This is a genomic window from Actinomyces bowdenii (assembly GCF_017592395.1).
In the GTDB taxonomy this organism is placed as follows: Bacteria; Actinomycetota; Actinomycetes; order Actinomycetales; family Actinomycetaceae; genus Actinomyces; species Actinomyces bowdenii.
Genome location: NZ_JAGFOU010000020.1, coordinates 1 through 57,671, shown reverse-complemented (window position 1 = coordinate 57,671; position 57,671 = coordinate 1). Strand labels below are relative to the sequence as shown.

The 57,671-nt window shown below is 73.3% G+C and carries 43 protein-coding genes and 4 tRNA genes (1 of these 47 running past the window's edge); 16 read left to right on the top strand and 31 right to left on the bottom strand.

The annotated features are described in order from the left end of the window. From pstA to J5X07_RS09585, 6 genes are all read right to left on the bottom strand, one after another. A protein-coding gene (gene pstA, locus J5X07_RS09610; RefSeq protein ID WP_124932787.1) for a phosphate ABC transporter permease PstA crosses the window boundary here: on the bottom strand, positions 1-803 show its 5' portion. 328 nt of this gene lie to the left of the window's left edge; the window shows 803 of its 1,131 coding nt (coding positions 1-803); the start codon lies at positions 801-803; its stop codon lies beyond the left edge, outside the window. 2 nt (positions 804-805) lie between these two features. Continuing rightward, entirely contained in the window at positions 806-1,849 is a 1,044-nt protein-coding gene (pstC, locus tag J5X07_RS09605) for a phosphate ABC transporter permease subunit PstC (RefSeq protein WP_208479654.1), read from the bottom strand. A 68-nt stretch (positions 1,850-1,917) separates the two neighbouring features. After that, positions 1,918-3,021, bottom strand: a complete 1,104-nt coding sequence (gene pstS, locus J5X07_RS09600; RefSeq protein ID WP_208479653.1) for a phosphate ABC transporter substrate-binding protein PstS — start codon at positions 3,019-3,021, stop codon at positions 1,918-1,920. Positions 3,022-3,168: 147 nt separating this feature from the next. Continuing rightward, positions 3,169-4,179, bottom strand: coding sequence for an NUDIX hydrolase (locus J5X07_RS09595; protein WP_244924928.1), 1,011 nt, complete (start codon positions 4,177-4,179; stop codon positions 3,169-3,171). A gap of 54 nt (positions 4,180-4,233) precedes the next feature. After that, on the bottom strand, positions 4,234-6,840 hold the full coding sequence (locus J5X07_RS09590) for an RNA degradosome polyphosphate kinase (RefSeq protein ID WP_208479652.1): 2,607 nt from the start codon (positions 6,838-6,840) through the stop codon (positions 4,234-4,236). Positions 6,841-7,016: 176 nt separating this feature from the next. After that, complete coding sequence (locus tag J5X07_RS09585) at positions 7,017-7,676, bottom strand: hypothetical protein (RefSeq protein ID WP_124932790.1); 660 nt, start codon at positions 7,674-7,676, stop codon at positions 7,017-7,019. 196 nt (positions 7,677-7,872) lie between these two features. Between J5X07_RS09585 and J5X07_RS09580 the strand changes: the two genes are divergently transcribed. Beyond that, a tRNA-Lys gene (locus J5X07_RS09580) sits at positions 7,873-7,949 on the top strand. 214 nt (positions 7,950-8,163) lie between these two features. Here J5X07_RS09580 and J5X07_RS09575 read toward each other — a convergent pair. From J5X07_RS09575 to J5X07_RS09540, 8 genes are all read right to left on the bottom strand, one after another. Further along, entirely contained in the window at positions 8,164-9,000 is an 837-nt protein-coding gene (locus J5X07_RS09575; RefSeq protein ID WP_208479651.1) for a hypothetical protein, read from the bottom strand. A gap of 288 nt (positions 9,001-9,288) precedes the next feature. Next, entirely contained in the window at positions 9,289-9,546 is a 258-nt protein-coding gene (locus tag J5X07_RS09570; protein WP_124932792.1) for a GlsB/YeaQ/YmgE family stress response membrane protein, read from the bottom strand. Positions 9,547-9,756: 210 nt separating this feature from the next. Next, complete coding sequence (locus J5X07_RS09565) at positions 9,757-11,307, bottom strand: DEAD/DEAH box helicase (RefSeq protein ID WP_341769446.1); 1,551 nt, start codon at positions 11,305-11,307, stop codon at positions 9,757-9,759. Positions 11,308-11,538: 231 nt separating this feature from the next. Continuing rightward, a complete protein-coding gene (locus J5X07_RS09560) occupies positions 11,539-12,480 on the bottom strand; it encodes an EamA family transporter (RefSeq protein WP_424924122.1) in 942 nt (313 codons plus the stop codon). A 210-nt stretch (positions 12,481-12,690) separates the two neighbouring features. Continuing rightward, positions 12,691-13,656, bottom strand: coding sequence for an AEC family transporter (locus tag J5X07_RS09555; RefSeq protein WP_208479650.1), 966 nt, complete (start codon positions 13,654-13,656; stop codon positions 12,691-12,693). A gap of 150 nt (positions 13,657-13,806) precedes the next feature. Next, the gene (locus J5X07_RS09550) at positions 13,807-14,757 is read right to left on the bottom strand and encodes an endonuclease/exonuclease/phosphatase family protein (protein WP_208479649.1); all 951 of its coding nucleotides are present in this window, start codon (positions 14,755-14,757) and stop codon (positions 13,807-13,809) included. Positions 14,758-14,769: 12 nt separating this feature from the next. After that, positions 14,770-15,213, bottom strand: a complete 444-nt coding sequence (gene msrB, locus J5X07_RS09545) for a peptide-methionine (R)-S-oxide reductase MsrB (RefSeq protein ID WP_124932795.1) — start codon at positions 15,211-15,213, stop codon at positions 14,770-14,772. Positions 15,214-15,361: 148 nt separating this feature from the next. Continuing rightward, the gene (locus tag J5X07_RS09540) at positions 15,362-16,789 is read right to left on the bottom strand and encodes a mechanosensitive ion channel family protein (protein WP_208479648.1); all 1,428 of its coding nucleotides are present in this window, start codon (positions 16,787-16,789) and stop codon (positions 15,362-15,364) included. 159 nt (positions 16,790-16,948) lie between these two features. Here J5X07_RS09540 and J5X07_RS09535 point away from each other — a divergent pair, with 159 nt between their 5' ends. Both J5X07_RS09535 and J5X07_RS09530 read left to right on the top strand, forming a co-directional pair. Continuing rightward, positions 16,949-17,278 carry a PadR family transcriptional regulator gene (locus tag J5X07_RS09535; protein ID WP_124932797.1) on the top strand — a complete coding sequence of 110 codons (330 nt, stop codon included), beginning with the start codon at positions 16,949-16,951 and terminating at the stop codon, positions 17,276-17,278. Continuing rightward, on the top strand, positions 17,278-18,381 hold the full coding sequence (locus J5X07_RS09530) for a permease prefix domain 1-containing protein (protein WP_208479647.1): 1,104 nt from the start codon (positions 17,278-17,280) through the stop codon (positions 18,379-18,381). The genes J5X07_RS09535 and J5X07_RS09530 overlap by 1 nt, the downstream gene beginning before the upstream one ends. Positions 18,382-18,495: 114 nt before the next feature. On the opposite strand, the gene J5X07_RS09525 is transcribed toward J5X07_RS09530, so the two are convergent. The 3 genes from J5X07_RS09525 to J5X07_RS09515 form a co-directional block, all read right to left on the bottom strand. Further along, a tRNA-Phe gene (locus J5X07_RS09525) sits at positions 18,496-18,568 on the bottom strand. A gap of 48 nt (positions 18,569-18,616) precedes the next feature. Beyond that, positions 18,617-18,690, bottom strand: a tRNA-Asp gene (locus tag J5X07_RS09520). A gap of 28 nt (positions 18,691-18,718) precedes the next feature. Then, positions 18,719-18,791: transfer RNA gene (locus tag J5X07_RS09515), tRNA-Glu, on the bottom strand. A gap of 222 nt (positions 18,792-19,013) precedes the next feature. Between J5X07_RS09515 and J5X07_RS09510 the strand changes: the two genes are divergently transcribed. Together J5X07_RS09510 and J5X07_RS09505 are read left to right on the top strand one after the other, a co-directional pair. Next, the gene (locus tag J5X07_RS09510; RefSeq protein WP_243896677.1) at positions 19,014-19,430 is read left to right on the top strand and encodes a metallopeptidase family protein; all 417 of its coding nucleotides are present in this window, start codon (positions 19,014-19,016) and stop codon (positions 19,428-19,430) included. Between the two features lie 106 nt (positions 19,431-19,536). After that, positions 19,537-20,871 (top strand): glycoside hydrolase family 3 protein, encoded by a 1,335-nt coding sequence (locus tag J5X07_RS09505; protein ID WP_208479646.1) that lies wholly within the window; start codon positions 19,537-19,539, stop codon positions 20,869-20,871. A 41-nt stretch (positions 20,872-20,912) separates the two neighbouring features. Here the strand turns inward: J5X07_RS09505 and J5X07_RS09500 are convergent, their stop codons facing one another. Further along, entirely contained in the window at positions 20,913-22,892 is a 1,980-nt protein-coding gene (locus J5X07_RS09500) for a variant leucine-rich repeat-containing protein (protein ID WP_208479644.1), read from the bottom strand. Between the two features lie 418 nt (positions 22,893-23,310). On the opposite strand from J5X07_RS09500, the gene J5X07_RS09495 reads away from it, so the two are divergent. The 9 genes from J5X07_RS09495 (at position 23,311) to J5X07_RS09455 (ending at position 33,639) form a co-directional block, all read left to right on the top strand. Then, positions 23,311-24,141, top strand: a complete 831-nt coding sequence (locus tag J5X07_RS09495) for an ABC transporter ATP-binding protein (protein ID WP_208479642.1) — start codon at positions 23,311-23,313, stop codon at positions 24,139-24,141. Continuing rightward, entirely contained in the window at positions 24,141-26,705 is a 2,565-nt protein-coding gene (locus tag J5X07_RS09490) for an ABC transporter permease (RefSeq protein WP_208479640.1), read from the top strand. Before J5X07_RS09495 ends, J5X07_RS09490 begins: the two co-directional genes overlap by 1 nt. A 63-nt stretch (positions 26,706-26,768) precedes the next feature. After that, the gene (locus J5X07_RS09485; RefSeq protein WP_208479639.1) at positions 26,769-28,694 is read left to right on the top strand and encodes an ABC transporter transmembrane domain-containing protein; all 1,926 of its coding nucleotides are present in this window, start codon (positions 26,769-26,771) and stop codon (positions 28,692-28,694) included. Further along, entirely contained in the window at positions 28,694-30,430 is a 1,737-nt protein-coding gene (locus tag J5X07_RS09480) for an ABC transporter ATP-binding protein (RefSeq protein WP_124932804.1), read from the top strand. The genes J5X07_RS09485 and J5X07_RS09480 overlap by 1 nt, the downstream gene beginning before the upstream one ends. A 193-nt stretch (positions 30,431-30,623) precedes the next feature. Further along, positions 30,624-31,637 carry an ion transporter gene (locus J5X07_RS09475; RefSeq protein WP_208479637.1) on the top strand — a complete coding sequence of 338 codons (1,014 nt, stop codon included), beginning with the start codon at positions 30,624-30,626 and terminating at the stop codon, positions 31,635-31,637. 203 nt (positions 31,638-31,840) lie between these two features. Next, complete coding sequence (locus tag J5X07_RS09470; protein WP_124932805.1) at positions 31,841-32,308, top strand: phage holin family protein; 468 nt, start codon at positions 31,841-31,843, stop codon at positions 32,306-32,308. Next, positions 32,305-32,877, top strand: coding sequence for a hypothetical protein (locus J5X07_RS09465; RefSeq protein WP_185731954.1), 573 nt, complete (start codon positions 32,305-32,307; stop codon positions 32,875-32,877). The genes J5X07_RS09470 and J5X07_RS09465 overlap by 4 nt, the downstream gene beginning before the upstream one ends. Beyond that, on the top strand, positions 32,868-33,239 hold the full coding sequence (locus J5X07_RS09460) for a DUF3618 domain-containing protein (RefSeq protein WP_208479635.1): 372 nt from the start codon (positions 32,868-32,870) through the stop codon (positions 33,237-33,239). The genes J5X07_RS09465 and J5X07_RS09460 overlap by 10 nt, the downstream gene beginning before the upstream one ends. 187 nt (positions 33,240-33,426) lie before the next feature. After that, a complete protein-coding gene (locus J5X07_RS09455; protein WP_124932807.1) occupies positions 33,427-33,639 on the top strand; it encodes a DUF3073 domain-containing protein in 213 nt (70 codons plus the stop codon). A gap of 104 nt (positions 33,640-33,743) precedes the next feature. Here J5X07_RS09455 and purM read toward each other — a convergent pair whose 3' ends face one another. From purM to gdhA, 9 genes are all read right to left on the bottom strand, one after another. Continuing rightward, positions 33,744-34,892: a phosphoribosylformylglycinamidine cyclo-ligase gene (purM, locus tag J5X07_RS09450; RefSeq protein WP_124932808.1), complete on the bottom strand. Its 1,149-nt coding sequence runs from the start codon at positions 34,890-34,892 to the stop codon at positions 33,744-33,746. Between the two features lie 30 nt (positions 34,893-34,922). After that, positions 34,923-36,635 (bottom strand): amidophosphoribosyltransferase, encoded by a 1,713-nt coding sequence (gene purF / locus J5X07_RS09445; RefSeq protein ID WP_424924121.1) that lies wholly within the window; start codon positions 36,633-36,635, stop codon positions 34,923-34,925. Positions 36,636-36,719: 84 nt separating this feature from the next. Further along, the gene (locus tag J5X07_RS09440; RefSeq protein ID WP_208479633.1) at positions 36,720-38,435 is read right to left on the bottom strand and encodes an RNB domain-containing ribonuclease; all 1,716 of its coding nucleotides are present in this window, start codon (positions 38,433-38,435) and stop codon (positions 36,720-36,722) included. Between the two features lie 49 nt (positions 38,436-38,484). After that, complete coding sequence (locus J5X07_RS09435) at positions 38,485-38,892, bottom strand: sterol carrier family protein (RefSeq protein ID WP_208479631.1); 408 nt, start codon at positions 38,890-38,892, stop codon at positions 38,485-38,487. A 209-nt stretch (positions 38,893-39,101) separates the two neighbouring features. Continuing rightward, a complete protein-coding gene (locus J5X07_RS09430; RefSeq protein WP_124932811.1) occupies positions 39,102-41,147 on the bottom strand; it encodes a PTS fructose transporter subunit IIABC in 2,046 nt (681 codons plus the stop codon). A gap of 135 nt (positions 41,148-41,282) precedes the next feature. Then, positions 41,283-42,296, bottom strand: coding sequence for a 1-phosphofructokinase family hexose kinase (locus tag J5X07_RS09425; protein ID WP_124932812.1), 1,014 nt, complete (start codon positions 42,294-42,296; stop codon positions 41,283-41,285). Beyond that, the gene (locus J5X07_RS09420) at positions 42,293-43,063 is read right to left on the bottom strand and encodes a DeoR/GlpR family DNA-binding transcription regulator (RefSeq protein WP_208479629.1); all 771 of its coding nucleotides are present in this window, start codon (positions 43,061-43,063) and stop codon (positions 42,293-42,295) included. The genes J5X07_RS09425 and J5X07_RS09420 overlap by 4 nt, the downstream gene beginning before the upstream one ends. 231 nt (positions 43,064-43,294) lie before the next feature. Next, a complete protein-coding gene (locus J5X07_RS09415; RefSeq protein WP_208479628.1) occupies positions 43,295-45,676 on the bottom strand; it encodes a bifunctional metallophosphatase/5'-nucleotidase in 2,382 nt (793 codons plus the stop codon). Between the two features lie 246 nt (positions 45,677-45,922). After that, entirely contained in the window at positions 45,923-47,260 is a 1,338-nt protein-coding gene (gene gdhA / locus J5X07_RS09410) for an NADP-specific glutamate dehydrogenase (RefSeq protein ID WP_124932815.1), read from the bottom strand. A 359-nt stretch (positions 47,261-47,619) separates the two neighbouring features. Between gdhA and J5X07_RS09405 the strand changes: the two genes are divergently transcribed. Then, positions 47,620-48,672 (top strand): hypothetical protein, encoded by a 1,053-nt coding sequence (locus tag J5X07_RS09405; protein ID WP_124932816.1) that lies wholly within the window; start codon positions 47,620-47,622, stop codon positions 48,670-48,672. 44 nt (positions 48,673-48,716) lie between these two features. Here J5X07_RS09405 and J5X07_RS09400 read toward each other — a convergent pair whose 3' ends face one another. The 3 genes from J5X07_RS09400 to purL all read right to left on the bottom strand — a co-directional run bounded on the left by J5X07_RS09400 (position 48,717) and on the right by purL (position 55,264). Next, positions 48,717-49,445: a CDP-alcohol phosphatidyltransferase family protein gene (locus J5X07_RS09400; RefSeq protein ID WP_208479626.1), complete on the bottom strand. Its 729-nt coding sequence runs from the start codon at positions 49,443-49,445 to the stop codon at positions 48,717-48,719. A 132-nt stretch (positions 49,446-49,577) separates the two neighbouring features. After that, positions 49,578-52,694: a PD40 domain-containing protein gene (locus J5X07_RS09395; RefSeq protein WP_208479624.1), complete on the bottom strand. Its 3,117-nt coding sequence runs from the start codon at positions 52,692-52,694 to the stop codon at positions 49,578-49,580. Between the two features lie 206 nt (positions 52,695-52,900). Continuing rightward, positions 52,901-55,264 (bottom strand): phosphoribosylformylglycinamidine synthase subunit PurL, encoded by a 2,364-nt coding sequence (gene purL, locus J5X07_RS09390; protein WP_208479622.1) that lies wholly within the window; start codon positions 55,262-55,264, stop codon positions 52,901-52,903. A 225-nt stretch (positions 55,265-55,489) separates the two neighbouring features. Between purL and J5X07_RS09385 the strand changes: the two genes are divergently transcribed. Then, positions 55,490-56,911, top strand: coding sequence for a glycosyltransferase (locus tag J5X07_RS09385; RefSeq protein WP_208479621.1), 1,422 nt, complete (start codon positions 55,490-55,492; stop codon positions 56,909-56,911). A 628-nt stretch (positions 56,912-57,539) separates the two neighbouring features. On the opposite strand, the gene J5X07_RS09380 is transcribed toward J5X07_RS09385, so the two are convergent. Further along, a partial coding sequence (locus J5X07_RS09380) for an integrase core domain-containing protein (RefSeq protein WP_208479657.1) occupies positions 57,540-57,671 on the bottom strand: 132 nt, incomplete at its 5' end.

Sequence of the window (57,671 nt, the reverse complement as noted above, 5' to 3'; positions counted from 1 at the left end):
ACCCCCAGGGCGTAGGAGGCCTCTCGCAGGTCGTTGGGGACGAGCTTGAGCATCTCCTCCACGCCGCGGATGACCACCGGGGTCATGAGGACGCTGAGGGCCACCGCCCCGATGATGCCCGCCTGGTAGCGGGGGCCGGCCAGGGTGAGGAACACCGAGTAGGCGAACAGCCCGGCCACGATCGAGGGGATGCCGGTCATGACGTCCACCAGGAAGGTCACCGCCCGGGCCACCCAGCCGCCGTTGTACTCCACCAGGAAGATCGCGGTGAACAGCCCCAGGGGGATGGAGATGGCCGAGGCGATCCCGGTGATCTGGAGGGTCCCGACGATCCCGTGGTAGAAGCCGCCGTTGGACTCATCGGCCCCGCGCATGTTGGTCAGCAGGAACTCGGGGCCGAAGCGGGCGGCCCCGCCGGACAGGACCATCCAGATCAGTGAGACCAGCGGCACCATGACCAGGGCGAAGGCCAGGTAGACCAGGGAGGTGGCCAGGGTGTTGCGGCCCCACCGCTCCCCCTCCTTGAACCAGGACACGGCGGTGGCGCCCACCACCCAGGCCACCGCCGTCAGGGCCAGGATCGCGGCCGGGGACCAGGAGGCGAGCAGCCCGACGCCGCCCACGAGGATGAAGGCGGCGCCCAGGGCCGCCCACAGGAACCAGTGGGGCAGGCGGTAGGAGGTCAGGGGCACCCCCTCGATGGTGGGCGGGTCGGCCAGGGGGTCGGGGGGCGCGCCCGTCCGCGGGCCCCGGGGGGCGCCGGCGGGGCTGAGGGTCGATGACGTCGACGGGGTGGTGCTCATGATCAGTTGGCCCCCGAGAACTCGGCGCGGCGTGCGATCACCCAGCGGGCCATGGAGTTGACGGCGAAGGTGATGAGGAACAGGACCAGGCCGGTGGCGATGAGGACATTGACGCTCATGCCGAAGGCCTCGCGGAACTGGGCGGCGATATTGGCCGCGATGGTCTGGTGGCGGCCGGCCTCCAGGATGTGCAGGCTCGTGCTCAGTCCCGGGGACATGATCATGAGCACGGCCATGGTCTCGCCCAGGGCACGGCCCAGCCCCAGCATGGAGGCGGAGATGATGCCCGAGCGGGCGAAGGGCAGGACCGCCTGGCGGATCATCTCGTGGCGGGTGGCTCCCAGGGCCAGGGAGGCCTCCTCGTGCAGGGTGGGCGTCTGCAGGAAGATCTCGCGGATGGTGGCGGTGATGATGGGCAGGATCATGACCGCCAGGACCAGGGAGGCGGTCATGATGTTCTTGGCCGGGGCCGTGTAGTCGGCGAACAGCGGGATGAGGCCGAGGGCCTCGGTGAGCCAGGAGTAGAGGGGGTCGAGCTGGGGCACCAGCCACAGGAAGCCCCACAGGCCGAAGACCACCGAGGGGATGGCTGCCAGCAGGTCCACCAGGTAGCCCAGCCCCTGGGCCAGTCGGCGCGGGGCGTAGTGGGAGATGAACAGGGCCACCGCGATGCTCAGGGGCACCGCCGCGCCCAGGGCGATGAGGGAGGACAGGAGCGTGCCGAAGACCAGGGGGGCCACGTACCCCCAGAAGCCCCGGCCCCGCAGGAAGGAGATATCGGCCAGGTCATCGGCGGAGGCGGTGAAGGCCGGCAGGGCCTGGCTGACGAGGAAGACCGTCACCAGGGCGAGCACGGCCATGATGAGCAGGCCCGCGCCCGCCGACAGCCCGGAGAAGACCCGGTTGCCGGTGCGGCCCGGGGCGCGCCCGGTGCGGATGGCGGCGGCGTCGGCCAGCCGGGCGGACTCGGCCGGTGCCGGGCGCGAGGGGGCCGGGCCCGGCCCCGTGGGGGGCGGGGCGGATGCGGTGGGTTCTGAGTGATCCACGTGCGGCCTTCCTGATGGTGGTGGGGCTCGGCGCCGTCGTGCGGACGGGCCGGGGGCGGGTGGGCCCCTCAGCCCACGATGGTCTCGATGGCGGCGTTGACCCTGGTGCGCAGCTCCTCGGAGATGGGTGCGCAGCCGGCGGCCCGGGAGGCTGCCTGCTGGCCCTCGGCGGAGGCGGCGTAGCGCAGGTAGGCCTTGAGGACGGGGGCGATCCCGGGGTCCGCGTAGCGCTGGCGGGCGATGAGGTAGGACACCAGGATGATCGGGTAGGTGCCCTCGGCGGAGTGGTTGAGGGCGTAGACCAGCCGGGAGTCGGTGGCGTGCTCCGACATCTGCGAGGCGTCCAGGGCGGCGGCGGCCGCCTGGGCGGAGTAGGCCACGAAGCTGCCGGGGCTGCCCACGGCCACGGTGCCCAGGGTGTCGGGGACCTTGGAGGCATCCGCGTAGCCGATCGTGCCGACGGCGGCGGTGAGGGTCTGGATCATGCCCGAGGTGCCATCGCCGGACTGCCCGCCGCCCAGCGGCCAGGTCTCGGCGCCCTTGTGGGGCCAGACCCGGGGGGCCACGGCGTGGAGGTAGCCGGTGATGTTCTTGGTGGTGCCCGAGTCGTCCGAGCGGTGCACCACTGTGATGCGGGCCTCGGGCAGGTCCGCGCCCTCGTTGAGGGCGGCGATCGCCGGGTCGCGCCAGGAGGTGATCTCCCCGGCGAAGATCCTGGCGATGACCTCCCCGGTCATGTTCAGGCGCCCATGGCCCGCCAGGCCGGGCAGGTGGTAGGCCACGGCGATCGGGGAGATGTAGAGGGGGAGCTCGACGGCGCCGTCGAGCTCCTCGGCCTCGGCCTCGTCCAGGGGGGCGTCGGAGCCGGCGAAGTCCACGGCCCCGGCCATCAGCTTGGTGCGGCCCGCCCCGGAGCCCCCGCCCGCATAGTCGACAGCGGCGTTGAGGTTGCGGTCCATGAAGCCGTTGACCCACGCATCCTGGGCGTCGGACTGGGAGGTGGCGCCCGCTCCCTTGATCTCGCCCTCCAGGTCTGTGCTGGCGCCGGGGGCGGGGGGCCTGGCATCGCGGCCGCAGGCGCTCAGGGAGCCCAGGGCGACGGCGGCGCCGAGCGCGCCCAGGACGCCGCGGCGGGTGAGGCCAGGGGTGCGCGAGGAGTCGGATCGTGACACGCCAGGAGGCTAAGGAGCCCGGATGACCGCGGAAAGTGCCGGAGGTGAACACCCAGTGAACGCCCGCGGTGTCCGCCGTCACGCCCCGGGCCCGCAGCGAGGGCGCCGTCGAGGACGGCACAGGCCGCCCCCGGCTGGGCCCAGGCCTCAGCGGCCCTCGGACAGGACGGGGCGCTGCTTCTCGATGGCCACGGCCCGGATGCGCCCATGGGGGCGGCGCGCCATGTGCACCACGAGGATCTCCCCGGTCTTGAGCCAGGGGTCGCGGTCGGGCACCGAGCGCAGCAGGCGGCCGGGGGCGTGCCGGGCCACCACCTCCATGACCGTGGGCAGCACGGGACGGTGGGTGCACAGCGCCACCGGCTCCTCGCGCTCGCGCAGGGCGCGCTCCACCACCTTGCGGGCCGCCTTGGGGCGCTCGGCGTGCGCCGCCTCGGTCAGGGCCCCCTCGGTCTCCAGCTCGATGCCGGCGGCCCCGGCATAGGGCGCGACCGTCTCGGCGCAGCGCCTCCACGGGCTGGAGATCACCCGCCCCACCCCGTAGGCGGCCAGGATGGGCACCAGGGCCCGGGCCCGGGCCTCCCCCTGGTCATGGGTCAGGGGGCGGGTGGCCTCATCGGCCTCCTTGTCGCGCTTCTTGGGCCGGTTCCACACCGAGCGCTTGACGGCGCGGGCGTGGCGCACCAGGACCAGGGTCCAGGTATCGAGCTTGTCGTCCTCCCACAGGTCCACCAGCTCCCCGAGCAGGTCCCGGTCCCGCTCATAGCTCAGGAGCCTGCGGGCCTCTTTCAGGCGCACCCACCGGCTCGCGTCGATCTCCCTGGGCGAGGCCGGCTCGACGGCGTCGCGGGCCCGCAGTGCCGCCGCCCCCTGCTGGGCGGGGCGGGCGGCCCAGTAGTGGACCTCCTTGCGGGTCCCGCCGTCGAGCCTGTAGGCGATGGTGCTCAGCGGCTGGCCCAGGACCACCGGGATGCCGGTCTCCTCGGCCACCTCCCGCGCCGCGCAGGTGCGCACCGATTCGCACGGCTCCACCTTGCCCTTGGGGAAGGACCAGTCGTCGTAGCGGGGGCGGTGGACCAGGAGCACCTCCAGGTGCTTGCCGTTGCGCCGCCACACCAGGGCGCCGGCGGCGCGCACCGTGCCCGACCTCTCACTCACCGCTGCTCCCCTCCCGCATCCTCCCGGACCGCCGGAGCCGGCCCGCCGTCGCCCTCAACTGCGGCCCTTGACCCGGGAGCGGGCGCTGGCCATGAGGCTGTCCTGGATGTCCTCCAGGCGCTCGCCGTCGGGGCCGTGCGCATGGCGGGTCCAGCTGCCGTCGGGCTCCAGGCGCCAGGAGGCCACCTCATCGCTGGCGCAGCGGGTGACCAGCCCCTCCAGGTGGTCCACCATGACGGGGTCGGTGATGCGCACCAGGGCCTCGACGCGGCGGTCCAGATTGCGGTGCATGAGATCGGCCGAGCCGATGTACAGCTCGGTCTCCCCGCCGGCGGCGAAGGCGTAGATCCGCGAGTGCTCCAGGAAGCGCCCCAGGATGGAGCGCACCCGGATGTTCTCACTGAGCCCCGGGACCCCCGCCCGGATCCCGCAGATGCCGCGCACGACGATATCCACCGGGACCCCGGCCCGCGAGGCCCGGTAGAGCGCATCGATGACCGTCTCATCGACGATGGAGTTGACCTTGATGCGGATCCAGGCCGGCAGGCCCGCGCGGTGGTTGTCCACCTCCCGCTCGATGCGCTCCACCAGCCCGTCGCGCAGACTGCGAGGCGCCACGAGCAGGCGGCGGAAGCGAGCGCGCGGGGCGTACCCGGAGAGCTGGTTGAACAGGGTGGTCATGTCCTGGGCCACGTCGCGGTCGCAGGTGAGCAGGCCCAGGTCCTCGTACCCCCGGGCGGTCTTGGGGTGGTAGTTGCCGGTGCCCACATGGCAGTAGCGGCGCAGCCCGTCGGACTCCTGGCGCACCACCAGCAGGAGCTTGCAGTGGGTCTTGAGGCCCACCATGCCGTAGACCACGTGCACGCCCGCCCGCTCGAGCTTGCGGGCCCAGGAGATGTTGGCCTCCTCATCGAAGCGCGCCTTGATCTCCACGATCGCGACCACCTGCTTGCCGGCCTCAGCCGCCTCGATGAGGGCGTCCACGATCGGGGAGTCGCCCGAGGTGCGGTAGAGGGTCTGCTTGATGGCCAGGACCCTGGGGTCGGCGGCCGCCTGGGCCACGAACTCCTGGACGGAGGTGGAGAAGGAGTCGTAGGGGTGGTGCAGGAGGATGTCGTGCTCGCGCATCGCCGCGAAGACATCCGGGGCGGAGGAGGACTCGCGGGTGGCCAGGCCCGCGGCCGTCACCGGCACGAAGCGCGGGTACTTCAGGGCCGGGATGTCCAGGTCGTGCAGCTCGTTGAGAGCGTTGAGGTCCAGGGGGGCGGGCAGCTCGAAGACGTCGTCGTCGCGCAGGCGCAGGGCGCGCACCAGGTAGCGGCGGGTGAAGGAGGAGATGGTGTCCTCCACCTCCAGGCGCACGCTGGCGCCGAAGCGGCGCCGCTCCAGCTCCTTCTCCATGGCCTTGAGGAGGTTCTCGGCGTCGTCCTCCTCGACCTCCAGGTTCTCGTTGCGGGTCACCCGGAAGAGGTGGTGCTCCAGGATGTCCATCCCGGGGAAGAGGTGGTCGAGGTGCTGGCCGATGACCACCTCGATGGGGATGACGGCGCAGCCGGCCTGGGCATCGGAGGTGTCCAGCTCGCGGCCCGGGACGCTGATGAGGCGGGGCAGGGAGCCGGGGACCTTGATGCGCGCGAAGTGCTCCTTGCCGCTGCGCGGGTTGCGCAGGATGACCGCCAGGTTGAGGGAGAGCCCCGAGATGTAGGGGAAGGGGTGGGAGGGGTCGACGGCCAGGGGCGTGAGCACGGGGAAGATCTGGTGGCGGAAGTACCGGGTGAGTCGCTCCTGCTGCTCGGGGGCGAGCTGGTCCCAGGTGAGGATCTCGATGCCGTGCTCGGCCAGGGCCGGGCGCACATCCTGCTGGAAGACGGCGGCCTGGCGGGCGGTGAGCTCCTTGGCGCGGGCGGTGACGCGGGACAGGACCTGGTGGGCGTTGAGCCCCGAGGCCCGCACCGGGGTGATGCCGGCCTTGATGCGGCGCATGAGGCCGGCCACGCGCACCATGTAGAACTCATCGAGGTTGGAGGAGAAGATCGACAGGAACCAGGCCCGCTCCAGCAGTGGCAGGCTGCGATCCTCGGCCTGCTCCAGGACCCGCTCGTTGAAGTCCATCCAGGTCAGCTCGCGGTCGGCGAAGCGGTCCTCGAAGGACTCCAGGGGCGGCAGGGACTCCTCGGGCCCGGAGGCCCGCTCCTGGGACGGGGGCGCCTCGGCAGCGGGGAGGGAGGGGGCCTCGAGCGGCTGGGCCCCGCCCACGGGCGCCGGGGCGGGCTGCGCCGCAGCGGCATCGGAGGGGATCTCGACCTCGGTGATCTCATCGAAGTCCTCGTCCTCGTACTGGGGGCCGGCGTCGTCGGCGAAGTCGCGGGGATCGGCCGGCTCGATGATGTGCTCATCACCGGGCCCGAGCGGCTGGGCGCCCTCGCCCGGCGCCTCGGCGGGGGCGGCGGGGGAGGGCGGGAGGGCCCCGGATTCAGCGGCGGGCGAGGGGTCCCGGGGCTCGGAGGGGCCGGGCTGCGGAGCGCCGGCCCCCTCGGACGGGATGGGGGATGCGCCCTCGACGGAGGGGGTCTGGGCGGGGTCGGCAGGGCTCTGGCGGGCCCAGCCGCCGAGGAAGCTCGACAGGGGGACGGGGGAGGGCTGTGGCGCGTCGCTGCTCATGGGCACATGCTCCCACGCCCCCGGCCCGGGCGGAGGCCTTCAGGCGGCCCCGAGCCCGGTGGGACCGTGCTGCACGCCCTCCCCGGCGCAGGCGCCCTCCCCCGGGACGCTGCTCCCGGGCTGGGCGCTGAGGATGCGGGCGCGGGCGGGCCCGGCGGCCCGATCCGGCGGGCGCCTCAGTCCAGCAGGCCGGCGGCCGCCCGGCGGGCCGCCTCGGCGAGCTCATCGGCAGTGGCCAGCAGGGCGGAGTCCCGCCGGGTGACGCGGTCGGCGAGCTCATCGGCATCGTCCTCGATCCACACCGGGTTCGAGCCGGCCGCCAGGGCCCGCAGGAAGCCGGAGGTCAGGCGCAGCAGCGGGGCCAGGGCCGTCACCGAGCCCTCGATGCGGCCGGCCAGGACCGCATCCAGCCGCTCGCGCAGCTCCTCGGGGGCCGGGGCGGGGCGGGCCTGGACCAGGGCGGCCTCGAGACGGGCGCCGGCAGCGGCGTCGGCACCGGTGAGGTCAACGGTCGTGGAGTAGCGGCGGGCCACGAGGCCGGGGTCGCGCCGGATCCACTCGCGCACCAGGAACAGGCGCCACAGGGTGCCGGGCAGGGTGGTGGCCGGGGAGTCCGCCCACAGCTCGGCGACGTCGTCGACCCCGGTGGAGGCCACCGCGGCGGTCACGCCGGCGCGGGTGATGAGGTCCTCCTCCCCGTCGACCGGGAACCCGCCGATGAGGGCCTGGGCGGCGCGGTGGGCCAGCTCGGAGGAGACGGCGGTGTCGGTGCTGCCCTCGATCTGCTCGGCGGCCTCGGGGTCGAGGCGGGCGGGGCGGTGGAACTGGCGTGCCATCGATGGCCTCCTGTGGGTCGAGTGGGGCTCCTGCCCGGGCATTGTCTCGCGTTGAGCAGCACGGGCGGTAGCGCTGCGGGCGGGACAGATGCCGCCAACGGGCCTCCCGGCGCCCCTGCCCCGCCCCCTTCCCCAGCAGCGCCAACCGGTCGTGCCGGGGCGCTATGCTGGTCACCGCGCCGGGCCTCCCGGCCGCGCCCCCTTAGCTCAGTTGGTCAGAGCTGCGGACTTTTAATCCGAAGGTCGTGGGTTCGAGCCCCACAGGGGGTACCACAGTGCTCGGCACGAACCCGCTACGGAGCCGTGCTGGCGGGCACCTCGGGCGCCTCACTCGATGAAGGGTGCTCACCCTCACGGGTGGGCGTTCGTCGTCGGGATGAGGTGCGGGTGGGAGCGGCGGGGGAATGAGCAGCCCGCCGTCATCCGGGGCCTTGCCACGCGGTGGAGGCGGGAACTGAGGATGACGGCCGGGAATCACCCCGATCCGCTACAGGGACTCTTCTCGATAGGCATCGAGGATCTCGCCGACATGAGCACCGAAGACGGGGACGATCCCCTCATGGTCGTGCCCCGGGAGCCAAGTGGCGCGAGCCCTCCCATGGAATCCCGCCGCGGCGTAACCGCTGTGCCCCTCCCGGGCATGCCCGATGCCGTCGTACCATTCGGGGGCCTGGGGCAGGTCCAGGGTTCCGGTGACCCAGTTCAGGGACAGGCTCGCCTTGGAATCCGCGGAGAAGGAGTCGGCCTGCAGCCCTTCCGCCGGTACGTCCCCGCCGCCGAAGACGATGAATCCGCCCTTCCTCATGCTGCTGGCATAGGCCGGGAAGAAGAACTCGGTGATGAACTCCGAGCCGCCTGAGTAGCCGACGAGCCAGAGGGTCTCGGTGTTCGCCCGGCGATCGCTGCGAGCCCGGTCGATCGCCTCCACGAGGTAGGAGATCTTCTCCGCCCGGGACAGCCCGCCCTCCACGACGATCGCATCGTCATCCGCCGTCGTCTCATCCGTCCACCACATGTCCGACTCGGGGGAGCGCACGGACAGCACGTCGTAGCCGCGGCTGCGCGCCGCCTCCACAAGGCTCCGCGGCCCTGTCAGACCACCCGGGGCTGTTGAGGCATCGCCGGCGTCGTGCAGTTCCTGCCCATCACCGTCGAGGTAGACCACGAGGCCCTTCTTGGGCGCTCGGGCAACGGGATAGAAGCGCTCAGCCACCCGTCCCCCGCCATCAGCGGCCAGTGCCCCCGAGCCCGGCAGGAGCGCCCCCACCGCAGCCAGAGGCGCCATCACATGGGTGAGGGTGCGCCGGGAGATCAGTGCATTCATGGGCGTCCTTTCACACTAATGGCCGCTGATGGCGCTGAGGACTCCGGCCGGAGGGGTCATCACGGACTACTGGGAAGTCGCTGGCGAGCAGTGATCCCGGATCGGCGGGCGGGCCGCCCCGCAAGCCAGCAGGGCCCCAACCGGCTCGCACCGGCTGGGGCCTCGAACGTACCAGAAGAAATAGCCGGGCCGTTGCGAGCGATGCCTCACAACGACCCGGCCGACGCCGGTCGGGCGTCCGGGGATGAGCCCCGTCCCGGGCTCATGTCCCGGACGCAGCGCCCCGCGCTACTTGCGCCTCGTCACCGCGAGGAAGACCGTGATGGCCCCCATGGCGGCGATGATCGAGAGGATCCAGCGGATCCAGTCGATTCCGGGGGTCTCGGCAACCCCGAGCAGGCCGGAGACCCAGCCTCCGATGAAGGCGCCCACAGCGCCCAGGACAATGGTCCACAGCACGGACAGGTTCTGGTCGCCCTTCATGAACAGGCGGGCCAGAGCACCGATGACGGCACCGAAGATGATCATTCCAATGAGCTCGCCCATGGCTTTCTCCTCCTATGAGATCGGATTGCGAGTTGACGACGCTACAGGAGATGAGCGGTGTCAGCAATGAATTCTAATGAACCCCGGCCGTGATGGGGCCGGCCAAGCAGTTGACATTTCACACAGCGGCAAATCCGAAAAAGACGTGACATCGGCGTTCACCGATGTTGCAGGGCTTGCAACACCCTGGCGCCGCTCGGATCCCGGGCGTCACTGAGGGCGGTGCGTGCGCGGGGCATGCGGGGCCGAGGCCTTCCTGCGGGTGCTGCGCGCCCCCGCGGCGCGCCCACGGGACTGCCCATGGGGCTGCCCCTGAGCACGCCCCTGCCCCTTGCCGCGGGGCTGCCGATGCCCCTGCGCCCGGCCCCTCTCCGCGCCGCCGGGGCCCTGGCCCGCGCGCGCACCGCGCAGGGCCTGCCCCTCCCGCTGCCCCTGAGCCGCCCGATCAGGCCGCCCGCGACGACGGGCCCCTCCCGCGGGCCGCCCCGCCCGGGAGGCCCGGCCCGCCGGGGCGGCGCCCTTGACGGCCACGCCCTGGGGCATGTGCTCGGCCTCCACCAGGGGCGCCACCTGGCCCACCAGGGCGGCCACGGCCTCATCCTCGGGGCGCACGCGCTCCATATCGGCCTTGATCCTGGCCTTCCTCAACAGCACCTGGACGTCCTGCCTCTGCTCGGGCAGGACCAGGGTGACCACGGTCCCGGCCGCCCCGGCCCTCGCCGTGCGCCCCGAGCGGTGCAGGTAGGCCTTGTGCTCGGCCGGGGGATCGACATGGACGACGAGCTCGACCCCCGAGATGTCGATCCCGCGGGCGGCGATGTCGGTGGCGACCATGACATGGACCTCACCGGAGGAGAAGGCCCTCATCGCCCGCTCACGCGCCCCCTGGCTCATATTGCCCTGCAGCTCGACGGCGGGGATGCCGTCCTTGGTCAGCTTGCGCGCCACCCGGCGGGCCAGGTGCTTGGTGCGGGTGAACAGGATCCGCTGCCCCGTCCCCGAGGCCAGGCGGCGCACGACGCCGTCCTTGGCGGTCCTGTCGGCCACGAGCCAGACCCGGTGGTCCATGGCCCGCACCGGGGAGGAGGCCGGATCCACGGCGTGCTGGAGCGGGTCGTGGAGGAACTCGCGCACGAGCCTGTCCACCCCGTTGTCCAGGGTGGCGGAGAACAGCAGGCGCTGGCCGCCCTCGGGCGTGGCGCGCAGGATGCGGCGCACCCCGGGCAGGAAGCCGAGGTCGGCCATGTGATCGGCCTCGTCCAGGACGGTGACCGCCACCTCGTCCAGGTCGATGAGCCCCTGGCCCATGAGGTCCAGGAGCCGCCCCGGGCAGGCCACGACGACGTCGACCCCCGCCGCCAGCGCCCTCTCCTGCGGCTTCTGGGACACTCCCCCGAAGATGGTGGTCACGTCCATGTCCACCACCCGGGCCAGGGGCTCGATGACCTCGGCGATCTGGATGGCCAGCTCGCGGGTGGGGGCCAGCACCAGGCCGATGGGGTGGCCGGGGCGCGCCTTGTCCTGCTCGGCCAGGCGCTGGACCAGGGGCAGGCTGAAGGCCAGGGTCTTGCCCGAGCCGGTGCGCCCCCGCCCCAGCACGTCACGGCCCGCCAGGGTGTCGGGCAGCGTGGCGGCCTGGATGGGGAAGGGTGCGGTGAAGCCTCGTGAGTCCAGGTCGGCGACGAGGTCGTCGTCGATCCCCAGGGAGGCGAAGGAGGCCTCGCCGTCGGCGGGCAGGCGGGAGGAGGTGAATGCGGGCACGCGGTTGTCCTTCAGTATGGCCGGGCCGACCGGCGTCGTGCTGGTGTCGGCGCGGCTCTGCGGGGCGCCGGTGATCAGGGACTCGACGGCGCGCGGAGCCGTCCGCGAGCGCCGGAGCCGGGGCACCAGCCGGGCCACGGCGGAGTGCCGGGCCGGAACCATTGTCGCACACGGCCGCCCGCGGCCGGCGGCGTCGGCCAGGCCCCGGACCGGCACCCCGGATCCGCCGGTTCAGGCCCTCGGAGCGCGCCCGGCCAGGGCGACCGCGACCGAGATGAGCACGAGCCCCGCCACCTCCCCGGCATTGGGCAGCTGGCGCAGCATGACCATGCCGACCAGCAGTGAGGTGGCGGGCATGAGGGAGGACAGCAGGGAGAAGGCGTCGGCGCGCAGGCGCCGCATGTTGACCTGGTCCAGCGCGTAGGGCACGACGGTGGACATCACCGCCACTCCCACGACCGCCAGGAGCGTGCCGGTGCTGCTCAGGGCGCGCAGGGCCGTGGGGGCGGACAGGGGCAGGTAGGCCAGGCTCCCGGCGACGGCGGCCACGGCCAGGGCGTCGATGCCCGCCCCGGCACTGGCCACGGTGCGGCCCAGGAGGATGTAGCCGGCCCAGGCGCCTCCGGCGGCCAGGGCCAGGATCATCCCCAGCCGCTGCCCGGGATCGGCCAGGTCGAGGCCGAGCCCGGAGATGAAGACCACTCCTGCCAGGGCCAGGACGGCCGCCACGCGCGGCATCCAGCCGCGACCGGTGATGAGGGCGACCGCCACGGGCCCCAGGAACTCCAGGGAGACAGCGGTCCCCAGCGGCAGGTGGTCGATGGAGGCGTAGAACAGGACGTTCATCGTGGCCATGGCGATGCCGAAGGCGGTGCTCAGCACCAGCTCGCGGGCGGTCCAGCCCCGCTGCCAGGGCCGCCTCCAGGCCAGGAGCACCAGGGCCCCGATGGTCACGCGCCACCAGGCGACCGTGGTGGAGGGCATGAGGGCGAACAGGGCGACGGCGAAGCCCGCCCCCACATAGGTGGACAGGCCGGCGCACATGAAGATGAGCGGCGCCGGGATGGCCGCGATGAGGCCGATGGGGCGCCCACCCCCTCGTGGGGGCAGGTGCTGCGCCGGGGGGCGGGCCCCGGCAGGGGCGTCATCGGATTCGGGGGGCAGGTCGGACACCGCCCCATTGTGGCGCACATCTTCAGCCGCCCCGGAAGCGGTCCTCCGATGCCGATCCGCGCCATGGCGCCGTCGAGCCGCGCGGGCGGGGCTCGAAGATGTGCAGCGCAAGCCGCCTTGCACATCTTCGGCCTCTGCGGCGACGGGATCATGCGGGAAACCCGCCCTCGGCCGGGCCCGCACGGCCTGAAGATGTGCAACGGCGGGGGCTCAGCCCAGGACGGCGGCTGCCACCAGGATGACGGGGACGAAGCCGGCGGTGGTCAGCAGGATGGTGTCGCGCGCCAGGTCCTGGGCCGTGCCGTAGCGGGAGGCGTACATGAAGACGTTCTGCGCGGTGGGCAGGCCGGCCACCACCACGGGGATGAGCAGATCTGCGCCGTCCAGCCCCATCGCCAGCCCGAGGAGCCCTGCCAGGACCGGCATGACCAGCAGCTTCCAGGCCACGGCCCACCACAGGGGGCTCCCGGGCCGGCGCGCCTCCGGGCCCGGATCCGCCCGGCGCCCGAGGCTGGGCGGGCCCGGGGCCCCGGCCAGGCTCATCCCCAGGGCGAGCATCATCAGGGGGACGGCCACCGCCCCGAGCAGCTCCAGGACCCGGGCCAGCGGCCCGACCGAGGCCTCCGAGACGTCCCACTCGGCCAGGTTGAGGGACACCCCGGCCACCACCGCCCACAGCAGCGGGTTGCGCAGGGGCGCGGTGAGGGTGGCGAAGCGGGAGGGGCTGCCGCGGCGGGTGGCGGCGTCGAGCACGGTGAAGGCGGCCGGGGTGATGACGAGGAGCTGGAGGAGCAGGATGGGGGCGATCGGCGTGGCCTCCCCCAGGATCAGGATGCTCACGGGGATCCCCAGGTTGGCGGCGTTGACGTACCCCGAGCAGATGGCGGCGACCGCGGCCTCGGCCCGGGGGCGGGCGAGGATGAGCCGGTGCAGGATCCAGGCCGTGATGATGGCGGCCAGCTCGGCGGCCACTGCGGCGGCGGTCGTGGGCGAGAGCGCGGCGTCGAGGTCGGCGCGGCTGAGGGTGAGGACGAGCAGTGCGGGGGTGGCGGCGAAGAAGCACACCCGGGTCAGGATGCTGTCGGCGTCGCGGGGCAGGGCGCCGGTGCGCACCAGGAGCCAGCCCAGGGCGATGACCACGCCGAAGACGGCCAGGCCCTCGAGGACCTCAGTCATGCTCCCCTCCCCCGGCCCCGCGGGGCCCGGGGAGGGCCCTGGGACGGCCGTCGCAGCCCGCTGACCCGCGCTGGGCCCTGGGACGGCCGTGGGGCTGGTGCCGCAGTGCTGCGCCGGGGCGCGCGGGCGGTGCCGGCCCCCGGCCGGCCCTCATCCGATGGGCTCCAGGTCCACCCAGGTCCCGACATGATCGGAGACGACGAAGGGCCGCGTGCCCCAGTCCGTGGCCTGGAGGAGGGGGCCCGAGGCGGCGGCCTCGGCGGGGCCGAGGGGCCGGCCCGCGGCGTCGACGGGCCAGGGGTCGGTCAGCAGGTGGTCGATGCGGTGGGCGGGCGCGGCGGCGGGGAAGGTGGGGCCGGCGCCCAGCGGTCGGCCGATGCCCAGCGGCGCCAGGTGCTCCTCGCGCAGGTTGTAGTCCCCGATGAGCAGGTGGGGCCCCGGCAGCTCGGACAGGCGGCGCCAGGCTGCAGCGAGCTGCTTGGCAGCGGTGTCGCCGCGCGTGGCCAGGTGGGTGGAGGCGGCGCTGAGGCGGGTTCCGTCGGGCAGGGTGATGACGGCGGTGACCATCACCCTGTTGGAGGCGGTGAACACCTTGTAGGAGCGAGGGTTCCAGGCGTGCTTGCCGCGGCGCACCCACGACGAGGGGCCCCGGCCCAGGCGCAGGTTCCCCCAGGACTCCACGGGGTGGCGCGAGAGCAGGGCGTTGCCGTAGCCGATGGGCCCGGCACCGACGGTGGCGCGCATGAGCCCCAGCGGGTCGTGGCGGGCCGCGGTCAGCTCCGCGCGCAGGGGCCGGCGCCGCAGGCCCACCGCCGGACCCGCGTAGGAGGCGGCGAAGCGGTGGAAGGACATGTCCAGCGCCCGGGCCAGGAAGGCGGCCTGATCCAGCCGCCCGGAGCGGGGCTGGCCCAGGTCCACCTCCTGGAGGGCGACGACGTCGGGGGCCAGCTCGGCGATCTGCTCGGCCAGGGCCTCCATGACGGTGCGGGCGATGGCCGGCGAGGAGATGTCCGCCTTGGCCAGGGATCCGGTGGCGGCACTGCCGTCGCCGGCTCCCGCCCCGGGCAGTCCGTGCTGCAGGTTGAGGCTCAGGACGCGCATGGTCGGCCCCCTCTACTGGGCGCGGATGCCGGCGGCCCCTGCGGCCGGATCATCGGCGTCGAAGGTCAGGCTCACGGAGTTCATGCAGTAGCGCTGGCCGGTGGGGGTGGAGGGGGCGTCGTCGAAGACGTGCCCCAGGTGGGAGTCGCAGGTGGCGCAGCGCACCTCGGTGCGCACCATGCCGTGGGAGGTGTCCGAGAGCAGCCTCACGGCGGCGGAGTCCTTGGGATCGTAGAAGGAGGGCCAGCCGCAGTGGGAGTCGAACTTGGTGGTGGAGCGGAAGAGCTCGGAGCCGCAGCCCCGGCACCGGTAGATGCCCTCGCGGTGCTCATCGAGGAGCTCTCCGGTGAAGGGGCGCTCGGTCCCCGCCTCGCGCAGGACGTGGTACTCCAGGGGGGTCAGGGCGGCACGCCACTGGGCGTCGGTGCGGGCGGCGGCCGCTGGGTCGATCGTCATGGGGCTATGGTGGCGCGGCTGCCGGGCCGGCGCGAAGCCCGTTCACGCAGCGGGAACTCCCCACTTTCGACAATTTGCATGAGATCGGCGTTTTCCGGGCCTGGAGAAGTACGATCTCATGCAAATTGTCGAAAAGAAGGGGTGGGGGTCAACGCGGGCCGAGGCCGCCCCTGCGGGCGCGGCGCAGCAGGGAGCGCCCCTTGGACACGGCGCGCAGATGCGCCGGCAGGGCGGGCACCTGCTCCTGGCCCGGCGCCCCGGCGCCCTCGGGCTCCTCCCCCTCATCCCGGGCACCGCTCTCAGTGCGCTGGCGGGCCACGAGCTCCTCGGCCATGCGGGCCACCTGCTCGGGCGCGAGGTCACGGGCGACCTCCACCTGCTCGACCTCCACCCGGGTGCGCGGCAGGGCGTAGGGGGCCTCGCGCTGGAGCCAGTCGACGAGGCCCTCGCGCACCTGGGCCTTCAAGGCGCCGACATCGCCGGAGTCCTTGCCGGACAGGGTGATCCTCACCGACAGGGTACCGCCCACCGCGTTGGCGACCTCCAGGGCGGCCTGGCGCCCGTCCCAGACGGTCGAGCCGGCCACGATGCGGGCCAGCTCGGCCCTCAGGGCGGCGATGGGGGCGCGCCAGTCCAGATCCAGATCCAGGTGGCCGATCACCTGGGTGCCGCCGCGGGACCAGTTCTCGAAGGGGTTCTCGGTGAAGTACGTGGAGGGCAGCACCACGCGCCGCTCATCCCAGGTGCGCAGGACGACGTAGGCCAGGGTGATCTCCTCGATGGTGCCCTGCTCGGAGGCGGCCACCACGAGGTCCCCCACCCGGATGGCGTCGGTGGTGGCCAGCTGGACCCCGGCGAAGACATTGCTCAGGGTCGAGCGCGCCGCCAGACCGGCGATGACCGAGACCAGACCGGCCGAGGCGAAGAGGGACCCCATGGCCACATGCGCGCTGGGGAAGGTCATGATGGCCCCCACCAGGCCGAGCACGATGACGATGACCTCCACCACGCGGCGCAGGATCTGGGCCTGGGTGGTCACGCGGTTGGAGCGCCCGACGTCGCTGGAGGAGCGCATGGTCTTGACCACCGTGGTCTCCAGCGCGCGGGTGGTGCTGGCGGCCAGCCAGGTGGCCGCCAGGATGACGGCGATGAGCAGCGCGTGCAGGACGATCTGGTGGGTCGAGCTCCGGCTCTGCCCCATGACCGCCACCTGCGCCCCGGCATAGGCGCCGGTGAGCGCTCCGGCGGCGTACCCGGCGGTGCGCCCGAAGCGGGCCAGCTCGGCGTAGAGCAGGCGCCGCCCGCCCATGATGCTCAGCAGGCGCAGGACCACGAGGACCACGGCCAGGCCGATGAGCGCCCCCAGGCCCGCCTTCCAGGCGATGGTCAGGAAGTCGACGGTGGTCTCCTGGATGACCTCCACGGTCTCGGTGACGTCCAGGGTCGGCGTCGTCGAGGGCATGCCCTCCCCCGGGGTGGCGGGGGCATCGGGCGTGGGGCTGGGGGTGGGAGTGGGAGTGGGGGTTTCCACGGGCGGGGTGGAGCCGTCGGGCGGGGCGGTGGCGGCGCGGAGCATGGGCCCACAGTAGGCCGAGCGCCTGTGCCCGCACTGCAGGCGGGCGAGGACCGCCCTCGATGAGGAGCCCCACCGTCAACGGCGAGAGCCCGCACTCGACATACTACGGCTGCCGTACTACGCTAGAGGCATTATCCCTACAGCCCAGGCAGGAGAGCGATGATCAGCGCAGATGCCATTCGCGGATACGTCGACCTCATCATCCTGTCCCTGCTGAGCCGGCAGCCGTCCTACGCCTACGAGCTGGCCAAGACGATCACGGAGACATCCGCGGGCCAGTACACCATCAAGCAGACGACGCTCTACACCGCGCTCAAGCGCCTGGAGGCCGCGGGGCTGAGCGCCTCCTTCCAGGACGTCTCGGAGTCGGGCAAGCCCCGCACCTACTACCGCCTCACCCCCCGGGGCCAGGAGCAGCTGAGCGCCAAGCTCCTGGAATGGGCGGCCACCAAGGACCTCATCGACCGCTTCACCGAAGGGCATCACTGATGGACACCATCGACACATTCCTCGACGCCATGTTCGCCCCCTACCCCGCCACGGAGCGCCTGAGGGAGGCCAGGGCCGAGCTGCGGGCCATGATGGAGGACGCCTACCACGACGCCCTGGCCTCCGGCCGCACCCACAACGAGGCGGTGGGCCGGGTCATCACCGATTTCGGCAACCTGGAGGAGCTGGCACCCGTTCTGGGCATCGCCTCCGAGCTGCGGGCCGACGACGCCGGGACCGGCAGCACGGCCGGCGCCGCCCGGCCCGGCCCGCCCGCCGCCGACCCCGACTACCCGGTGGTCACCCTGCCCCAGGCCCGGGCCCTGGCCAAGGCGCGGCGGGACACCGCCTCGACCCTGGGCCATGCGGTGGCCGCCTTCGTCCTCGCGCCCGCCGCGCTCATCGCCCTGACGGACCTGGCCGAGCACGGCAGGATCGCCATGGGGGAGCCGGAGGCCAACGTCATCGGCCTGGCCCTCACCCTGGCAACGGTGGCCGCGGGCGTGGTCATGCTCGTGCGGCGCCGCGCGGCCTTCGCGGGGGTCGGCCACCTGCTCACCGGGCGCTTCACCCGGGACCCCGTGGTCTCGGCCTGGGCGGCGCGCGAGCGCCAGGGCCACGAGGTGGAGCGCTCCAAGAAGCTGTCCATCGCGGTCGCCCTGTGGATCATGGCGGCACTGCCCCTGATCGCCAGCGGCATGCTCGCCTCCCGCCCCGGGGCCGATCAGGGCTGGACCGGGCCGGCCACGGCCCTGACCCTGTTCCTGGTGGCGATCGGCCTGCAGATCTACCTGCCGGCCTCCTGGTCCTCCACCACCCACAGCACCCTGACCACCCAGGGGCGCCCGGCCGCAGAGGGGCGCGGGCAGGGCGGCGATGGGGGCGCGCGCTGGGAGGAGGACGAGGACGACCCGCTCATCGGCCTCGTGGCGAGCGTCTTCTGGCCCGCCTGCGTCATCCTCTACCTGCTGTGGAGCTTCCTGTGGGACGCCTGGGACCGCTCCTGGATCCTGTGGCCCGTGGCCGGGCTGGCCTTCGGCGCCTTCGCCGGGGCGCGCTCCTCCCTGCGGGCGCGCGGCCGCCCCACCCGCCAGCGCCGCTGAGCCGCACCGGCTCGCCCAGGGCGGCCCGGGGCGGCCTGGGCGAGCCGGTGATCCGGCACTCGCCTCAGCACAGGCGAAAGGCCCGGATCCTTGTGGGATCCGGGCCTACCGCAGTGGCTCCGACCGGCGTCGATCCGGTGACCTTTCGATTTTCAGTCGAACGCTCTACCAACTGAGCTACAGAGCCTCGGGATGGATTCGGTCCGATCATTCCTGATCGGACCGACTCGCTCCGCGACCTCGACGGGACTTGAACCCGCGACCTCCGCCGTGACAGGGCGGCGCGCTAACCAACTGCGCCACGAGGCCATGACTGGCATTCACTTGCACGAATCCGTACCCCCAACGGGATTCGAACCCGTGCTACCGCCGTGAAAGGGCGGGGTCCTAGGCCGCTAGACGATGGGGGCCCTGGGGCCTTGGCGTCGTCGCGCCTCGAACCGGGTAGAACACTAAGGGCCGCATCTTCCCCGGCGCAAATCCCTGGCGCGTGAGCCTTAGCACAGACCGTGCCGCCCCGCCTCGGGGCCCTTGGCCCCGCCCCTGGCGGCGGGCCGCCGGCGACCTGCCCGCGGCCCGCCCGTGCGACCGCCGCCCCGCCCTCGGCCCATGGGCCGTGGCAGGCTGTGACCATGACCCTCCCGCCCATCGAGCCCCCCGTGCCCGTCCCCGGCATGTCCGAGGAGGACTTCGAGCGGGCCGTGGGCGACGCCCTGGACCAGATCCCACCGGAGCTGGCCGATGCCATGGACAACGTCGTCGTGCTCATCCAGGACGAGCCGGACCCCGACATGCTCCACCCCGAGGACTATGACGGGCAGGGCCGCCCCACGCTCCTGGGGCTCTACGACGGCACGCCCCTGACCGAGCGCGACGAGGGCTGGTCCATGGTCCTGCCCGACCGGATCCTCATCTTCCGCGGCCCCCTCCAGCGCTGGTGCGCCACGCGCGAGGAGCTGGTCGAGCAGATCATGGTGACCGTCATCCACGAGGTCGCCCACCACTTCGGCATCGACGACGAGCGGCTCCACGAGCTGGGCTGGGCCTGACGCCCTGAGCCGCGGGCGCCGTCCAGGGCCGCCCGGGAGCGCCTGAGAGCACCCGGGAACGCCCAGGACCACTGCCGCATCGCGCCGATGCCCTATGGTCGTGACCATGAGTGAGGAGCGCGACCCGAGCACGCCGGACGCCGCCGTCCCCGACTCCACGGGCCCTGCGGCAGCCAGGACCTCCCGGGCCCCCGCAGCCCCCGGGGATCTGCATGCGCGGCGCCGTCCCGTCATCATGACGGCGCTCCTGGGCGCTGCAGCCCTGGCCGGCTGCGGCGCCCAGGAGGCCTCATCGGGCTCCGGCTCCCCGCAGGCCTCCCGGCCGGCTCCCGCCGCGAGCCCGCCTCCCCAGACAACGGCCCCAGGAGCTCCCGGCGCCCCCGACTCGATGGCCCCATCGACCGCCGCCCCCTCCTCCGACCCGCTGGAGGGCTGGACCCTGGAGGAGAAGGCCGGCCAGCTCATCATGGTGGGCGTGGAGGCCGACGCCCCCTCGCCCCTGGCCTCGGCGGCCATCACCGACCACCACGTCGGCGGGGTCTTCATCGCCGGGCGCACCCAGGCCGGGAGCCGGGCCATCAGCGCCCTCATCGGCTCGCTGACCGGCCCGCCCTCCGCCACCGGCGGCAGGGCGCCGCTGCTGGTGGCCACGGACCAGGAGGGCGGCCAGGTCCAGGTGCTCTCGGGCCCGGGCTTCTCCCCCATCCCCTCCGCCGAGGAGCAGGCGGCGCTGCCCACCGATGAGCTGCTGGCCTCGGCCCGCGCCTGGGGGCAGGAGCTGTCGGCCTGCGGGGTGACGATGAACCTGGCGCCGGTGGCCGACCTGGTCGACGTCGCGGATCCGGCCTCCAATGAGCCCATCGGGCGGTGGGGGCGCCACTACGGCCGCGATGCCGCCGCCGTCAGCGCCCAGGCCGCGGCCTTCGCCCAGGGCATGGGCGAGGCCGGGGTCATCGCCGTCTACAAGCACTTCCCCGGCCTGGGCCGGGTGGCCGAGAACACCGACACCGCGGCGGGGGTGACCGACACGACCACCTCGCGCTCGGGGGACGCCGCCGTCTCGGTCTTCGCCGGCGCCGTCAGCGGCGGCGCCCAGGTGATCATGATGTCCTCGGCCACCTACACGCTCATCGACGCCTCGGCGCCCGCGGTGTTCTCACCGGTCGTCGTCACCGACATGCTGCGGGGCGAGATGGGCTTCACCGGGGTGATCATGACCGACGACGCCTCCACCGCCGTCCAGCTCCAGCAGTGGGAGCCGGGCGAGCGGGCGGTGCGCGCCGTCCGGGCGGGCTGCGACCTGGTGCTGGCCTCGGCCGATGCGAGCACCGCCGCTCCCATGGCGCAGGCCCTGGTGGCCGCGGCGCAGGCCGACCCCTCCCTGGCCGCGCGCATCGATGAGTCGGCGCGCCGCATCCTGGCGCTCAAGAGCTCCCGGTAGAGGGGCCCGGCGGCTGACCGCGGGCCGCCCGGCGGCCCGCCTCAGCGGGACTTGGTGGTGCCCTCGGGCGGCCCGGTGGTGTCCATCCTCTTGGCCAGGCAGTGCTCGGCGGAGTAGCCCTGGGCGTCGCACCAGGCGTTGGCCTCCTCCGCGCTGGAGTAGGGGATGCCGGCCAGCGTCACCCACCAGCCCTGGCCCGGCTCGAAGACCGGCCACTCGTCGCTGTCGACGAGCACCGCGGTGGTGTGCTCCTGGCGCAGGGCGAGGAACTCCGCCAGCGCGGAGCGCGCATCCCAGGTCCGCCCCTCGGCGACCAGGCCCGGCCGCTTCGAGGACAGCTGAGGGGTCCATCTGCCCACCAGGGAGCCGCGGACGCCGGAGCGGCCCTGCTCGATGTACCAGCTCAGGGCCTCCGAGGCGGCGGCCTCCTCCCCGGAGGCGTCGGTGCTGGTCTCGGCGGCGCTCACCGCGCCGGGGCTGACCAGGCCCTGGGTGCCCAGGGTGGTGGCGGAGGCCCGGCTGAGGAGCACCTTGCCCGTCATCGCCTCCACCCCCTGCGCGCTGCTGCCGGCGGGGGCGAGGTCGGCCGCTGTGCGGAAGTAATGGCCCGACCCGTAGGTCAGTTCGAGTGCCGCCCCCTCGGTGGGGATGATGAGGGGAGTGCGGGAGAAGTCGAACTCCCCGGAGGCGACGACGGCGTCGGCCATGCCCCCGCCACTGGTGCTCGAGGGCCCGTACAGGTTGATCCGAACCGCCGCCCCGTCGAGGAAATCGCCCTGCGCGCAGGGGCTGGTCACCTTGACCCGGGCGCTGAGGGAGCCCTGCTCATCCGTGACGGACATGACCTGGACGGCGGGGGCCGTGCCGCAGGAGGTGATGGGGCCCGTGCTCGTCGCCGAGGGGATCCCTCCGGCGGCCTCGGCGCCCGCCGCCTCATCGGCCTCGGCCCCGGTGGCCCGCTGGCCGCCGGCCTCGTCCTCCGAGCCCCCGCCGGACAGGCGGGAGCCCAGGAGAGCTCCACCGCCACCGACGATGATGACCAGCAGCAGCACGATGATGCCCACCAGGAGCCTGGTCGTTGAGGAGCGCCGGGACTCCTGGGCCTGGGCCCGGTACGGGGCCTGCACCGGGTAGGAGGGCGCGTAGACGCTCCCCGAGGCCGCCAGCGCGGAGGGCTCGTAGGCCTCGGGGGCCGCACTGGGGGTCTCAGCCCAGGCGGCGATGTCCTCCGCCGACGGCGGGGGCGCGGGGAAGCCGATCGTCTCAGGGGAGTCCGCCTGCGCAGGCCCATCAGCCGTGGCGCCATCGGGCCCGGCCCCATCGGACCCGGCATCGTCCGGCTCGCCCCCACCAGGCCCGGCCCCATCAGGCCCGGCATCGTCCGGCTCGCCCCCACCAGGCTCAGCCCCGTCGGGCCCAGTGCCCTCGGGCCGGCCCGTCCCAGTCAGGTCCTCGCCGTCGGCGCCATCAGCAGTCGCAGGCGCACCGTCCTCCACCGAGTCCGCGACATCGCCGGCATCATCATCCTGAGCGGTATCGCCCTCGAGGTCATCATCGGCGGCCCGCTGCTCGCCGCCCTCGGCAACCGCCCCCTGAGCGTCGGGCTCCTCGGCGCCCCCAGGCCCACCGTCATCAGCAAGGCCTCCAGCATCCTCAGCTCCGTCGTCCTGCGCGGACTCCCCCTCGACGCCGGGCCCAGCGTCGTCGGCCCCGCCGTCCGAGAGCCGCTCGTCCTCCTCGCCGCCATCCCCCACCCCCGCGGGCGGAGCATCCTGGGCCTCGGCCCCTGAATCAGCAGAAGCGCCGCCGGACCCCTCCCGCGCCATCCCCTCCGCGGGCCCGGCCCCCTGAGCCTCCAGCCAGAGGAGCAGATCATCGTGGATGCTCGGATTCGTCATCAGCGCGCTCCGCAGATCCGGCCGGTTGCGGGCAATAGCGGTCTGCAGGTCCGGGTCGGCCGTCTGCGCGGCGAGCACCTGATCCGCCCGCGAGGCCTCGATGATCAGTTGCAGGGGGTCCATAACAAAGCCTTCCTCGATCGCCGGACTTGGAGTGGATGACAGTGGATAACCGGGCCCGTTCCTGCAACCACCGGGCCCGATCCCATCCTAGCCACCACCCTGTGACGCCCATGTGGGCCTCATGGGCCGGCCTCTCCCGCCCGTCCCGCCGGACCACCCGGCCCTCCTTCGCGAGGACCCCCGCATCCCGTCCGCAAGGAGGAGTGACTCGCCCCACTATCATGAGAGAATCCCACGGACACCAGCACCATCGACGGCTCGGGCCCCCGGCGGCCCCGCCCACCGGCTGTCCGCATCCATCAACCGCCCGTTCTGATCACCCTCCCGGCACGCACCGCCCATCACGATCCACCAGGACGGGCGGGGCATGCGACTGGACCCCGCCCGCCACCCACCTCAGCCCTCCAGGAGGCTTCTCATGAGTTCTGCGCCAGTGTCCCTGCTCTCCCCGCATCGGCCTGTCGAGGATCCGGTGGTCCGGGCCCGGGGACTGACGAAGGTCTACGGCCGGGGATCGGGGGCGGTGACCGCCCTGGACGCCGTCGACGTCGATATCGCCCGGGCACGCTTCACCGCGATCATGGGGCCCTCGGGATCGGGCAAGTCGACCCTCATGCACTGCCTGGCGGGCCTGGACTCGGTCAGCGGCGGGCAGATCGTGCTCGACGGCCTGGAGGTCTCGGCCATGAGCCAGCGCCGCCTGACGCGGCTGCGCCGGGAGCGGATCGGCTTCATCTTCCAGTCCTTCAACCTGGTGCCGACCCTGACGGCCGCGGAGAACATCACGCTGCCCCTGGACATCGCCCGCACCAAGGTGGACAAGCAGCGCTTCGACCAGGTCATCGAGGCCGTGGGGCTGACCGACCGCCTGAGCCATCGGCCCGCCGAGCTCTCGGGGGGCCAGGTCCAGCGGGTGGCCTGCGCCCGGGCACTGGTGGGCTCCCCCGCCGTCGTCTTCGCCGATGAGCCCACGGGGAACCTGGATTCGCGCTCCACCGAGCAGGTCCTGGCCATCCTGCGCTCGAGCGTGGACGCCCTGGGCCAGTCGGTGGTCATGGTCACCCACGAGCCCGAGGCCGCGGCGTGGGCCGATACGGTGGTCTTCCTGCGCGATGGGCAGGTGGTGGCCGAGCTGGCCGACCCCGATCGCGACCGGGTCCTCGACGCCCTGCGCGATCTGGGCGAGGGCGGGGGCCCCGCAGCCGCCCCGGGCGCCACCGGCCAGCAGCGCGAGCCGGGGGCCGAGTGATGCTCAGGGTCACCTGGCGCTCCATCCGCGCCCATGTCAAGCAGTTCGTCCTGACCACCTTCGCCGTCGTGCTGGGAGTGGCCTTCCTGTCAGGGACCCTGGCCCTGCGCGCGGTCATGTCCGACACCTTCTCCGCCCTGACGGCCTCCACCTTCACCGCCGACCTCTACCTCACCGGCCGGACCGTGGGCGACCCCACGACCTCCTCCAACGTCCAGTCCCAGCCCATCGACGCCTCCCTGGCCCAGGAGGCGCAGGGCGTCGAGGGCGTGGAGACCGCCAACCCGGGGGCCAGCATGCCCGGGGTCCTGGTGGGCGCCGACGGCGCCCCCGTGACCACCGGGGGCGCGCCCACCCTGTTCATCCCCCTGTTCGAGCGCGAGCCGGGGCTGACCTGGGTCGAGGGGCGGCGCCCGGCCGGCGCCGAGGAGATCGCCCTGGAGTCCGGCGCCCTGGAGCGCTCGGGCCTCAAGATCGGGGACACCACCCATGTGGTCCTCCAGGGCCGGCCCATGGAGGTCACCGTCGTCGGCGAGCTGTCCTACGGCACCACCATGGCCGGGGCCAGCATCATCGGCATGGACGGCGACTGGCTGGTGCCCATGGCCGCACCGGACGGGAAGATCTCCTCGGTGTCCATCAGCGTGGCCGACGGCGCTGAGACCGGCACCGTCAAGGAGTCCCTGGCCCAGATGGTGCCCGACGGCGTCGAGGTCAGGACCCGCGCCGAGATGATCGATGAGACCAATGCCTTCATCGAGCGGATCCTGGGATTCGTCCAGACCTTCCTGCTGGTCTTCGTGGTGCTGGCGATGTTCGTGGGCTCCTTCATCATCATGAACTCCTTCGCCATGAGCGTGCGCCAGCGGGTCAGGGAGTTCGCCCTGCTGCGGGCGGTGGGGGCCTCGCCGGGCTCGGTGTTCGGCGTGGTCTTCTGCCAGGCCCTGGTCATCGGCATCGTCGGCTCGGCGCTGGGCGTGGTGGTCGGCGCCGGCCTGCTCAAGGGGCTGGTGGCCCTGCTCGATGCGATGGGCATGCCCCTGACCGACGGGGTGCCCATGACCCCCGCCATCATCGCCGTGTCCATGGTCGTGGGGATCCTGGTCACCGTGGTGGGCGCGCTCATGCCGGCGCGCGAGGCCGCGACCACCCATCCGGTGGAGGCCATGCGCGGGGTCAGCGGGGCGCGGGAGAAGCCCCTGGTGGTGCGCACCGTCATCGGCGCCCTGGTCCTGGCCGGGGGCGCGGCGGCCGTGGCCGCCGCCTGGGCCGGGGAGGAGCTGGACCAGCGCCGGCTCGTCCTGGGGCTGGGGGCCGCCGGCATCCTGCTGGGCCTGCTGGTGGTCTCGCCCGTGCTGGCCCGCCCCGTGGTGGGGGTCATCGGCCTGCCCTTCCGGCTGCTGCGGCCCGCCGGGCGCCTGGCGGTGCGCAACATCGTGCACAACCCGCGGCGCACCGCCAACACCTCAGGGGCCCTCATGGTGGGCATGGCCCTGGTGTGCGCCGGGGCCACCATCGCCGCCTCGGTCAACTCCTCGGTCTCCGATGAGGTCAACACCTCCATGAGGGCCGACCTGCTCATCCAGCCGGCCTCCGGCGCGGCCCAGGCCTCCCTGAGCCCGCAGATGGTCCAGCAGATCAACGAGCTGGACCAGGTGGCCTCCACCACGGGGTTCACGGCCCACAGCGCCGCCATGACCCGGCCCGACGGCACCCAGGCCGTGGCCGGCCTGGCCGTCGTCGATCCCACCGCCTACAGCCGGTCCTTCGACCCCAGGATGTCCTCGGGATCCCTGTCCGACCTGGACCAGACCCATGTCATCGCCTTCGAGGGCTCCGAGCTGGCCCTGGGCGAGACCGTGACCCTCACCGGCTCCAACGGCACCGTGCAGGCCACCGTGGCCGGCATCGCCGACCCCCGCGGCGTCCAGTCCCACCTCTACGTCTCACCCGACACCGCCGCCGCGGTGGGATCCCTGAGCGGCGCCACCCCCACCCGGAGCGATGAGGTCCTGGACTCCCCGATGGGCCTGTTCGTCACCCTGGAGCCGGGAGCGGACCTGGAGGCGGTGCGCGACCGGATCCAGGACATCGTGGCCCCCACCTACGTCTACCAGGTCATGGACCACCAGCAGGTCTCCGACCAGATCGGCCAGAGCGTCAACCAGACCCTGGGCATCCTCTACGCCCTGCTGGGCCTGTCCATCGCCATCGCCATCCTGGGCATCGTCAACACCCTGGTGCTCTCGGTGGCCGAGCGCACCCGGGAGATCGGCCTCATGCGCGCCGTGGGACTGGGGAAGTCCCAGCTGGCCGGCGAGATCATGGTCGAGTCGGTCCTCACCGCCCTGTACGGCACCGTCCTGGGAGGGGCCACCGGCATCATCCTGGCCGCCGCCCTGCGCAAGGTCCTGGAGGATGACGGCCTGACCTCCCTGACCATCCCCTGGGGCCAGTTGGTGGCGATGCTCGTCATCTCCGTGATCGTCGGCCTCATCGCCGCCCTGTGGCCCGCCCTGCGCGCCTCGCGCCTGCCCGTCCTGGAGGCCATCGCCACCGAGTGACCGCCCGGCCGGACCCCGCGCAGCAGGAGAAGCAGCGGAACCTGCACTAGCCTGAGGAGCACTATGCCCTCCTCTGCGCCCTCCCCGCTCGCGCGGGTCCTGCCCTCCGCGCACAGCGCCCTGACGGCCGCCCCGCACGCGCCCCTGCCGCAGCCTCCCCTGACCGGCAGCGGGGCGCTCCTGGTGTGGCTGCTGCGCCGGGCCGCTGTGCCGGTGCTCATCGCGACCGCGGCCGCCTGCGTCGCCAACGTCATCCAGGCAGTGGTCCCCGCCTTCCTGGGCGCCGCCCTGGACGCCGGTATCGAGAACGGCCTCAACGCCGGGATCTGGCGGATCTGCCTCACACTCATGGTGCTGTTCCTCCTCTACGCCGTGGGCGACACCATGCTGTCCTACTTCGGCGTCGTGGCCTGGATGCGCACCACCTTCGACGTCAGCCGGCTGGTGGGGCGCCAGGTCTCCATCACCGGGGCAGACCTGGGCCGCCAGGCCTCCACTGGCGAGATCGCCTCCATCATCGCCTCCGACGCCCAGTACCTGGGCAACTTCATCGAGCGCCTCCCCCAGCTCCTGGGGGCCGCCGTCTCCTTCGCGGTCGTCGCGGTCCTCATGCTGCGCACCTCCGTGCAGCTGGGAACCATCGTCATCATCGGCATGCCCCTGGTGGCCTGGATCGTCACCCTGGTCATCAAGCCCCTGCAGCGCCGTCAGGCCCATCAGCGCGAGGCCCAGGCCGAGGTGACCACCATCACCACCGACACCGTGGCCGGGCTGCGCATCCTGCGGGGCATCGGCGGCGAGGACGTCTTCGCCCGCCGCTACATGCAGGCCTCCCAGGAGCTCAGGCGCCGCGGGGTGGAGGTGGCCGGCACCCAGTCCATCCTCATGAGCCTCCAGGTCCTCCTGCCCGGGCTGTTCGTGGCCGCAGTGGTGTGGGCCGCCGCCCGGATCGCGCTGAGCGGGGGGATCACCCCCGGGGCGCTGGTGACCTTCTACGGCTACACCGCCTACCTGTCCTGGCCGCTGTGGGTCTTCTCCAACTCCGTGCAGGACTACACGCGGGCCGTCGTCGGGGCCCGGCGGCTCGCCAGGCTCCTGAGGGTGACTCCTGCCGCGGGCTCGGTCCGCGAGCGCCTGGACCTGGACCCCGCCCGCGCCTTCCCCACCCGCGGCGACCTGGTGGACACCTCCACCGGCCTGCGCCTGATCGAGGGGCGCATGACCGCCCTGGTGGCGCAGGACCCGCAGGTGGCGGCGGATGCGGCCACCCGCCTGGGCCGCTTCTCGGACGCCGGGCCCACGGTCGCCCTGGCCGGGCGGCCCCTGGCCAACATGCCGCTGGAGAAGGTGCGCGCCAGCATCGTCGTGTCCGGGGCCACGGCGCAGCTGTTCACCGGGACCCTGCGCGAGGCCCTGGATGTGCGCGGCGCCGGCGCCCCGGTGCCCGCGGATCTGGGGGCGCTCATCCGCGCCGAGGCCGAGCGCGCCGCAGTGGCCGACGTCGACCAGCAGGTCCGCTCCCACCAGCGCCACGCCCCCGGGGACGACAGGCTCCTGGAGGCGTTGGAGATCGCTGACGCCGGCGACGTGCTCACCTCCCTGGACGAGGGGCTGGCGGGGATGATCACGGAGAAGGGCCGGTCCCTGTCCGGCGGCCAGCGCCAGCGCGTGGCGCTGGCCCGGGCCCTGCTGACCGAGGCCCCCGCCCTGGTGCTCATCGAGCCGACCTCAGCCCTGGACTCCCACACCGAGTCGCGCGTGGCCAGGCGCCTGGCCCGGGCGCGCGCCGGTCGCACCACGGTGGTGGTCTCCTCCTCCCCGCTGGTGCTGGAGGTCTGCGACGAGGTGATCCTTCTGGGCGACGACGGCGCCCAGCGCGTGCGCTCCACCCACCGCGACCTGCTGGCCAAGGCCCACCTGGGCCTGCCCGAGGCGATCGCCTACCGCGCCGTGGTGGCGCGGGCCGCTGGAGAGGAGGCCGGCTCCTGATGGCGCTGCCGCTCGCCCCCGGCCGGGTCGCCCTGCGCAAGACCCTCGGGATCATGGCCTCCTACCGGGGGCGCTTCGCGGTCGTCCTGGCCCTGCAGATCGCAGCGGTCCTGGCCACCCTGGTGGCCCCCCAGCTGCTGGGGCGCCTGGTGGGCCGGGTGTCTCAGGGGCGGGCCACGATCGGGTATGTCGACACGGTGGTCCTGGTCATCATCGTGGTCACGATCGTGGGCGCGGTGATCAACCGCTACGCCCAGATGCACGCCCGCTCCCTGGGCGAGGCGGTCTTCGCCGACCTGCGCGAGCGCATGATGGGGCGCGTGGTGCACCTGCCGCTCTCGGCGGTGGAGTCCGCGGGCACCGGCGACCTGGTGGGCCGCACCACCAACGACGTCTCGCGCATCGACTTCCTCGTGCGGGTGGGGATCCCCCAGATCCTCGTGTGCGTGGTGACGATCATCTTCACGGTGGTCGCCGCCGTCCTGTCCGATCCGCTGCTGGCCCTGGCCCTGCTGCTCATCGTCCCGCCGGTGTGGGGGATGATGAGCTGGTACCTGCCGCGCTCGGTGCCCGCCTACCGGGCGCAGTCGGCGGCCTACGCCCGTCTCAACGGCGTGGTCTCCGAGACGGTGGAGCATGCCGAGACGGTGGACGCCCTGGGGATCGGCAGCCTCCGCGAGGCCGCGATCGGGGCCGCCCTCAAGGAGGCGTGGTCCTTGGAGCGCTACACCGCCGTGCTGCGGGTGGGCCTGTTCCTGGTGCTCGACGTGGCCTGGCGGGCCCCGGTGGTGCTGGTCCTGCTGTGGGGCGGGTTCCTGGCCTCCCGCGGTCACGCCACGCTGGGGGCGATCACGACGGTGGCCCTGTATGCCATGGAGCTGCGCAAGCCGGTGGGGCAGCTGATGTTCTGGATCGACCAGGTGCAGGTGGGCCAGGCCTCCCTCTCGCGCATCCTGGGGGTGGAGGAGGTCGGGGCCGACCGCCGCCCCACCGGGGAGGCGCCCCGGGGCACCCGGATGGTGCTGCGCGATGTGCGCTTCGCCTACCGCGAGGGCGTGGAGGTCCTTCACGGCGTCGACCTGGAGCTGGTGCCCGGCGAGAGGCTGGCGGTGGTGGGCCCCTCGGGCTCGGGCAAGTCCACCCTGGGGCGGATGCTGGCGGGCATCAACCCGCCGACCTCGGGCAGCGTGACCGTGGGCGGGGTGAGGCTGACGGATCTGAGCGAGGAGGAGCTGCGGCGGCATGTGGCCCTGGTGACCCAGGAGCATCACGTCTTCGTGGGGTCGATCGCCGACAACGTGCGCCTGGGGCGCCCCGATGCCGACGATGCGATGATCCGTCAGGCGCTGGAGGCGATCGGGGCGGATACCTGGGTCGATGGGCTGGCCTCGGGCATGGACACGATGGTGGGCTCGGGGCACCTGGGGCTGAGCCCCGCTCAGGCCCAGGAGGTGGCGCTGGCCCGCCTGGTGCTGCTCGATCCGCACACCCTCATCCTGGATGAGGCGACCTCCCTTCTCGATCCGCGTGCCGCCCGCACCCTGGAGCAGACCCTGTCCACGGTCCTGGCCGGCCGCACGGTGGTGGAGGTGGCCCACCGCCTCTACACCGCTCAGGACGCCGACCGGGTGGCGGTGGTCATGGACGGGCGCATCATCGAGCTGGGCACCCATGAGGAGCTGGTGGCCCTGGGCGGGGAGTATGCGAGCCTGTGGGAGGCCTGGAGCCGCGAATAGCCCCCTCCTTTCGACAATTTGCATGACATCGGCTTTCTCCGGGCCTGGAAAAGCACGATCTCATGCAAATTGTCGAAAATTGGGAGGGCGTGGGGAGGGGAGATCTCCCCATGCCGCAAGGGCGGGCCATCCCCTACAATCCTCGGCGGCACCCCTGCCGCCCCATATCCCGCCCCTGCACGGAGGTCATCGGTTGAGCACGAAGGTCGCCCTGCGGCGCGCCCAGCTGGACAGCTGGATCCACTCCCCCGCGGTGCAGAACGTCATCATGGCGGTCATCGTCATCAACTCCATAACCATCGGCCTGGAGACCGCCGTTCACGGCGCCTCCCCGATGGCCAGGATCCTGCACCTGCTCGACCACATCGCCCTGGCGGTCTTCGTGGGCGAGATCGCCATCAAGATCCCCGCCATGGGGCCGCGCCGCTTCTTCTCCAGCGGCTGGAACGTCTTCGACTTCCTGGTGGTGGCCGTGGCGCTGGTGCCCGGGGCCGGGCCCCTGTCGGTGCTGCGCACCCTGCGCATCCTGCGACTGCTGCGGGTCATCAAGTTCCTGCCGAGCCTGCGCCGCGTGGTGGAGGCGCTCATGCTCTCCCTGCCGGGGATCAGCGCCATCGCCGTGCTCATGCTCATGATCTTCTACGTGGCCGCGGTCATGTCCACCGCCATGTTCGGCCAGGCCTTCCCCGACTGGTTCGGCAGCCTGGGCAAGTCCCTCTACACGCTGTTCCAGATCATGACCCTGGAGAGCTGGTCCATGGGGATCGTGCGCCCGGTCATGGAGCACTCCCCCTGGGCCTGGGCCTTCTTCGTGCCCTTCATCCTGGTCTCGGCCTTCACCATGCTCAACCTGTTCGTCGCGGTCATCGTGGACACCATGGGGCAGATGGACGCCGCCGGGCAGGAGGAGACCACCGACCCGCAGCAGGACGAGGCCGCCGGCACAGCGCCGGCGCAGAGCCGGCCGGGCGAGGGCCCCGACACGCCGGTGAGCGGGGCCGGCGCCTCGCACCCGGCCCGGGAGGAGATCCTCAAGACCAACCCCGAGGCCCTGGCCGGGGACGAGGGGCGGGCGCCGGCCAGGCTGGCCCCCACCAGCCCCGGGACCGGGGAGGGCCTCACCGAGCTGCTGGCGGAGATGCGGGCCCTGCGAGCGGAGGTCGCGGCCCTTCGCGCACAGCACGACGACGGCGCCCCGCAGCGCTGAGCCGCAGGGCGCTCCGAGGGCTCCGCGGCCACCGCGATCGCCCCCGTGCCCGCCGCCGAGCCCGGCAGGCGCATAGGGGCCGGCGAACGCCGCCGAGCGGGACCCGGGGGCAGGCGCTGTTCCGTCGCGGCCCGGGCTATGAGATTCTTACCCCGGTGGCTCCATCCACCGACACCGTCCATAGCCGCGAAGGTCGTTCCTCCATGCCCCAGAATCAACCCCCCGCGCCACCGCCGGCACCGTCCGCGCGCGCAGGCTCCTCCAGCCCCCAGCCGTCCCTGGGCGAACTCGTCGTGCGGATCGGCGACAACATCGTCGCCCTGGTGCGCGGCGAGCTCCGCCTGGCCAAGGCCCGCGGGATGCGCATGGCCAAGACGATGGGGCTGGGCGCGGGCCTGCTGGGCGCCGCCGCCGTGCTGGCGCTCTACGCCTTCGGACTGGTGCTGGCCTCGATCGTCCAGGCACTCAGCCTGGCCCTGCCGGCATGGGCGGCCAGCCTCATCGTGGCCCTCGTCCTGCTGATCATCTGCGCGATCCTCGCCTACCTGGGCAGGAGGAGGCTCCTGGCCGCCAAGGACGACGTCCCCGACCCCAAGGCCGGTCTCACCCAGAGCGTGGAGGCCTTCAAGGGAGCGGTCAGCACCGGCCTGGAGAGGGGGGAGTCCCAATGAGCGCGGCGGCACGCAGCGCCGGCAGCAGCAAGAGGCGAGCCCCCGGCCCCACCCCCGAGGCCCTGGCGGCCGCGCAGGACGCACGGCGCCGCGCCCTGGTCTCCGACGTCGATGAGCTGGCCTCCCGCCTTGCCCCGGCCAGCCTCAAGCGCTCGGCGCGGCAGGCGGCGGACTCAGCGATGAGCACTCTGCGCGCCCGCGGCCAGGATGCGGCGGCCCAGGCCCGCAGCCGGGCCGGGGCCCTCAGCGGCCGGGCCCAGGACAGGGCCCAGGGCCTGCTGGCGAAGGCGGGCCTGTCCCGGGAGGGCGCGGACAGGAGTGCCGACGACTCCCCGGAGGGCGGTCGGGCGCAGGCCTATGGGCTCGCCCCCTCCGCCGGCGCCGACGGGCAGCCGCTGGGGCGGCGACTGAGCCTGCTGCTCGATGACGCCCGCGACGGCGACCCGGTGGCCCTGGCGATCGTTACCGCCGCCGCCCTCGGCCTGGCGGGCCTCAGTGGCGTGGCGCTGGTCAAGGCGATCAGCACGCTGAGGCCGTCACCGGCAGGACCATCCCAGGGATGGCAGTGAGGCGCCAGAGCCGGGGCGCGGCGGGCGGCTCAGGCAGGGTGCCCGCGCCGAGCCCTGAGGAGATCGAGGAGGAGCTGCGGGCCCGGCGCCAGAGCCTGGCGGACTGCGTCGATGAGCTGTTCTCCCGCATCAGCCCGCGCGAGCAGGCCCGCCAGGCCGGCGGCGACCTGCGCGAGCAGGCCGGGACCCGGCTGACCGCCCTGCGGCACCAGACCGGGTCCAGGGTCTCCGAGCTGCGCCGGCAGGGGCGCGAGGCGGAGGAGCGCGCCAGGCGCGGGCTCGACCGCGCCCAGAGGGCCGGGGCGCGCCGGCTCAAGGAGACCGGCTCGCGCCTGAGAGGCCTGTTCAACACGCCCGGATGACGGCCCTCAGGCGGCCGATGGTCCTCCTGCGCGCCCCTGGGCGCCCGGGGGTGGGCGGCACCACGGCACCTGAACGTCTTCCGAATGGTGTTCCCGCACGACGACGTTGTACGGTTGGCCCACGACACATTTGACCAGGAAGAGCGCGCCCTGTGCGTGCCGTGACACGTTGGAGGGGGTCGAGCCTATGGGGCGCGGCCGTCAGAAGGCCAAGGCAACCAAGGTTGCCCGTAAGCTCAAGTACTTCAGCCCGCAGACCGATTACGCCGCTCTTGAGCGCGAGCTCGTCTCGGCGTCCTCGGGCTCCGAGGCCGAGGACGAGATCGATTACGAGGAGCTGGCCGCCAAGTACGCCGTCGATGACGACGACTGGGAGGGCTCCGACGAGGGTGGCAGGTAGGCCTCTCGGCTGACGCCCCACCGGGATAGCAGCCGGCAGGCACTGGCCTGCCGGCTGTCCCGTGCCGGGGCCCGAGTCGCGCCGGGCCCCGGTCCGCTGGCCGGTCAGCCCGCCCGGTAGTCCCCGGTCAGATCGACGCCGCCGCCGTCGACGCCCTTGGTGCCGGTCACCAGGCTCCCCTGTGGCTGGCCGTCGGCAGTGCGCACCTCGCCGAGCACCCAGGCGGGGATGCCGGCGCCCTGGGCCACCCGCAGCACGCCGTCGGCGCCGTCGGGATCCACGACGGCGACCATGCCGACCCCCAGGTTGAGGGTGGACTCCAGGTCGCTCCAGGGCACCCGGCCCAGGTCGCGCATGACCGAGAAGACGGGCGGCACGCTCCAGGAGCCGCGGTCGACCCGGGCGACGAGCCCGCGGGGCAGCACGCGGGCGAGGTTGGCGGCCAGTCCCCCGCCCGTGATGTGGGACAGGGCGTGGACGGGCCCGGCAGCGGCGGCGGGGGCCAGGGTCTCCAGCATCACCAGGCACACGCGGGTGTAGAGGCGGGTGGGCTCGAGCAGCTCCTCGCCCAGGGTCCGGCCGAACTCCGGGACGTGGCGCTCCAGGTCCCAGCCCGCGCTCCCGATGATGCGCCGCACCAGGGAGTAGCCGTTGGAGTGCAGGCCGGAGGAGCCCAGGGCCACGATCGCATCGCCCGCCCGCACCCGCTCGGCGCCCAGGAGGCGGTCGGCCTCGACCACCCCGGTCGCGGCCCCGGCGACGTCGTACTCCTGGGGCCCCAGCAGGCCCGGGTGCTCGGCGGTCTCCCCGCCCAGCAGGGGGGTGCCCACGGCCTGGCAGGCCCGGGCCACGCCGCGCACGATGTCGGCGATGCGCTCGGGCACCACGCGCCCGCAGGCGATGTAGTCGGTCATGAGCAGGGGGCGGGCGCCGACGACGATGATGTCGTCGACCACCATGCCCACCAGGTCCTGGCCGATGGTGTCGTGGATGTCGAGGGCCTGGGCGATGGCCACCTTCGTGCCCACCCCGTCGGTGGAGGTGGCCAGCAGGGGGCGGCGGTAGTCGCGCAGGGCGGTGGCGTCCACCAGCCCGGCGAAGCCCCCCACGCCCCCCACGACCTGCGGGGTCATGGTGGCACTGACGGCGGACCGCATGAGCTCGACGGCGCGGTCCCCCGCTGCGGTGTCCACCCCGGCGGAGGCGTAGGTGATCGGCTGGTGCTGCTGGTCCTCGTCGGGCACGGGTGTCATCACTGGGCTCCTTGGCGTGGGTGGGTCATGTCAGCTGGCTGCTGCGGGGCCGCCCGAGCCGAGCTCGGGGCGGGTGACCCGCCCGGCGGCCTCGCCCTGCGGCGGGTGGGGCGGGCCGGGGCGGCGGTAGGCGGAGGGCACGCGGTTGACCGGGATGGTGCCGATCGGGATGCCCGGGGCCGGTGGCGGGATCGGGTAGTCGCCGGTGAAGCAGGCCAGGCACAGCTCCTCGGCGCGCTGGTCGGTGGCCTGCACCATGCCGTCGATGGACAGGAAGCCCAGGGAGTCGGCGTTGATGGAGCGGCGGATCTCATCGAGGCCCATGCCGGTGGCGATGAGCTCGGCGCGGGTGGCGAAGTCGATGCCGTAGTAGCAGGGCCACAGCACCGGCGGGGAGGAGATGCGCACATGGACCTCGGCGGCTCCGGCCTCGCGCAGCATCCGCACCAGGGCGCGCTGGGTGTTGCCGCGCACGATGGAGTCGTCGACCACCACCAGGCGCTTGCCCTCGATGACCTCGCGCAGCGGGTTGAGCTTGAGGCGGATGCCCAGCTGGCGCAGTGTCTGGGTGGGCTGGATGAAGGTGCGCCCCACGTAGGCGTTCTTCACCAGTCCTTGGCCGTAGGGGATGCCGGAGGCCTGGGCGTAGCCGATGGCCGCCGGGGTTCCCGACTCCGGGGTGGCGATGACCAGGTCGGCATCCACGGGGTGCTCGCGCGCCAGGGCGGCCCCCATCTCGTTGCGCGAGGCGATGACGCTGCGCCCCGAGATACGGGTGTCGGGCCGGGCCAGGTAGACGTACTCGAAGACGCAGCCGGCGCGGCGGGGGGTGGCGAAGCGGGTGGAGCGCACGCCGTCGTCGTCGATCTCGATGAGCTCTCCGGGCTCGATCTCGCGCACGAAGGCGGCCCCCACGATGTCCAGGGCGGCGGTCTCGGAGGCGACCGCCCAGCCGTTGGACAGACGGCCCAGGACCAGGGGCCGCACTCCTTGGGGGTCGCGGGCCGCGTAGAGGGTGCGCTCGTCCATGAACACCAGGGAGAAGGCGCCGCGCAGCATCGGCAGGACGGTCAGCGCCGCCTGGTGCATGGTCAGGGGGGCCGGGGCGGCCGGGTCCCCCTCGCCGGCTGCTTCGGCCCGCTGGTCGGCGGCGGGGCCCCAGCCGGCCAGGCATCCGCGCTCGGAGACCAGGTTCATCAGGGCGGCGATGACCGCGGTGTCGGTGGACGAGCCGCGGCCGAGCTCGCCGGTGAGGTCCTCCCCGGAGGTCTCGCGCACGGCGGCCATGAGCTCGGGGGTGTTGGTGAGGTTGCCGTTGTGGGTCAGCGCCAGGGTGCCGCCGGCCGCCGGCCCGAGCATGGGCTGGGCGTTCTCCCAGGTGGTGGCGCCGGTGGTGGCGTAGCGGACGTGGCCGACGGCGAGGTGGCCGGCGAGGTTGGACAGGGCGGCGTCGTCGAAGACCTGGGAGACCAGGCCCATGTCCTTGTAGACCAGGATCTGCCTGCCGTTGGAGGTGGCGATCCCGGCGGACTCCTGGCCGCGGTGCTGGAGGGCGTAGAGCCCGAAGTAGCTCAGGCGGGAGACGTCCTCCCCCGGGGCCCACACGCCGAAGACGCCGCACTCCTCGCGGGGGCCATCCGCCAGGCCATCGGGCAGCTCGTCGCGGCACCCCGACGACGCCGCGGGTGCGCGGTTCAGGGAGGCAGGAGGGGCGGTCAGCGCAGGGTTCTCACCGGTGCTCACCACCCCAGTCTTCCATGCCCGGCGCCGGGCTGCGCCGTGACCCGCTGGATCGCGGCCCGTCGGGCAGGCGGCCAGCGGCAGGGCTCACACGAGGAGGAACTCGGTACGGCCGGCCGCGGGGTCGGCCCGGATGAGCCGGGCCCGCACCATCTCCCCCAGGGGCAGCCGGGCACCGCCCTGCTCCTCGCCGCCCCGGTCCTGGCCTGCCGGGTCGTGGTCGCCCCGGCCCTCCTCGCCCCGGAGCTCGGCGATGACGGCGGGCTCGGAGACCATGAGCTCTCCACGCCCCTGGCGCACGGAGAGGATGACGCCCTCGAAGACCTCCCCCTCGTGCCCGGACATGACCATGGCCTCCAGGGCTGAGATCGCGCCTCGGCCCACGGCCCTGGCCCGACGACCGGTCCGGGCCATGGCCTCGGGCAGCTCGGGCAGGGCGCTGGCCGCCCAGTCGGGCACGGGCCGGCCCGCGCACACGGCGATGCAGACCTCCTCGCCGTAGCGGTCCACCAGGCGGCGCAGGGGCGCGGTGACGTGGGCGTAGGGGGAGGCGATGGCCGCGTGGGCGGTGCGCTCGGCGCCCTCGGGGCCGGCGCCGTCCTCGGCCTCGGGCAGGGCCAGGTAGCCGGCGCCGCGGAACAGCGAGAGCGCCTGGTCCAGGAAGGCGGCATGGGCGGGCACGGCGTGATCGAGGCTGCGCACCAGCTCGGGATAGGGCAGGTCCTGGGGCCAGTCGATGCGCAGGGCTCGGGCCACGCGGCGCAGGCGCCGGTGGTCCTCGGGCGCGGCCGGAGGCATGGTGCGCAGGATGCCGATGCCGGCCCCCATCATGATCCGGGCGGCGCAGATGCCGGTGAGCAGGGAGATCTGCGCGTTGTACCCCTCCACGGGCAGGGCGGCGCGGAAGACGAGCCGGTAGCCGCCGGGCGCCGCTCCAGCGGGCCCCTCGCCCGCGCCGTCCGGGGCCTCCGGGGCGTGTGCGGGCTCCTGCGCGGGGACGGCGGCCGGCTGCGGCGCGACCCCGGGGGCGCTGGGCGCGCCCGGGGCCCCGTCAACGGCCTCGATCGTCTGCTCGGGGGTGGCCAGTGAGACTCCCCCGCGGGCGGCCTCACGCTCCTGGCGCAGTCGGCCGATCCGCTCCAGGAGCCGGGGCAGATCGGCGGGGGCGCGCGGGTCGAGCCCGGCCCGGCCGTCGAGGGCCGCCTGCACCTGGGCGTAGCTCAGGCGCGCCCGCGAGCGCACGAGGGCGCGCTCGACGTGGGCGTGGAGGATCTCGCCGCGGGCATCCAGGTCGATGGTCCACAGGCAGGCGGGCCGGTCCTGCTCCTCCAGGAGCGAGGCGGCCCCGTGGGAGAGGATCTCGGGGTGCAGGGGCGTGGCGTGGTCAGGGGCGTAGACGGTCTCGCCGCGGCGGCGCAGCTCGGCGTCCAGGGCACCGCCGGGCCGCACGAAGGTGGCCAGGGAGGCGATGGCGTAGTGGACGCGGTAGGCGGTGGCCTGGCCGGTCCCGGTCGCCGCGGGCTGCTCCGGCGGGCCCAGGCTCTCCAGGGCCAGCGCCTGGTCGAGATCCATGGAGCCGGCCGGATCGATGGTGACCAGGGGGAGGTCGCGGGCATCGCGGGCACCGTCATCCAGGAGCCGCTGGGCCCCGCCGTCGGCCCATCGGGCGGCGGCCTGCTCGGCCTCGGCCAGGGCCTGGGGCGGGAAGCTGGCGAGGATGCCGTGCTCCGCGCGCAGGGCGCTCAGGGCTCGGGCGACCTCGGCGGGAGGCGCGGTGTGCGCGCTCAGGCGAGTGCGGCTCATGGGGCGAATCTACCCGCCGCCCCCGCCCTGCGCAGTGCCGGGGCGCGGCTCAGGGCCGGACCAGCGGCAGGTGGGCCGACAGGTCGCAGCGCTCCCCCGAGGCCCGCAGGGCTCCGCTTCTCAGGGCCTCCTCCCAGGTCAGGGCGCCGGTGGCCAGGGCCAGCCAGGTCTCGGGGCCCGTCTCCACCACGCTGGGCGGGGTGCCCCGGCGGTGGACGGCTCCCGCGACCGCCTGCGTGGCTCCGAAGGGGGGCACCCGCACCTCCACGGCGCGGCCCGGGGCGCAGGCGGCCAGCTCCTCCAGGGTGTAGCGCACCGCCGTCGCGGTGGTGCGGCGGATCTGCGCGCGATGGGCCGGGCCGGTCTCCGGGCCCTCAGGGTCCTGGGCCCGGTACGCCGCCCATCGGCGCACCGCCTGAGCACCAGCATCCGGATCGATGCGCCGCGGGGGAGTCATGGGGGCAATCCTACGCGGCGGCCCCGGCGCGCGGTCACCGCCCGCCCCTGCACCCTGGCGCGTCCTCGGCCCGTCCCGGACGATAAGGCCGGGATCCGGGAGGCGAGTGCGGGGTGCGCGATGCGATGATCCTGCAGTCGCATTGCGCACCCCGCGCTCGCCCCCCCGCCTGGCGGCCCCGCCCGGGGCCCGCACGGGCGCCGCCGGCCTCAGGCCTTGTGGGCGCGGCTCTTGAGTAGGATCACCAGCACTGCGGTGACCGCGACACCGGCGAGGATCGCCGCGAGGAATCCGATGACGTTGGTGATGGCGAAGGCCACGAACACGCCTCCGTGCGGAGCGCGCGAGCCCACGTGCAGGGCCATGGACAGCGCCCCGGTCACCGCGCCCCCGGCCATCGTGGCCGGGATGATGCGCAGCGGGTCGGCCGCGGCGAAGGGGATGGCGCCCTCGGAGATGAAGGACAGGCCCAGCAGCCAGGCGCTGCGCCCGTTCTCCACCTCCGCCTTGGTGAACAGGCGGGGCCGCAGGAAGGTCGCCACCGAGACGGCCAGCGGCGGCACCATGCCCGCGGCCATGACGGCGGCCATGACCTCGAAGGAGGCGGTGGTCGCGGCCGCCAGGCCGGCGGTGGCGAAGAGGTAGGCGGCCTTGTTGACCGGGCCGCCCAGGTCGAAGCACATCATGAGGCCCAGGATGACGCCCAGCAGCACGGCGGATCCGCCCTCGGACATGGAGGTCAGGCCGTCCTGCAGGCCGGCCATGAGGGAGGCCAGGGGCTTGCCCAGGAGCATGTACATGACCGAGCCCACCGCCAGGGTGGTCCCCAGGGGGATGATGACCACGGGCATGAGGCCGCGCAGCCACTGCGGCACCCGGAGACCGGTGAGCCAGGCCGCGACGTAGCCGGCGAGGATGCCCCCCACCAGGCCGCCGATGAAGCCGGAGTCCACCGAGAGCGCCACCGCGCCCATGGCGAAGCCGGGGGCGATGCCGGGGCGGCCGGCCAGGCCGAAGGCGATGTAGCCGGCCAGGGCGGGGACCAGGAAGCCCATCGCCGCCTGCCCCAGCACCAGGAACACCGACCCGAGGTAGAGCATCAGCCCGCTGGAGTGCTCCGCGCCGGGGACCGTTCCCGGCAGGTTCCACAGGGTGTAGTCGTGCGTCACGGCCTCGGCCACGGGCTTGTCGGCGCCCTCGGGCGTCAGGGCGATGTCGTAGCCGCCGAAGAGGAAGCCCAGGGCGATGAGCAGACCGCCCGCGGCCACGAAGGGGATCATGTAGGACACGCCGGTCATGACCGCCCGCTGGAGGCGGCGGGCCCAGTGGACCGACTCCTCCTCATCCTCCGAGCCGCCCTCGGCCTGGGCCCCGCCTGCGGGCACCCGGGGGGCGGCGGGGTCGTCGATGGCGGCCAGGGCCCGCTCCACCAGGCCCCCGGCGTCATTGACGGCCGCCTTGACGCCGACGTCGATCACCGGCTTGCCGGCGAAGCGCTCGCGGCCCTTGACCGGCAGGTCGTGGGCGAAGATGACGGCGTCGGCCCGTGCCACGAGCGCGGGGTCCAGGGCATCGATCCTGCCCGAGCCCTGCCCCTCGATGGCCACGGTGATCCCCCGGTCCTTGCCGGCCTGCTCCAGGGCCTCGGCGGCCATGAAGGTGTGGGCGATGCCGGTGGGGCAGGAGGAGACCCCGACGATGACCACGTCCCCACCGCCCGCTCCGCCCTCGGCCGCGGCGGGCGCCCCGTCGTCGGCCGCGGCGGCGGTAGCGTCCCCGCCGTCGAGCAGCTCGGGCTGGACCTGGCCGGTGACGATACGGGCCACCTCCTCGGGGCTCCGGGCCTGCCTCAGGGCCTCGGTGAACTCGGCCTGCATGAGGCCGCGGGCGAGCTTGGCCAGCAGCTGGAGGTGGAAGTCGTCGGCGCCGTCGGGGGCGGCGATCATGAAGATGAGATCGGCGGCCCGCCCATCGGCCGCCCCGAAGTCCACGGGCTCGGCCAGTCGTGCGAAGCCCAGGCTGGGGGCGAGCACGTGGGGGCTGCGGCAGTGGGGGATGGCGATCCCACCGGGGATGCCGGTGGGGGCGGTGGCCTCGCGCGCCTTGGCGTCGGAGGCCAGTCCGTCGGGGGAGGAGGCTCGGCCTGCGCCCGCCACGGTGGCGGCCAGGAACTCGATGACGTCCTCCTTGCTCGGCCCGGCCTGGGCGTCCAGGACGACCAGATCGGGGATGATCAATGGCGTGTTCTCGGTCATGGGGCTTCCTTGTTGTCCGAGGGCCGCCTCGCGGGCACGAGGCGGAGTGGGTGGTCGTGGGTCGGAGGGCGGATGGGGGCGGTGGCGGCGCGGCCCGGCCGGGCCGGAGGCGCCGCTGGCAGCGGTCCGCCCGGCTCAGGCGAGACGGACGACGACGGCGGGCTGGGCGGGCAGGTCGGCGGGGGTGGGCAGGGCGGTTCCCGGCAGGGAGGCCGCCGCCGAGCCGTAGGCCATGGCCGTGGCCAGGCGCTCGGCCTCATCGCCCCCGCGCACCTCGGCCAGGACGTAGCCGGCCACGGAGGAGTCCCCCGCCCCGACGGTCGAGACCACCGCGACCTCGGGGGCGGTGGCGTGCCAGGCGCCCTGCGCGGTGACCAGGACGGCCCCGGCGGGCCCCAGTGTGGCCATGACGGCGCCGATGCCCAGGTCCACCAGGGCGCGGGCGGCGGCCGCCACCGGCTCCAGGTCGCCGTTGATGGCCCCCTCCTCCAGATCGGAGGCGCCCACCCCGGCCAGTTGGGCGAGCTCCTCGCCGTTGGGCTTGATGAGGTCCGGCGCGGACTCGGGCAGGGCGGCCGCCAGGGCGGCCAGGGGCGCATCGGAGGTGTCCACGGCGATGCGCAGGCCCGGGACGGCCTGGCGCAGGAGGGCCACGAGCCGGGTGTACCAGTCCTCCGGCACGCCGGGCGGCAGGGAGCCGGACAGGATGGCCCAGTGGTGGGCCTCGGGCCGCCCCGCGGCGCCGCCGTCGTGGGCGGACGCGCCCAGCGCTGCGAGCAGCTCCTGCTCGACGGCGCTGATCTCCTCCCGGCTCAGGCCCGCCCCGGGTTCATTGAGCTTGGTGGTGGTGCCGTCGGGCTCGGTGACGGCGGTGTTGATGCGGGCGGCCCCGGAGACCTGGACCGGCAGGGCGGTCAGCTCGGCCATGCCCAGGGCCTCGATGGAGGCCAGGAGGGGGTCGTGGGCGGCGGCGGGCAGCAGGGCGGTGGCCGCCTGCCCGGAGCTGGCCAGGACGCGGGCGACGTTGACACCCTTGCCGCCGGGCTCCACGGTGACGGTGGACAGGCGGTTGACGGCCCCGCGCTGGAGGGGGCCGGGCAGGGTGACGGTGCGGTCGAGCGACGGGTTGGGGGTGAGCGTGAGGATCATGCGACGAGGACCTCTGTTCCGGTGGTGGCGAGTTGGGCGGTCAGGGCAGGGGGCGGCTCGGCATCGAGGACCAGCAGGTCCACGTCGTCGAGGGGCGCGAAGGAGACCAGGTGCTCCTGGCCGATCTTGGAGGCGTCGGCCAGGGCGATCACCCGGCGGGAGGCGCGCACCATGGCGTGCTTGACGGTGGCCTCGTCGGGATCCGGGGTGGACAGGCCGTGCTGGGCGCTGACGCCATTGGTCCCCAGGACGGCCACGTCCACGCGCAGGCGGGCCAGGGCCTCCAGGGCCTCGGAGCCCACGGCGGCCTGCGTCAGCCCGCGGACGTGCCCGCCCAGGATGCGCACGGCCATCTCCCCGCGCGAGGCCAGGAGCGCGGCGGTGAGGACCGAGTTGGTGATGACGGTCAGGCCGGGGACGGCCGGGAGGATCCGGGCCAGGGCTCCGGTGGTGGTGCCCGCGTCGAGCAGGAGGGTGGTGCCCTCGGCCAGGTCCAGGCGGCCCAGGGCGGCCCGGGCGATGGCCTGCTTGGCGGCGGTGTGGAGCTGCTCGCGGTGGGACACGCCGGTCTCGGGCAGCGCCAGGGAGGAGGCGGGGACGGCGCCGCCGTGCACCTTGCGCAGGACCCCGCTGCGGTCCATGGCGGTCAGGTCGCGGCGGATGGTCTCGGGAGTGACGTCGAAGTGCTCAGCGAGGTCGTTGACCTGGACCCGCCCCAGGGCGCGCAACTGATCGAGGATCTGCTCCTGCCTGTGCTGCGCCGCCATGGCTCGCCTCCTGACCTCATCATTGGCCACACCCGGATGTCTGACCGGGCATAACGAACATCCCCAGATGTCTGTTCGGACATCAGTTTACGTCCGTTCGCAGATTCTTGTCCAGAGCGATGTGATCTACTCGACATGCTCGTGCTATGCGCAAGAAATCGGCCGGCCCTCCCCGATGCGGGGAGGGCCGGCCGATCCATCAGAGGGCCCGGCGGGCGGGGGCCTGGAGCCTCAGGAGGCCGAGCGACGGCGTGCCACCAGCAGGAGGCCGCCCGTCAGCAGGGCGAGGGCGAGGACCCCCCACACCGGCGAGGCGCCCGTGCGCGCCAGGGAGCCCGGACCGCTCGGGGCGCCCTCCTGGGGCGCCGCAGTGGTCGCCTGCGCCGGTGGGGCCTGCGTGGGAGTCGCGGGCTGCTCCGGGGCGGGCGGCGCATCCGCGGCCGGGGGCTGCTCGGCGGGCGGCTGGGACCCCGTGGGCGGCTGGGACTCCGTGGGCGTGTCACTGGGCGCGGGGGAGCCCTGCTGCTCCACGGCGGTCTCCACATAGAGGGTGTTGAGGACCCTGCCCTGGGAGTCGACGGTCTCCAGGGTCACGTAGCGGCAGGTCCGGTCGGACTTGGAGCGGCAGGTGGCGGTGGGGGCATCCGCCGGCACGGTGAGATCGAAGGTGGCCTTGCCCGTCGTGGGCCCGGTGGTGTCCACGGCCAGGTCGAGGTCGTGACTGGCGATCTCGGTGGTGCCGTTCATGACCCGCACGCGCCGGGCGCCGGCCTCCTGCTCAGCGGGGTTGGTGTAGGCCAGGCCGTCGAGGGTGACGGTGGCGGTGTCGCGGTCCTTGCCGGTCAGGGTCATGCCGACCTGGCGCTTGTCGTAACCGGCCGAGACGGGCTGGTCGCCGAAGGAGGCCAGGTAGGCCGCGGTGACGTCCCGGTCCAGGACCCCGGTGTTGACCTCCTCGTGGCCGGCCAGCGCGTCGTAGCCGTCCCCGCCCTCCAGGACGAAGGAGTTGGAGGCGACGACCACCGTGTCGGTGTCGCTCAGGGGGTGGTCGTCGACGACGATCTCGCGCACCACCTTGGCGCGGGCGGCCTTGATGTCCTCGGCGCGGGTGGAGGCCTCGGCGCCCGAGGCGGCGAGGTCGGCCTGGATCGCGGCCAGCTCGGCCTCCGCGGAGGCGTCCAGCACCACGCCGACATTGCTGGACAGGCCCAGGGTCAGCACCGAGCGGCTCGCCCCGGGCTGCCACTGCTGGGCCAGGAGCGCCTTGAGCTCGGCACCGGTGAGGGTGGTGTAGGCCATCTCATTGCCGAAGGGCTGGACCGTGTAGGCCTCCCCGGAGGTCAGCACCCCGTCCCCCTCCTTGGCATCGCTGGAGGCGTAGAGGTAGTCGGCCCTCACTCCCCCGGCGTTCATCAGGCCCACGTAGTACGTGGAGTCCGCAGGCTGGATGCTGGTGGCCAGCCAGTGGCGGAAGGACTCGGCGATGACATTGGAGGCGGTGGACTCCGTGCCACGGTGCCCGCCGGGGCCGGTGCCATCCGATCCGCGCAGGAAGTCCGAGCCGATCCGGGCCAGGGGCTTGGCGCCCTGGGCCGAGGAGTCGGCCTCGGCCTTGGAGACGATGCCCGCCACGCCGTAGGCGTCGGTGGTGCAGCCGGAGGTCTTGAGGTCCTTGTTCTCCGCGGCCACCACACTGGTGCGCTTGGTGGCGGGGTCGTAGCTCAGGGAGATGCGCCCCAGGGCCCAGCCGTAGTGGTCCGCCTGGACCACCGCGATCTGGTTGCCCTCGGCGCCGGTGACCGTCTGGGCGAAGGGGACGTGGGTGTGACCGGCGAACACGGCGTCGACGCTCTTGTTGAAGGAGCCCGCCGTCAGCGCGGCGTCCTCGTGGGACAGCACCACGACGACGTCGGCCTCGCCGTTGGCGGCATCGCCGTCCTTGAGCTCGCTGGCCTTGGCGTTGGCGGTCTGCACCGCGGGGCTCAGGGTCAGGGAGGCCAGGGCCGAGGGCGGGACCAGGGTCGGCAGCTCATCGGTGACGGCGCCGACGAAGGCCACGCGCACCCCGCCGGTCTCCTTGATGAACACGCCGTTGCCCGCGCCCTCGGCGCTCAGGGGCGCCGACCCGCTGACATTGGCGGCCAGCACCGGGGCGTCGGTGGCGCCCAGGATGCGGCCCTCGAGGTCGGGCAGGCCCTTGTCGAGCTCGTGGTTGCCCAGGGCGGAGGCATCCAGCCCCATCGCGTTGAGCACATCGATGGTGGGCTGGTCCTGCAGGACCGAGGAGACATAGGCCGATCCGCCCACCGAGTCCCCTGCGGAGACGAGCAGGGTGTTGGGGTTGCTGGCGCGGGCGGTGGAGACCTCGCAGGCCAGCGTCACGGCACCGGGATCCTCCACGCTGACCTGGCCGGTGGCCTTGTCAGTCCGGGTGGTGCGGGAGATGTGGCCGTGGAGGTCGGTGATGCCGAGCAGGTCGATCGTGACCGCCTGCCCCTCCTGGGGCGGGGGAGCAGCGGGCTTATCCTCGTCAGCAGCAGCGATGGGCGCGGCGGCGGCCAGGGCAAGGGCGCTCAGAGCGGCGGCGGCCTTGGCGAGGGGGAGTGTTCTCATCAGAGTCCTCGAAGGGCGGGATTACGGAACGGTTACACAGTACGCCGGTCATCGCCCCTCCACGCGGAAATGGCAGAGATCACCCCGGGTTCTTGGCCCATCTCATAGAGCGCGCCTCCGGCCTGGTCGACCGCCCCCACTGCGGACGATGCCGCCCGCCCCGGCCGGGGCGGGCGGCATCAGCGCTGCTCAGGGGGCCGGGTCCCGCAACCGGCGCTCGGCCTCAGGCTCCGGGACGCGCTCGGCTCACACGATGCCGTGGGAGATCATGACATCGGCCACACGGGTGAAGCCCGCGGCATTGGCACCCAGCACGTAGTCGCCGGGGCGGCCGTACTCCTCGGCTGCGCTCACGCAGGAGTCGTGGATGTCCTGCATGATCCCGGCGAGCTTGGACTCGGCCTTCTCGAAGCTCCAGCGGGTGCGGCCCGCGTTCTGCGCCATCTCCAGGGCCGAGGTGGCCACACCACCGGCGTTGGCCGCCTTGCCGGGGCCGAAGAGGATGCCCGCGGCCAGGAAGGCCTCCACGGCCTCGGGGGTGGAGGGCATGTTGGCGCCCTCGGAGACCACGCCGCAGCCGCCCCGCAGCAGGGTGGCAGCAGCGTCCCCATCGAGCTCGTTCTGGGTGGCGCAGGGCAGGGCGACGTCGGCCGGGACGTCCCAGACCGAGCCCCCGGTGACCAGGCGGGCGCCGGGGCGGCGCTCGACGTAGTCGGCCACGCGGCCGCGCTCGACCTCCTTGACCTGCTTGAGCAGCTCCAGGTCCACGCCGGCCTCGTCGACGACGTAGCCGGAGGAGTCGGAGAAGGTGATGGGGGTGGCGCCGAGCTGCTGGGCCTTCTCGATGGCGTAGATCGCCACGTTCCCCGCTCCGGAGACGACGACCCTCTTGCCCTCCAGGGACTCGCCCTTGGTGGCGAGCATCGACTGGGCGAACAGGACGGCGCCGTAGCCGGTGGCCTCGGTGCGCACGAGCGATCCGCCCCAGGCCAGGCCCTTGCCGGTGAGGACCCCGGCGTCATAGGAGTTGCGCAGTCGCTTGTACTGGCCGAACATGTAGCCGATCTCGCGGCCGCCCACGCCGATGTCGCCCGCGGGAACGTCAGTGCTGGGGCCGATGTGCCGGGAGAGCTCGGTCATGAAGGACTGGCAGAAGCGCATGACCTCGGCGTCGGAGCGCCCGTGGGGGTCGAAGTCCGAGCCGCCCTTGCCCCCGCCGATGCCCTGAGCGGTCAGGGCGTTCTTGAAGATCTGCTCGAAGCCGAGGAACTTGATGATCCCGGCGTTGACCGAGGGGTGGAAGCGCAGGCCGCCCTTGTAGGGGCCCAGCGCGGAGTTGAACTCGATGCGGAAGCCGCGGTTGACCTGGACGTTGCCCGCGTCGTCGACCCACGGCACCCGGAACATGATCTGGCGCTCGGGCTCGACGAGGCGCTCCAGCAGGGCGGCCTCGGCGTAGTGGGGGTGCTTGGCGATGACGGGGTCGAGGGACTCCAGCACCTCGCGGACGGCCTGGTGGAACTCGGCCTCTCCACGGTTGCGGGCCACGACCTGCTCATAGACCTTCTCGACAACGTCCTGCATACTGCTTCTCCTTCACCGCGCAGGCAAACTCTCAAACTCGGCACCTGGCTGCCGCCCCGGTGCCGGGCTCAGATTCCCACTCAAGCGTTCACTGGGGCGAAACACCGCGTCATCTGGTGGAAACCTGGGCCCCACGGGTGGAGGCGCACTCCCCCGCAGTGCCGCCGCAGACACCAGGGGCGCCGCGCAGCCGGGCACGCGGATCCGCCTGCCCGGCAGTGGCGCAGGCAACACCGGCCTGTCCACATCCCGGGCGCATCCGCGTGCCGGCGCCTCCGCGGAGCCCGACAGCGGCGGGGCCCGCCTTCTCCTCCCCCAGGCCGAGGAGAAGGCGGGCCCCTGGCCCTATCATCAGCACGATGCTCCGACACGCCCCCTCCCGCCGCTCCGGCCCGCCCACCACCATGGCCGGGCTCATCACCCTGCGCTCCGCGGTGGAGCTTCCGATCGTCCAGCGCCACGCCCTGGAGGCCGAGACGCTGAGGCGGGTCGCGGAGGTCGACCGCGTCGGGGACCTCACCTGCTTCAACGTCGCCGAGGTGCCCGAGCTGGCGAGCCTGAGCCGCCCCTCGGACTTCTTCAGCCCCGATGAGCACGGCTGGGCCCTGGGGCACGCCCTGAGCCACGCCGTTGAGCACGGGCAGAGGCTGTGGCTGTGCGAGGCCACCCCCGCGCAGGTCGAGGCGCTGCAGGCGCTGCTCGGCGAGGACCTCGTGCACCTGGCCAACGCCCTGTCCGACCAGACCGGGGCCGCCGCCCTCATGCCGGGGAGCACGGACCGCGCGGCGGCCCGCTGCGGTGCGGCCGCCTGCGTGGTGGCCCTCAGCCCCCGCGCCCTGCTGGACCGGTGGGCCAAGGGAGGCCCCGAGCAGGTCGCCTACCTGCGCACCGTCCTGGAGGGGACCGACCCGCTGCGGGTCTCGCGGCACATCCTGGAGGCGCTCAAGTCGGCCCAGGTCAGCCTTCTGCCGCGCTCCAGCATCACCCGCCTGCTGCACAACCCCCGTTTCCTGGCCTACGCGACGGTCTTCATCTACTCCTCCCTGCGGGCGCTGCCCGCGGCCCTGGCCCCGGGCTTCCACGGCAACCCCTGGGTGCTGTGGACCATCGACATCGTCACCGCCGTGCCCTACACCTGGGGCATCATCGCCATGGTGGCGGGCAAGCGCCTGCGCATCCGCATGCTCGGCCTGGTCATCACCCTGACCACCTTCATCGCCCCCTACCTGTACTTCTTCGCCCGCGGGCAGGACTACCCCGCGTGGGTCCTGCTCGTCGTGGGGGCGCTGGTCCTCCTCACCCTCCTGCTCGAGGGAGGGCGCTGGCTGCGCGACATCGGTGTGGCCCGGGGGGTCCAGGACCTTCCCGGGGCCAGGGGCGGGGCCGCTCCCGATCGCGCCACCGGCGGCTGATCGCCCCGTGCGCGATGGCGCCCGGCCGCGGCAGGGCGCCGCAGTCAGGCGCGAGCGGCCTCGTCGACCCCGCGGATCGAGCGCAGGACGCCGACGAGCATGAACCAGCCCCCGGCGATGACCACCCCTGCCACCAGGGGCAGGGGGCGGGAGGGGTGGATCGCCACCAGCCAGCTGCTGGCCACCAGCCACACCCCCGCCGAGGCGATGTTGAGGGCGCGGAACCGCTTGACCCGCGCGGGATGCACGTAGTGGGTGGGCACCAGGGTCAGGATCGCCAGGATGATGGTCACCGGCACGTTGACCCAGGCGGGCGTGCCCAGGACGTAGAACATGAGGGCCACGATGTTCCAGGCCGCCGGGAAGCCCACGAAGTAGTAGTCGGTGGACTTCCAGTTCTTGTTGGCGTAGCAGAACATGGAGGAGCTCAGGATGAGGATGAGCATGAGCGCCTTGACCGGTCCGGCGCCCATGGGCAGGTACAGGTACATGAAGAGCGCCGGGATGAAGGTCCAGGTGAGGTAGTCCACGACGATGTCCACGATGACGCCGTCGAACCAGGGGATGATCTCGGCGACGCGGGTGCGCCGGGCCAGGGTGCCATCCACGCCGTCCACGACGAGTGCCACCAGCAGCCACACCCACATCCAGGTGATCTCCTGGTGGATCGCGGCCAGGGTGGCCAAGGAGGCCCAGACCAGCCCGGACATGGTCAGGCAGTGCACCGCCCAGGCGGCCGCCCGAGCCTTGAGCGGGTAGTGGGTGGTCGTCACGGGTGCTCCTCTCGGCAGGTGGTACCTGGCAGAGTCTATGCACCTTCCCGCCGACGTACGTCCCAGGGAGAATCCGCCGGTGGCCGGCCGCGCCCCGCACCCGTTCGAGCGCCGCCCGGCCGGGCCCCCGCCTCAGAAGCGGAAGCTGCGGAAGTCGAAGGGGTAGATGCCCATCGGGTTCCAGTGAGCCACGAGCAGGCCCCCGGCATAGGTGCCCTCGCGCCAGACCTCGCTCTCGATGAGGACCCCGCTGTCGGGCAGCTCGCTGAGGGTCAGGCGGTGGCGGCCGTCGGCGTACTCATCCGCCCTCTGGATCGGGTAGAGGCTCAGCTCGGAGGCGGGCACGGGGAAGCGGTCGATCTGCTCCTCCAGGGCGGAGAGCGAATCGCCCGAGATCCCGTAGCGGCTGGCCAGCTCGTTGAGGTCGCGCCGCGCAATGGCCGAGACGAACTCCTCCACCTCGGTGTAGATCCGACGCCGCAGCCCGGGGTCCCCCCAGGGCTCGGGCGCGGCCTCGTCCTGCGGCACCGGGACGGCGGCAGGGCCGGCGTCGGGCTCGGACCGCTCTCCCTCCCGCCCCTCGACCAGTGCCCGGGACTGGTCGGACGGCGCCTGGCCCTGGGCAGCCGCGGCCGGCTCCGCCCCGGAGGCGACGGCAGCCGTGCCGGGGGCGTCGGCGGCTCCAGGGGCCTCGGGCCCGGCGGGCCGCACGCTCTCGGCGGGGGCCTGCCCCGGCTGCTCCGGCGGCTCGGCCGGGGCCTCGGCGGCATGGGCGCCGCGGCGCGGCTGCCCCACGGGGGCCGAGACATGGGCGTCCCCGGAGAGCAGGGCGAGATCGGGCATCGGCGCCCCCTCGGGGCTGTCGGCATCCACCGCGGGCAGGATGTCCCACGGGCTGGGGGCGGCGCCATGACCGCTGGAGTCATCGGCCACCAGGGACAGGTCGGGCGCGGGGCCCTCAGTGCGCTCGGCGCCCTCAAGCGCCTCGGCCTGCGAGCCCGGCTCGGGCCCGTCGGCCTGGGGGGCCGGCTCAGCGGACCAGGCCGCCGACTCGGGACGGCTCACGGCCTCCTCCCGGGCCGGCAGCGCGTGCCTCCCGTGCTCCGCGCGGTGGGCGCCGTCCAGCGCCTCAGGGGACGGCTCGCCGCCGGGGGCGCGGGAGCCCTCGGCCTCCTCCCCGGGCGCACCGGCCGCAGCACCGGCCGTCCGGTCCTCCTCCCCTGCGGCCTGGAGGGGCAGCGGCTCGGCCCGCCGCGGTGTCATGAGCACGCGGGTCAGGCGGCCCTCCAGGACCTCGGGGCGGGCCAGGAAGTCCCAGACCCGCTCGGAGCCCGCGCGCAGCCCCAGGGTGGGGGCGTCGAGCACCGCGACCTCGCCGTCGGGCAGGAAGCAGAAGAAGGGGCCGGTCATCTCGCCGGTCCCGGCGTCCCACAGCCGCACCGTGGCGTCCTCGGAGCCGGTGATGATGCGCGCGCCATCCGGGCTCCACTGCGCGGCGGTCACCCCGAAGCGGTGGCCGGCCAGGGTGAGCACGACCTTGCCGGAGACCTCGTCCCACACCCGCGCCACGCCGTCGTCGAAGCCGGCCAGGACGCGCTGGCCATCCGGGCTCCAGGCGAAGGAGCGCACCATGGCGCCCTGGCCCGCGAGCCTGACCAGCTCCCCGCCGGTGATGGCATCCCACACGTGCCCATCGCCGTCGGCGCTGCCGGTGACCACCCGGGGGCCGCCCCGGGTCCAGGCGACCTCGCGCACCCAGTCGTGGGTGAAGGTGCGCACCACCTTGCCGGTGGCGGTGTCCCAGATGCGGGCGCTGCCGTCCTGGGAGCCGGTCAGGGCCCGCGCGCCATTGGGGCTCCAGGCCACCGAGGTGACGATGTCGGAGTGGCCCTCCAGCTCCAGCAGGGCGGTGCCGCGGTCGGCATCCCAGATGACCGCCATCGAGCCGCCCACGCCGGTGAGCAGGCGCCGGCCCTCCGGGCTCCAGGCGAAGGCGTTGACCTCATCGAGGCCCGCCGTCAGCGACAGGATCCCCTCCCCGGTGCTGGCGTTGAGCACGGACACGCCGCGCGAGAAGTAGGAGTCCGCGGCCAAGCGGCTGCCGTCGGGGCTCCAGCCGAAGCTGGACAGCTCGGTGTCCTGGACGTCGACGGTCAGCACGGGCTCGCCCGAGGCCAGGTCCCACACGCGGGTCCCGCCGATCTTGGCGCCCACGACGACCCGGCTGCCCTCGGGGCTCCAGGCCACGGCGTCCACGCTGTTGCCCGGCCCCAGCACCTTGACGCACTCGCCGGTGACCGGGTCCCAGATGCGCACGGTGTGGTCGTGGGAGCCGGTGGCCACGCGGGTGGAGTCCGGGCTCCAGGCCAGGGAGCAGGCCCACTTGCCGTGCCCCACCAGGGTCATCAGCTCCACCCCGGTGCTGGCATCCCACACATGGGCCGAGGAGTCGCCCAGGTCGTCGGTGATGATGCGGGTGGAGTCCGGGCTCCAGGCCACGGTGCTCACCCAGTACTCGCCGCTGAGGGTCATCAGGTGGGCGCCGGTGGCCGCATCCCACACCCGGGGCATGGACTCGTCGGAGGCGGTGATGATGCGGGTGGAGTCCGGGCTCCAGGCCAGGCCGGTCATGGGCTCGACCGCGCCGTCCTCGCCCTGGGCGGTGTCCTGGACCGGGATGGGGCCCACATGGAGCAGCTCGGTGCCGGTGGTGACGTCCCAGATGCGGGCGGTGCCGTCGTCGGAGGCGGTGGCCACGCGGGTGCGGTCCGGGCTCCAGGCCACGGCCGTGACATTGTCGGCGTGGCCGACCAGGGTGCGCACGGTCTCGCCGGTGGCGGCATCCCAGATGCGGGCGGCGTCGTCCTCCATGCGCGTGATGAGGCGGGTGGAGTCCGGGCTCCAGGCCACCGCGCCGCCGATGGCCCGCCCGCCCAGGTCCAGCAGGAGGAGGTCCTCACCGGTGTCCGCGTCCCAGATGCGGGCGGTGTGCTCCTCCGAGGTGGTGGCCAGGCGCCTGCCATCGGGGCTCCAGGCCGCGGCGTTGACCGAGCCTCCGCGGCCGGTGAGGGCGAAGAGCTCGCCGCCGCTGGCCGCATCCCACACGCGGGCGGTGCCGTCATGGGACCCGGAGAGGATCCGCGTGCCGTCCGGGCTCCAGGCGAGCCCCCACAGGGCATCGAAGTGGCCTGCATAGAGGGACACCCGGCGCGGGTCGATCGTCTCGGAGGTCTCTGATGGCGCAGTCATGCTCGAAGTCTATGGAGAACGCCTTGGTGTCCGCTGGATCTTCCGCCCATCGCGAGCACCGACCGCCGTTATCCACGCGTGACCGTCCCGGAGGCGGTACGTTAGTCAGCCGGGCCCTCGGCCCCCCGCTCCGTGATGCGGCTGTGATCATGAGGGCCCTCGCCGGGCCCCGCCGGCACGGTGCCGGCACCGTGCCGGCGGGCCGGTCAGAACAGAGCCGGCAGCGCGCCCTCCACGCCCTCGCGCAGCTCGTCCAGGTCCAGGATGAGGGGGTGGCCCGCGCCCCCGTCGGCCAGCAGGTCGCCGCCGGTGACCACGAGCAGGTCCCCACCGGTGGTGCCCAGGCGGGCCACGGGGACGTCCTCGGCCTCGGCGGCCGCGACGACCACCGCGACCGCGGCCTCGGGCACCGCCACGACGGCGCGCGCGCCGGACTCCGAGAGCAGGGCCGTGAAGTCGTCGATCCCCTCGCCCTCAACCGCCGTCAGGTCCACACTGGCGCCCACGCCGCAGCGCAGGCAGGAGTCCACGAGGGTCTGGATGAGTCCCCCCGAGGAGCAGTCGTGGGCGGCGCGCACCAGGGGCCCGGCGCCGTCGGGCAGGTCCGCCCCGTGGAGGGCGAGCAGGACCCGGCCCAGGGCCATCTCCGCCTCCAGGTCCACCCGCGGGGGCAGGCCGCCCAGGTGCCCGTGGATGGCGCGGGCCCAGGCCGAGCCGTCCAGCTCATCGGCGGTGGCGCCCAGGGCCATGATGGCCAGGCCCTCCTCATGCCAGCCCGAGGGGCGCACCCGGCTGACGTCGTCCATCACCCCCAGGACCCCGACCACGGGGGTGGGGTTGATGGAGGAGTCGATGCGGCCCTTGTCCTTGCCGTGGGAGTTGTACAGGGACACGTTGCCGCCGGTGACGGGCACGCCCATGGCGGCGCAGGCATCGGCCAGCCCGGTGATGGCCTCCACCAGCTGCCACATGGCGTCGGGGTCCTCCGGCGAGCCGAAGTTGAGGCAGTCGGTGACGGCTATGGGGCGCGCCCCCACGGTGCACACGTTGCGGTAGGACTCGGCCAGGGCCTGAGCCGCGCCGGTGGCGGGGTCGAGCTTGGTGTAGCGGCCGTTGGCGTCGGTGGAGACGGCCACGCCCAGTCCACTGGCCTCATCGACGCGGATGACCCCGGCGTCGTCGGGCTGGGACAGGGCGGTGCTGCCGCGCACGAAGCGGTCGTACTGGTCGGTGATCCAGGCGGTGGAGGCCTGGTTGGGGTCGGTGACCACGGCGCGCACCTGCTCGGCGAGCGCGGCGGCGCTGCCGGGGCGCTCCAGGCGCGCGGAGGTGTCGGCGTTGAGCTCGTCCTGCCAGGCGGGGCGGGCGTAGGGGCGCTCGTAGGTGGGGCCCTCGTGGGCCACGGTGCGCGGGTCGACGTCCACGATCCGCTCCCCGAAGTGGTCGATGGTCAGGCGCCCCGAGCCGTTGACCTCGCCGATGACCGAGGCCTCGACGTCCCAGCGATCGATGACCGCCATGAAGTCCTCCAGCCGCTCCGGGGCGACGACGGCCATCATGCGCTCCTGGGACTCGCTCATGAGGATCTCGCCGGCGGTGAGGCTGGGGTCGCGCAGCAGGACCCTCTCCAGGTCCACGTGCATGCCGCCATCACCGTTGGAGGCCAGCTCGGAGGTGGCGCAGGAGATGCCGGCGGCCCCCAGGTCCTGGATGCCCAGGACCAGGCCCGCGCCGAACAGGTCCAGGCAGCACTCGATGAGGACCTTCTCCATGAAGGGGTCGCCCACCTGCACCGAGGGGCGCTTGGCCGGCATGCCGTCCTCGAAGGACTCGCTGGCCAGGATGGAGGCGCCGCCGATGCCGTCCCCGCCGGTGCGCGCCCCGAAGAGCACCACCTTGTTGCCCTGCCCCGAGGCGTTGGCCAGGTGGATGTCCTCGTGGCGCAGCACGCCCACGCACAGGGCGTTGACCAGGGGGTTGTCCTGGTAGGAGGGGTCGAACTCGGTCTCCCCGCCGATATTGGGCAGGCCCAGGCTGTTGCCGTAGGTGCCGACCCCGGCCACGACGCCGTGGACGACGCGCGCGGTGTCGGGGTGGTCGACGGCGCCGAAGCGCAGCTGGTCCATGACGGCCACGGGCCGGGCGCCCATGGAGATGATGTCGCGCACGATCCCGCCCACACCGGTGGCCGCGCCCTGGTAGGGCTCGACGAAGCTGGGGTGGTTGTGCGACTCGACCTTGTAGGTGACCGCCCATCCCTGGCCGATGTCCACCACCCCGGCGTTCTGCCCCATGCCCACCAGGAGGTGGGCGCGCATCTGCTCGGTGGTCTTGTCCCCGAACTGGCGCAGGTGGATCTTGGAGGACTTGTAGGAGCAGTGCTCGGACCACATGACCGAGTACATGGCCAGCTCGGCATTGGTGGGGCGGCGGCCCAGCAGGGTGCGGATGGACTCGTACTCCTCGGCCTTGAGGCCGAGCTCGGCCCAGGGCATCTCCTGGTCCGGGGTGGCGGCGGCGTCCTGGACGGTGTCGGAGTGCGGTGCGGGGGCGTGCGGCTCAGGCGCCATGGGTGCTCCTGGGTGTCAGGGGGATGCGGTCAGGTGCGACGGGTGGCACTGCGGCCAGGGGAAGCGTATCGGACCGGCGGCCCGCCGGACGGGGAGGGTCCCGAGCGGGTCCCGGGCACCGCTCCACGGCAGGCCCACGGCGCATCCACGGCATATCCACGGCATATCCACGGCACGCCAGGCCCAAGTGCTGCGCCTCACACGATTTAGGGGCAAGATCGGAGCATGAGAGACATCGACGTCGCCCCGCTGCCCCTCTCGGACCTCGAGAGCCATCTCGATGAGGTCGCCATCCGCCGCCTCCATGCGGGCATAGAGGCCGCCCGGGCCCTGCTGGAGGGCCGCACCGTGTGGAGCGTCACGCCCACGGCCGCCGCGGGCGCCGGCCCGGCCGAGACGGTGGCCTCCCTGGTGGGCTATGCGCGCGGGCTGGGCCTGGAGGCGCGCTGGCTGGCCCTCGACGCGCCGGCGGAGTTCACCCGGATCGCCGACCGCCTGCATGCGGGCATCCACGGGGACAGGGGCGACGGCGGCAAGCTGAGCGAGAAGCAGCGGGACATCTACGAGCACGTCCTGGCCTCCAATGCGGACAACATCATCGAGGAGATCCGCCCCGACGACATCGTCATCCTCCACGACCCGCCCACCGCGGGCCTGGCCCGGGCCGTCAAGGCCACGGGGGCCTCGGTGGTCTGGCGCTGCCACGCGGGGACCGAGGAGGCCGGGGAGGCCGCGGCCCACGCCTGGGCCTTCCTGGACCGCTACCTGGAGGACGTCGACCTCACAGTGGTCTCGCGCCCCGAGTACCGGCCCCCCTACATCGAGGAGGAGCGCTGCGCGATCCTGGCGCCCTCGATCGACGCCGACTCCCCGAAGAACCGGGTCCTGGACCTGGATGAGGCCTGGTCGGTGGCCCGTCTCGCGGGGATCTTCGCCGGGGAGCCGCCCTTCGCCGCGGTGCCCTTCATGCGCCATGACGGGCGGGCCGACGCCTTCCGGGGCCTGGAGGGCCCGCCCATGGCCTGGGGCGCACCAGTGCCCCTGGGGAGCCGGGCCATCACCCAGGTCAACCGCTGGGACCGCCTCAAGGGCGGCCTGGAGCTGGTGGAGGCCTTCGCCGAGGGCATCGCCGCCCTTCCCGGGGACGCCCACCTGCTCCTGGTGGGGCCGCGCCCGGATACCGACCAGGATGCGGGCTCGGCCCGGGTGCTCTCGGAGATCGTCGAGCGCTGCTCCCTGCTGCCGGAGTCGGTGGCGCAGCGGGTGCATGTGGCGGCGGTGAGCATGGAGGACCGGGAGGTCAACGCCACCGTGGTCAATGCGGTGCAGCGGGTCTCCTCGGTGGTCACGCAGCGCTCACTGGTGGAGGCCTTCGGCCTGACGGTCGCCGAGGCGATGTGGAAGAAGGCCCCCGTGGTGGCCTCCGCCGTGGGCGGCATCCGCGATCAGATCGAGGACGGCGTCGACGGCGTTCTCGTCGATCCCACTGACGCCACCGCCTGGGCCCAGGCGGTGGCCGACCTGCTGCTGTTCCCGGAGCGGGCCGCTGAGATGGGAGCCGCGGCCCATGAGTCCGTGCGCAGGGAGTTTCTGCCCAACCGCCATATGCTCGACCTCCTGGAGGTGCTGGCGCGCCTGGTCGGCTAGGCGGTCGAGGAGCGCCGGTCGGGGGGATCGCCTCACCGGGGGTGGGCTACGGCATGCCCGTGGGGCGCCGGGCCGCCGGGAATGGTTGCACCCCGAACCCCACTCCCTGCATTCTCCCAGGATTCCAGGGGTCTTCCCACGGGAATCTCACCCACCTCCCTCAGAAGGCTTTTGAGCGATACTCAGCCGTTCCGGCCGCCGCGCGACGCGCCCCGAAGTTATCCACAGGATCTATCCACAGGGCTGTGCACCTGAGTGTGGAGTCGCGGCATCACGCCCCTCCCCTTGTGAACATACGCCCGAATGTGATCCGGCGACCCGCCCACCGGTGCTCAGGGCTGCGTCCCGCATCGCTCCCCCGGCCCGGGAGCCTCCGCGCAGCATGTGCCCTTTCTCGCATGTTTCCGCGCGAATCGCGCATGCGCTCCCGATCATCGCCTTATCGCGATGAGCGGTGGGCAAGGCGCCCGGGAGGGTGCTCGCGAGGCTCCCCCGTGACCGCCCGCACCTGTGCCCCGCCCCGAGAGGCCGGGCTGTCGCCCGCCTTCTGCGGGGGATGTTCACGGGGATGCCCACAAGCTGCCGCAGAGTCTGTGGATAACGACAATGACGGCTCCGGCTCCCTCTGCTAGGTGTTCTTCCTCGTGAGGTTGTGAACGCGTTGTGAGGGGGTTTGGCCTGCGATGCCTGTGTGGGGTCGGTGGTGATTGTAGTGGTGGAGCCACTGGTCGTAGGCCTGTTCGCGTTCGGTCTCGCTGGT

Bases quoted from the DNA above. Each gene is read 5' to 3' on its own strand.
- J5X07_RS09590 (WP_208479652.1), bottom strand. From the start codon at position 6,840: ATGAGCAGCGACGCGCCACAGCCCTCCCCCGTCCCCCTGTCGAGCTTC.
- J5X07_RS09585 (WP_124932790.1), bottom strand. From the start codon at position 7,676: ATGGCACGCCAGTTCCACCGCCCCGCCCGCCTCGACCCCGAGGCCGCC.
- J5X07_RS09575 (WP_208479651.1), bottom strand. From the start codon at position 9,000: ATGAATGCACTGATCTCCCGGCGCACCCTCACCCATGTGATGGCGCCT.
- J5X07_RS09570 (WP_124932792.1), bottom strand. From the start codon at position 9,546: ATGGGCGAGCTCATTGGAATGATCATCTTCGGTGCCGTCATCGGTGCT.
- J5X07_RS09555 (WP_208479650.1), bottom strand. From the start codon at position 13,656: ATGACTGAGGTCCTCGAGGGCCTGGCCGTCTTCGGCGTGGTCATCGCC.
- J5X07_RS09550 (WP_208479649.1), bottom strand. From the start codon at position 14,757: ATGCGCGTCCTGAGCCTCAACCTGCAGCACGGACTGCCCGGGGCGGGA.
- msrB (WP_124932795.1), bottom strand. From the start codon at position 15,213: ATGACGATCGACCCAGCGGCCGCCGCCCGCACCGACGCCCAGTGGCGT.
- J5X07_RS09540 (WP_208479648.1), bottom strand. From the start codon at position 16,789: ATGCTCCGCGCCGCCACCGCCCCGCCCGACGGCTCCACCCCGCCCGTG.
- J5X07_RS09535 (WP_124932797.1), top strand. From the start codon at position 16,949: ATGATCAGCGCAGATGCCATTCGCGGATACGTCGACCTCATCATCCTG.
- J5X07_RS09530 (WP_208479647.1), top strand. From the start codon at position 17,278: ATGGACACCATCGACACATTCCTCGACGCCATGTTCGCCCCCTACCCC.
- J5X07_RS09510 (WP_243896677.1), top strand. From the start codon at position 19,014: ATGACCCTCCCGCCCATCGAGCCCCCCGTGCCCGTCCCCGGCATGTCC.
- J5X07_RS09505 (WP_208479646.1), top strand. From the start codon at position 19,537: ATGAGTGAGGAGCGCGACCCGAGCACGCCGGACGCCGCCGTCCCCGAC.
- J5X07_RS09500 (WP_208479644.1), bottom strand. From the start codon at position 22,892: ATGGACCCCCTGCAACTGATCATCGAGGCCTCGCGGGCGGATCAGGTG.
- J5X07_RS09495 (WP_208479642.1), top strand. From the start codon at position 23,311: ATGAGTTCTGCGCCAGTGTCCCTGCTCTCCCCGCATCGGCCTGTCGAG.
- J5X07_RS09490 (WP_208479640.1), top strand. From the start codon at position 24,141: ATGCTCAGGGTCACCTGGCGCTCCATCCGCGCCCATGTCAAGCAGTTC.
- J5X07_RS09485 (WP_208479639.1), top strand. From the start codon at position 26,769: ATGCCCTCCTCTGCGCCCTCCCCGCTCGCGCGGGTCCTGCCCTCCGCG.
- J5X07_RS09480 (WP_124932804.1), top strand. From the start codon at position 28,694: ATGGCGCTGCCGCTCGCCCCCGGCCGGGTCGCCCTGCGCAAGACCCTC.
- J5X07_RS09470 (WP_124932805.1), top strand. From the start codon at position 31,841: ATGCCCCAGAATCAACCCCCCGCGCCACCGCCGGCACCGTCCGCGCGC.
- J5X07_RS09465 (WP_185731954.1), top strand. From the start codon at position 32,305: ATGAGCGCGGCGGCACGCAGCGCCGGCAGCAGCAAGAGGCGAGCCCCC.
- J5X07_RS09460 (WP_208479635.1), top strand. From the start codon at position 32,868: ATGGCAGTGAGGCGCCAGAGCCGGGGCGCGGCGGGCGGCTCAGGCAGG.
- J5X07_RS09455 (WP_124932807.1), top strand. From the start codon at position 33,427: ATGGGGCGCGGCCGTCAGAAGGCCAAGGCAACCAAGGTTGCCCGTAAG.
- purM (WP_124932808.1), bottom strand. From the start codon at position 34,892: ATGACACCCGTGCCCGACGAGGACCAGCAGCACCAGCCGATCACCTAC.
- J5X07_RS09440 (WP_208479633.1), bottom strand. From the start codon at position 38,435: ATGAGCCGCACTCGCCTGAGCGCGCACACCGCGCCTCCCGCCGAGGTC.
- J5X07_RS09435 (WP_208479631.1), bottom strand. From the start codon at position 38,892: ATGACTCCCCCGCGGCGCATCGATCCGGATGCTGGTGCTCAGGCGGTG.
- J5X07_RS09430 (WP_124932811.1), bottom strand. From the start codon at position 41,147: ATGACCGAGAACACGCCATTGATCATCCCCGATCTGGTCGTCCTGGAC.
- J5X07_RS09425 (WP_124932812.1), bottom strand. From the start codon at position 42,296: ATGATCCTCACGCTCACCCCCAACCCGTCGCTCGACCGCACCGTCACC.
- J5X07_RS09420 (WP_208479629.1), bottom strand. From the start codon at position 43,063: ATGGCGGCGCAGCACAGGCAGGAGCAGATCCTCGATCAGTTGCGCGCC.
- J5X07_RS09415 (WP_208479628.1), bottom strand. From the start codon at position 45,676: ATGAGAACACTCCCCCTCGCCAAGGCCGCCGCCGCTCTGAGCGCCCTT.
- gdhA (WP_124932815.1), bottom strand. From the start codon at position 47,260: ATGCAGGACGTTGTCGAGAAGGTCTATGAGCAGGTCGTGGCCCGCAAC.
- J5X07_RS09405 (WP_124932816.1), top strand. From the start codon at position 47,620: ATGCTCCGACACGCCCCCTCCCGCCGCTCCGGCCCGCCCACCACCATG.
- J5X07_RS09395 (WP_208479624.1), bottom strand. From the start codon at position 52,694: ATGACTGCGCCATCAGAGACCTCCGAGACGATCGACCCGCGCCGGGTG.
- purL (WP_208479622.1), bottom strand. From the start codon at position 55,264: ATGGCGCCTGAGCCGCACGCCCCCGCACCGCACTCCGACACCGTCCAG.
- J5X07_RS09385 (WP_208479621.1), top strand. From the start codon at position 55,490: ATGAGAGACATCGACGTCGCCCCGCTGCCCCTCTCGGACCTCGAGAGC.